The organism is Mycobacterium sp. 1081908.1 (assembly GCF_001673535.1).
GTDB lineage: Bacteria > Actinomycetota > Actinomycetes > Mycobacteriales > Mycobacteriaceae > Mycobacterium.
Map to the genome: position 1 here is coordinate 1 of NZ_LZLY01000077.1, position 48,849 is coordinate 48,849.

Sequence of the window (48,849 nt, forward strand, 5' to 3'; positions counted from 1 at the left end):
GCCAGCGACCCGGCGCGCGACATCCCGGTGCTCGCCGCGCTGGCCCGACGCGGCAAGCTCGACCTCGAAGCGTTGGTCACCAGGCGGATCGGCATCGACGACGTCGAGGCGGCGTTCACCGACATGAGCGCCGGGCGCGGTGCCCGCAGCGTGGTGTGCTTCGCGTAATCCTCAGTCCGACAGCGTGATTGCCTGCTCCGGGCAGTTCTGCTCACCGGCCTTGGCCTGCGCCTCGAGGTCGCCTGAGACCTCCTCGACGAGCACGACGCAGTGGCCCACGTCGTCGGCGTCGAAGACGTCGGGCGCCAAGGTGTAGCAGCGGCCGTGCCCGGTGCAGCGGTCGGCGTCGACCATGACGCGAGTCATGACGCCGGGAACACCAACGGCAGCGACTCCACCGACCGCAGCGCGGCGGTGTAGGTCAGCTGCGTGCCTGGCTTGACCTCGTATTCCGGTATGCGGCGGTGGAATTCGCGCAGTGCCACCCGCAGCTCCATGCGGGCGAGGTGGGATCCCAGGCAGCGGTGCGGGCCGCCGCCGAACGCGCGGTGCCGGTTCGGATTACGGCTGAAGTCCACGACCTCCGGATCGGGAAACTCGGCGGGGTCGGTGTTGGCCGCGCCGAGCAGCGGGCTGATCCGTTCGCCCTTGCTGATGGGGCACCCGCCCACCTCGGTGTCCTGGATGCAGACGCGGGCCACGCCGGGCACGGGGGTCTCCCAGCGCAAGAGTTCCTCGATGGCGCTCGGCAATATGTCGGGCTGCTCGACGAGCTGGCGACGGTGCTCGGGGTGGCGGGCGAGGAACACGAAGAAGCAGTCCAGGGAGTCCGTCACGGTGTCCAGCCCGGCGATCAGGAACAGGATGCAGATGTCGAGCAGCTCCTCGCGCGTCAGCGGTTTGCCTTCCACGTTCGCCGCGATCATGGCGGACAGCACGTCGTCGCGCGGGCTGGCGATGTGGTCGTCGATGGCGCGCTCGAAGTACTCGTAGATCTGTTGTGCGGTAGGGGCACCCGACTCGTGACGGCGGTCGAAGCCCGCGTCGCCCTCCGGCCGGATGATGCCGTCCTTCCACTGAAGGAACTGGTCGAGATCCTCCAGCGGCAGGCCGAGCAGCTGGAGGAAGACGGTGCAGGGCAGGGGAACGGCGAACTCTTCGTGGAAGTCGCATTCGCCCCGCCCGGCGAACCGGTCGATCATCTCGTTGACCAGCTGGCTGACTTGGGGTTCGCGCCGGGCCATCTCCCGCGGGGTGAACAGCGGGTCGAGGATGCGGCGGTACTTCGCGTGATCGGGCGGGTCGATTTGCAGCGGGATCATCGGCCGGACGTTGCCGAGGTCGACGGCGTCCATGTTCGACGAGAACAGCTCGGTGTGTTTGAGGGCCATCTCGATGTCGGCCAGGCGACTGAGAACCCATGCCGAGGGCGACCGGAACACCGGGGTGGTTTCGCGCAACGCCTTGTACATCGGCTGCGGGTCAGCGAGTCCCGCGAACGCCTGATCGACATACCCTTCGGTTTCTGTCATGCGGTCAGCGTGACACCAACATCGCTATTTAGGCAATGATTGAATAAATGCGGCCGTGGCCGAATGCCGCTGGTCAGCAGATTCCGCGGCGAGTACCGTGGACCGTCGCGGACGAGTTGGCCGGGCGGCCGCGGCTCGCATGGCGAGTCGAGGAAAGTCCGGACTTCACAGAGCAGGGTGATTGCTAACGGCAATCCGAGGTGACTCGCGGGAAAGTGCCACAGAAAACAGACCGCCACCCTCGCGGTGGTAAGGGTGAAACGGTGCGGTAAGAGCGCACCAGCATTCCGGGTGACCGGAGTGGCTAGGCAAACCCCACCCGAAGCAAGGCCAAGAAGGCCGCACCCGGTGCGGCCGCGCAGGCGCTCGAGGGTTGCTCGCCCGAGCCTGCGGGTAGGCCGCTCGAGGCACCCGGCAACGGTGTGTCCAGATGGATGGTCGCCGCCCCGCCGCCGTTGCTTATGCCGCGGCGGCGGGGAACAGAATCCGGCTTACAGGCCAACTCGTCCGCCCACCGCGTTGGCGCCTACCGCACCGCCTTGGCGAGTTTGCGCAGCGCGTCGTCGAGCTGCTGGCGGCACCGCTCGGCGAGGTCGGCCTCCTGCTGATACAGCAGCCCGTAGGTGAACGTGTCCTCGCCTGCCGTGTGCGCGGCTTCGGCCTGGTGACCCAGGTGTTCGCGGCTGACGACGCTGTCCTGGTGGTCGCCCAGCAGCGTCTGGATCGCCTTCGCCTGCTCGGACACCTGCGTGGCGCCGGTGGCGGCGGCGGTGTAGCGAAGCCGCTTGGCGCGCTTGCGAATTCGGTGCAGCGCCAGGTCGTGTTCGTGCTCGTCGCCCGATTCCAGCTGGGCGGCGGCCTTCGCCGCCTTGCGGACCTTGCGGTAGGCGGCATCCAACGTCACCGGCTGCGCCGGCTCCTCGCCCGGAACGGCCGCGGGAACTTCGGCCACCCACGCGTCGAGGGCGTCGAGCAACCGGAAATACCGTTGCGAACGCATCGCGATGAGCGACCGCCGCAGGCCGGTCTGGTAGCGGCGACGCGCCCCCTCGACGAGCCGTTCGCGGATGCTTCCCCGCACCAACTCGGGCGGCAGCTTGTCCAAGGCCTGCTGGTAGCGCTCGGCCAGCACCTCGGCGTCGCGGGCCACGCCCAGCACGTTGCCGAGCTCGCGAAGCTCGTCGAGGATCCACGCGTTCTCGGACAAGCCGAACGAGCCCTGGGAGTCGGCCAGCAGGCTGCGGATCTTCCTGATGGTCACCCGCATCTGGTGCACGGCGTCATCGGCGTCGGCGCGCACCGCGCGATCCCACACCAGCAGCTCGCCGACCTGCTCGGCCACCGCCCGGTGCACCGGGTCGGCCGGCCGCGCCGCGTCGTCGGGGCGCGCCGCCGCGCCGAGCACGCGGGCCAGTTTGGAGGCGTGACCGGCCGGCGCGGCGCCGGCGTCCAGCAGCCGGTTGCTCAACCGGCTCAGCAACTCGGTGTCGGCCGCGCCGTTGCCCTCGGCGAGCTCGAGCTCCCACTCGCGCCACTCCTGTTCGGCGGGTTGTCCGTCGGAGTCCCCGGCCGCCCACGCGGTGACGTGGTCGTTGCTGAACTCCGCCAGCGCCGCCCCGTCCGCGCCGTAGAGCACCTGGGTCTCGCGTTGGGTGCTGATGCGCGCGACGGGTGCCAGCGGACGCTCACGGACGATGGCCAGCACCACGTCGCGCAACTCGGCCGGCACGGTGTCTTGGTCCGACGCGTCCAGCGGCGCGCGCACCTCGGTGCGCGCCTCCGGGCCGGACGGCAGCTTGAGGTGCCAGCCCGCGTCGTGACCTCCGGTGCGGCGGCGCAGGGTGATCTTGTTGCGCGCCAGGTCCTGCGTCGGCGTGTCGAAGTACGTCGCGTCCAGCGATTCGACCGGCGACTTGTCGACGTGCGCGACCGCGGCGATGCCTTCGAACGACGGTGACACCGTGGACTCCACCACGTCGAACTTGCGCTCCACCTCCAGATGGCGCGAGGTTTTCGGCGCTTTCACAGGCATTCTCGGCTCCATTGCGGCGGCGGATGAGGCGGCGGGTGGGCAACACATAGGGTGCCACATCGCGGTAAAGCGCTAGGGGTTGAGATGCATCGCCCCGCCGGTCAGCTGGCGAATCGTCTGGATTTCGCTGTCCTGAAACGGCCGCCCGTCGGGTTGCAACAGGTCATGGAACCACACGTCCGGGATCGCAGGGTACGGGTGATCCCACGAGTCCCAGGGAAAGTAGGTCTGGGTCTTGCCCGCGACGAGCCCCCAGTTGATCGCACCGACCTTGTGGCGCTTGGCAATTGGCAGGATGTCCGCGACGGTGCTGCCCAGGGGCCGGGCCAGGTACTCGGTGCACAGAATCGGGCGGTCCTGCGAGGCGAGCTCGTCGATGCGGCTCTCGAAGCCGGCCGGCTCGCCGTAGGAGTGGAACGTGAGGATGTCGGAGTTGTCGAGCTGAATGCCGGCGATCGCGCTGGTGCTGCCGGCGTCCGGCCATTCGCCCTGCCACACGGCGCTCGTCAGGGGTTGGGCGGGATCGACCGAACGGGCCCACGCGAACACCTGCGGAAGCAGGTCGGCGACCAGCTGCTCCTTGTCGGGCCGCTCAACCGTCGCGTAGTGGTGCGACGGATTGTCGGGCTCGTTCCACAGGTCCCAACCCAAAACCCGGTCGTCGTTGCGGAATTGGGTCAGCACGCCCGTCACGTACGCGCGCATGGTGTCGAGGTAGCCGCGGTCCCCGAGGCGTTCGGCGCCCGGGCCCTGCACCCAGCCCGAGTTGTGGACGCCGGGCGTCGGCGCGCGCTGCGGGCCGACCTTCGGGAACGGGTCCCAGCAGGAATCGAACAAGACGAAGAGCGGTTTGATGCCGCGGTCGGCGGCGATGGCGACGAACTGGGCCAGGCGGGCCTGGAACCCGCGCTGATCCTGGGTCCAGAGCTGGTCGTGCAGGAACACCCGCACAGTGTTGAATCCGGCGGAGCGGGCCCAGCCCAGCTCGACGTGGATGCGCAGCGGGTCGAAGGTGTCGGGCTGGAACATCTCCAGCTGGTTGATCGCGTTCGACGTGACGTAGTTGGCGCCGACGAGCCAGCCCTGCGCCCGGTACCAGCGGTCGGCGCGCTCGGGTGACCACCGGCCCGAATCCGGCGGGCCGGGGGGCGGTTGCGCGGCGGCGCGGGGCACTCGCGTCAGGGCGGCGCCGCCCGCCAAAAGCAGCGGCAATGCCAAGACAGTTCGGCGGCGCACGAGGCCACCATGATCGCTGTCGACGATTTCTTCAACCCCGCTCACGAACCCCGATCGCCCACAACAGCAACCCTACCAGCGGTGTCACGCAAGAGGTTTCAGCAATGTCCGGCGTGATCGGGAGCGGCGGTTCAAGCGGGGAAAAGGCCGGTACGCGCGCCTTCCGGCTAAGCGGTGTCTAGAAGCAGTGCTCCTCGGCGGGAAAGGTGCCTTCGGCCACCTCTTGGGCGTATTGCGTTGCGGCCTTTCGCAATTCGGCCCCGATGTCGACGAACCGCTTGACGAAGCGCGCGGGCTTGCCGCCGCTCAGGCCGGCCATGTCCTGCCAAACCAGGACCTGGGCGTCGCAGTTGGGACCGGCCCCGATGCCGATGGTCGGGATGGTGAGCTTGCCGGTGATCTGGGTGGCCAGCTCGGCGGGCACCATCTCCATCACGACGGAGAACGCTCCGGCCTCGGCGACGGCGATCGCGTCGTGCACGGTCTGTTCGGAGGCGTCGCCGCGGCCCTGCACCCTAAAGCCGCCGAGGCTGTTCACGCTTTGTGGCGTGAAGCCGATGTGCGCCATCACGGGGATGCCCGCCGCGGTCAGGCAGGCGATCTGGTCGGCCACCCGCTCGCCGCCCTCGAGCTTGACGGCGTGCGCGCCGCCCTCCTTCATGAAGCGGGTGGCGGAGGCCAGCGCGGCGGCCGGGCCCGCCTCGTAGCTGCCGAACGGCAGGTCGGCGACGACCATCGCGTGCTGGGCGCCGCGCGCCACGCCACGCACCAGCGGGATGAGTTCGTCGATCGAGACCGGCACGGTGGTGTCGTAGCCGTACACGACGTTGGCGGCCGAATCACCGACCAGCAGCACCGGGATGCCGGCGTCGTCGAAGATCCGGGCGGTCGAATAGTCGTAGGCCGTGAGCATCGCCCACTTGTGGCCTTCGGCCTTCATTTTCTGCAGGTGGTGCGTGCGAATCCTGGTCGGCGGCTTGGCGGGCGCGGACGGGTTGGCACCATAAGGGTTCTGCTCAGACATCATTGTCCCTGGTAGTGGTCGGATCGATCCTCGTGGCCATTCAGGTCCCCGGGTTCGCTGACTCCCGCCATTCTGCCATCTCCGGTGCGCGGTTGCACCGCCCGTGTGGTGTGAGACATACCATTCTCCGCATGCAGCGGCTCAGCGGTCTCGACGCCAGTTTCCTGTACCTCGAGACCCCCGCGCAGCCCATGCACGTTTGCTCGATCATCGAGGTCGACACGTCGACGATGCCGGGCGGCTACACCTTCGACCGGCTGCGCGACGCGCTCACGCTGCGCATGAAGGCGATGCCGCAATTCCGCGAAAAGCTCGCCGACAGCGCGCTGAACCTCGATCACCCGGTGTGGGTGGAGGACGAGAACTTCGACGTGGACCGCCACCTGCACCGCATCGGGTTGCCGCCGCCGGGCGGCCGCAGCGAGCTGTCGGAAATCTGCGGGCACATCGCGTCGCTGCAGCTGGACCGGAGCCGGCCGCTGTGGGAGATGTGGGTGATCGAGGGCGTGGCGGGCACCGATTGTCACGGGGATGGTCGGGTCGCGGTGATGACCAAGGTGCACCACTGCGGGGTGGACGGGGTGACCGGCGCCAACCTGATGTCGCAGCTGTGCGCCACCGAGGCCGACGCGCCCGCGCCGGATCCGGTGGACGGCGTCGGCGGCGGCAGCGGGTGGCAGATCGCCGCGGGCGGGCTGGTCCGGTTCGCCAGCCGGCCGCTGCGGCTGGCCAACGTGGTGCCCCAGACCGTGTCCTCGGTGGTCGCGACGGTGCGCAAGGCCGTCGACGGCCAGGCGATGGCGCGTCCGTTCGCCGCGCCGCGGACCGCGTTCAACGCCTCCATCACCGGTCGCCGCAACATCGCCTACGCCCAGCTGGACCTCGAGGACGTCAAGACGGTGAAGAACCATTTCGGCGTCAAGGTCAACGACGTCGTGATGGCCCTGGTGGCCGGGGTGCTGCGCCAGTACCTGGCCGAGCGCGACGCCCTACCGGACTCGTCGCTGGTGGCGTCGGTGCCGGTGTCGGTGCACGGAAAGTCGGATCGCCCGGGCCGCAACCAGGTTTCGGCCATGTTCTCCAGCCTGCACACCGAGATCGCCGATCCGGTCGAGCGGCTGGCGGCCATCGCCGAGGCGAATTCCCTTGCCAAGGAACACAGTTCGGCGATCGGGGCCTCGCTGCTGCAGGACTGGACGCAGTTCGCCGCGCCGGCGGTCTTCGGCATCGCGATGCGGCTGTACGCCCGGACCCGGCTGACCGAGAGCATGCCGGTGCACAACCTGGTGGTGTCCAACGTCCCGGGTCCCCAGGAGCCGCTGTACTTCCTGGGCTGCCAGGTCAAGGCGATGTATCCGCTGGGGCCGATCTTCCACGGGTCGGGGCTCAACATCACCGTGATGTCGCTGAACGGCACGTTGGACGTCGGGCTGATCTCGTGCCCGGAGTTGCTGCCCGATCTGTGGGAGATGGCCGACGACTTCGCGGTGGCGATGGAAGAACTGCTGGCGGCCGCCGGGTAGTTCGCCGCTGGAGGCGCTCATCAGAATCTCAGGTTGGCTCTGGCAGCATATGTGGGCATGGGGTTGTCTCGCCGCGACAAGATCGCGCGCACGCTGCTGATCTGGACGGCGATCGCGGCCGTGGCGATGCTGCTCGCCGGCTGCCTCCGCGTGGTCAACGGGCGCGCCGTCATGGCGGGGCCCAAGCTGGGCCAGGCGATCGAATGGACACCGTGCCGCTCGTCGAACCCCAAGGCCAAGATCCCCAGCGGCGCGATGTGCGGCCGGCTGGCCGTGCCCGTCGACTACAACCACCTCGACGGCGACGTGGCCACGCTGGCGATGGTTCGGTTTCCGGCCACGGGCGACAAGATCGGCTCGCTGGTGATCAACCCCGGCGGCCCCGGCGAGTCCGGCATCGACGCCGCGCTGAGCGTCGTGCAGACCCTGCCCAAGCGCATCCGCGAGCGCTTCGACCTGGTCGGTTTCGACCCCCGCGGCGTGGGGTCGTCGCGGCCGGCCATCTGGTGCAACTCCGACGCCGACAACGACCGGCTGCGCACCGAGCCCAACGTCGACTACAGCCCGGCCGGCGTGGCCCACATGGAGGACGAGACCAAGCAGTTCGTCGGCCGCTGCGTCGACAAGATGGGCAAGGACTTCCTGGCGAACGTCGGGACCGTCAACGTCGCGCGCGACCTGGACGCCATCCGCGCCGCACTCGGCGACGACAAGCTGACCTACCTCGGCTACTCGTACGGCACCCGGATCGGATCCGCCTACGCGGAGGCCTACCCGACGAAGGTGCGCGCGATGATCCTCGACGGCGCCGTCGACCCGAACGCCGACCAGATCGAGGCGGATCTGCGCCAGGCCAAGGGATTCGAGGACGCGTTCAACGACTTCGCCACCGACTGCGCCAAGCAGCCGACCTGCCCGCTGGGCACCGACCCGGCCAAGGCCGTCACCGTGTACCACAGCCTGGTGGACCCGATGGTGGACCCGAACAACACGATGGTCGGCAGGCCGATACCCACCAAGGACCCGCGCGGGTTGAGCTACGCCGACGCCATCGTGGGCACGATCATGGCGCTGTATTCGCCGTCGCTGTGGCACCACCTGAGCGACGGCCTGTCCGAGTTGGTCGACCACCGCGGCGACACCATGCTGGCGCTGGCCGACATGTACATGCGCCGCGACCCGCACGGCCACTACAGCAACGCCACCGACGCCCGGGTGGCGATCAATTGCGTTGACCAGCCGCCGATTACGGACCGCGCCAAGGTGATCGACGAAGACCGCCGGTCCCGCGAGGTCGCCCCGTTCATGAGCTACGGCCAGTTCACCGGGGATGCCCCGCTGGGCACCTGCGCGTTCTGGCCGGTGCCGCCGACGAGCAAGCCGCACGCGATCACGGCGCCCGGCCTGGCCCCGACGGTGGTGGTGTCGACCACGCACGACCCGGCGACTCCCTACAAGGCCGGCGTCGACCTGGCGCAGGAGCTGCGCGGCTCGCTGCTGACCTTCGACGGGACCCAGCACACGGTCGTCTTCCAGGGCGACAGCTGCATCGACGACTACGTGACGGAGTACCTGATCGGCGGCGACACGCCGCCGAGCGGCGCCAAGTGCTAGGGCCGTTGGCTCGCCGAGCGTGCACTGACTGCGGGATTCCGGCTAGATTTTCGCGCTGAATGCACGTTCGAGGACTTTGTCGGAGCCGTCGCGCACACTCCTGCCATGCATGAGCCGTTTATCGGGAGCGAGGCGGTCGCTGCTCGGATTGTGAGCCCGCACGCGCTGCGCAGCCGATTCCGAGCGATCCATCCCGACGTCTACGTCAGCGCCGATACGGAACTCACCGCGGTGTTACGCGCGCGGGCGGCGTGGTTGTGGTCCCGCCGGCGCGGCGTCGTCGCGGGTCGCTCAGCGTCGGCGCTGCACGGCGCCAAATGGATCGATGATCGCGCCCCGGCCGAGTTGCTCTACGCGTATCGCCGTCCGCCCAGCGGAATCCGCACCTGGTCGGATCGCGTCGCCGACGACGAGATACAACTGATCGCCGGGATCCCTGCAACGACACCCGCTCGAACAGCTCTCGACCTCGCCTGCCGTTATCCGATGGACAAGGCGGTCGCCGCCGTCGACGCGCTGGCTCGCGCAACCGGTCTCAAAATGATCGATGTCGAGATGCTCGCCGACCGGTACGGGGGACGTCGAGGCATCAGGGGTGCCCGTCAGGCGCTGGCGCTCGTCGATCCGGGCGCCGAGTCACCCCGGGAGACCTGGCTGAGACTTTTGTTGATCCGCGCGGGCTTCCCGCCGCCGCAAACCCAGATCCCGGTTTACGACGATTACGGCTGTCTGGTCGCGGTCTTCGACATGGGTTGGGAGGACCTCAAATTGGCAGCCGACTACGAAGGCGATCACCATCGCACCGACCGAAGGCAATTCAATCGCGACATTCGACGTGCCGAAGCCGTCGCGGAATTGGGTTGGGTCGACGTACGGATTACGGCAGAGGACACTCCTGCCGGGATCATCGGTCGCATTTCGGCGGCGTGGCGGCGCCCAACGTGCACTCAGCGCGGAATTTCGGCCTGATTTTCGCGCTGAATGCACGTTCGGCGATTAGGCCGCGACGCGCCGAGGCGAGATCAAGCCGTGACCATTCCGCGTTCGGACGGGTATTCGGTGCTGCAAATATTGACAGCCATGTCGCGCCTGAGACCGTTGAGCTCGGCGCTGCTGTCGTTCGGGATTTTGGTTGCGGGACAACAGGTACTGCCGGTGGCCGGCGCGACCCCGGAACCGGGTGCGGGCCAGACCCCGACCCCGGCTCCGCCGGCCGCCGCGGCGCGTCCGCAGGGCTGGGGCAGCTGCAGCCAATTCCTGACCGACACCAGCGACGTCCCCACCGCCCAGTGCACCACCGTGTCGGTCCCCGTCGACTACGCCAATCCGGGCGGCGCGCAGGCCAAGCTGGCGGTGATCCGGGTGCCCGCGACGGGCCGGCGGATGGGATCGCTGTTGGTCAACCCCGGCGGGCCGGGCGCGTCCGCGGTCGACATGGTCGCCGGCATGGCATCGGACCTGGAGAACAGCGACATCACCCGAAACTTCGACCTGGTCGGGTTCGACCCTCGAGGCGTGGGCCACTCGACCCCGCAGCTGCGCTGCCGCAGCGACGCCGACTTCGACGCGTTCCGGCGCGAACCGATGGTCGACTACAGCCCGGGCGGGGTGGCCCACATCGAGCAGCTCAACCAGCACCTGGCCCAGCAATGCGCCAGCCGGATGGGCAACGCGTTCCTGGCCAACGCGGGAACCGCGTCCGTCGCGCACGACATGGACATGGTCCGCCAGGCGCTGGGCGACGACCAGATCAACTACCTCGGCTACAGCTACGGCACCGAGCTGGGCACCGCCTACCTCGAGGGGTTCGGCGACCACGTGCGGGCGATGGTGCTCGACGGCGCCATCGACCCGACGGTGGACCCGGTCACCGAGAACATCAACCAAATGGCCGGATTCCAAACGGCTTTCAACGACTACGCCAAAGACTGCGCCCGCTCGGCCGGCTGCCCGCTGGGTACCGATCCCGCTCAATTCGTCAACCGCTACCACGCCCTGGTCGACCCGCTGGTCGCCAAGCCGGGGCGGACGTCGGACCCGCGCGGGCTGAGCTACGCCGACGCGACCACCGGCACCATCAACGCGCTTTACACCCCGCAGCACTGGAAGTACCTGACCAGTGGCCTGCTCGGGCTGGCGCGCGGCACCGACGCCGGTGACTTGCTGTTGCTGGCCGACGATTACGAGGGCCGGGACAAGAACGGGCACTACAGCAACGACCAGGACGCGTTCAACGCCGTGCGTTGCGTCGACGCGCCGACGCCGACGGATTCGGCGACGTGGGTCGCCGCCGATCAAAAGATGCGCCAGGTCGCCCCGTTCCTGAGCTACGGGCAGTTCACCGGCAACGCCCCGCGCGACCTGTGCGCGCTGTGGCCGGTGCCCGCCACCTCCAGGCCGCACGCCGCGGCGCCCGTCGCGCCGGGCAGGGCCGTCGTCGTCTCCACGACGCACGACCCCGCCACGCCGTACCAGGCCGGTGTGAACCTGGCCCGGCAGCTCGGCGCCCCCTTGATCACCTACGACGGCACCCAGCACACCGCCGTGTTCAACGGCGACCAGTGCGTGGACACCGCGGTGGTGCGCTACTTCGTGGCGGGCGCGCTGCCGCCCGCGTCGCTGCGGTGCCGGTCCTGACCTAAACCGCCGGTTTCCGCTCGGGCGTCCTGCTAGGTTGCATTCACCTGACGGATGGAGGACCGCCGGGCTAGTGACAACCGGGGCTAGCTGGCAGGTGGACCGAAATGTCGTTTGTAATCGCGGCGCCGGAGCTGATGGCCGCGGCCGCATCGGATTTGGCCGGCATCGGGTCGGCGCTGGGCGCGGCCCGCGCGGCGGCGGTCTCGACGACGGGCGTGCTGGCCCCAGCGGAGGACGAGGTGTCGGCGGCCATCGCGGCGCTGTTCTCCGCCCACGGCCGGCAGTTCCAGGGACTCGGTGCGCAGGCGGCGGTGTTTCATGACCAGTTCGTGCAGGCCTTGCGGGCGGCGGCGGGGGGCTATACGGCGGCCGAGGCGGCGAATTCTTCGCCGCTGCAAACCGTCTGGCAAGACGTGCGGGGGGCGATCAACGCGCCCACGCAATTGTTGTTGGGGACCCCGCTGATCGGCAACGGCACCAACGGCGCGCCGGGGACCGGGCAGCCCGGCGGGCCGGGCGGGCTGTTGTGGGGCAACGGCGGCAACGGCGGGTCCGGCCTGCCGGGGCAACCCGGCGGCCGGGGCGGTAACGCCGGGCTGCTCGGCAACGGCGGGGCCGGCGGGGCCGGCGGGCCCGGTGCAACCGGCGGCGTCGGCGGGGCGGGCGGCACCGGCGGCGTCCTGTTCGGCAATGGCGGTGTCGGCGGCACCGGCGGGGCCGGCCTTGCGGGCGGCGGTATCGGTGGAGCCGGCGGGCCCGGCGGGGCGGGCATCGGTCTGCTGAGCATGGGCGGTAACGGCGGCGTGGGCGGGACCGGCGGCACCGGGTTGGCCGGCACCGCCGGCTCTGTCAACGGTGGCACCGGCGGTGCCGGCGGGGTAGGTGGTGCCGGCGGCGCAGGCTCGGGCTTGTTCGGTGAAGGTGGTACCGGCGGCGCCGGCGGCGATGGCGGCCCGGGCGGCAGCACCACCTTCAGCGGCGGTGTCGGCGGCACCGGCGGCGTCGGTGGCAACGGCGGAATCGGCTTGAACGGCGGCCATGGCGGCAATGGCGGTGCCGGCGGCCAAGGCGTCCTCATCACCGCCAGCGGCGCCATCGCCGGCGGTGGTGGCGGCGGCGGCGGCGCCGGAGGCAGCGGCCAATTGGGCGGCTTGTTCATCACCGGCGGAAGCGGCGGCACCGCCGGAGCCGGCGGCCCCGGCGGCGGCGCGGAACTGATCGATCCCAGCCTCAGCCTCGACCTGACCAGCGGCGGCGGCGCGGGAGGCCAAGGGGGCGGCTCGAACTTGCTGATCACCGGCGGTACCGGTGGCGGTGGTGGCGGTGGCGCGGCCGTCAACGTCGGTGCCACCACGATCACCGGCGGTTCCGGCGGCAACGGAGCGGGTCCCGGGGTCTTCGTCCTCAACGGCGGAGGCGGCGGCACCGTCACCGGCACAACGGCCTCATCCGTGGAAGCCGCCGGGGGCGGCGGTGGCGGTGGTGGCATCGGCCTCAGCGGTACCGGCGGCGGTGGTGGCACCGGCGGCGGCGTCGATGGGGGCACCGGCGGCACCGGCGGCGCCGGCGGTACTGGCGGCAGCGGCGGCGCCAACGGCAACAGCGGCACCGGAAGCGGCGGCGGCACCGCTGGAGCCGGCGGCGTAGGCGACGTCCTCAGCGGCGGTGGCGGCGGTGGCGGCGGGGGCAGCGCCGCCGTCATGGGCACCGGCACCGGCACCGCCACCGGCGGCCGCGGTGGCACGGGCCTCTAGCACCCCACATCGGCCGCGGCCGGCCGCCGCAACGGTTCTGAGCGGGAGTCGGTAACACAAAATTAACAGCGGTTGCCTACTGTTCGAGTTATGGATCGACAGAAGGAATTCGTCCTCCGCACCCTGGAGGAACGGGACATCCGCTTCGTTCGGCTGTGGTTCACCGATGTGCTGGGCTACCTCAAGTCCGTCGCCATCGCCCCGGCCGAGCTCGAAGGCGCCTTCGAGGAGGGCATCGGCTTCGATGGGTCCTCGATCGAGGGCTTCGCGCGGGTCTCGGAATCCGACACCGTCGCCAACCCCGACCCGTCGACCTTCCAGGTGCTGCCCTGGGCGACCTCGTCGGGCCACCACCACTCCGCCCGGATGTTCTGCGACATCACCATGCCCGACGGCTCGCCGTCCTGGGCGGACCCGCGGCACGTGCTGCGGCGCCAGCTGCAGAAGGCCAACGACCTCGGTTTTTCCTGCTACGTGCACCCGGAGATCGAATTCTTCCTGTTGAAGCCCGGAGCCGACGACGGGTCGCGCCCCGTCCCCGTCGACAGCGCCGGCTATTTCGACCAGGCGGTCCACGACTCCGCGTCCAACTTCCGCCGGGACGCCATCGAGGCGCTGGAGTTCATGGGCATTTCGGTCGAATTCAGCCATCACGAGGGCGCGCCCGGCCAGCAGGAGATCGACCTGCGCTTCGCCGACGCGCTGTCGATGGCGGACAACGTCATGACGTTCCGCTACGTCATCAAGGAAGTCGCGATCGAAAACGGCGCGCGGGCGTCGTTCATGCCCAAGCCGTTCGCGGAACACCCCGGCTCGGCCATGCACACCCACATGAGCCTGTTCGAGGGCGACGTCAACGCCTTCCACAGCACGGACGACCCGCTGCAGCTGTCGGACGTCGGCAAGTCGTTCATCGCCGGGATCCTCGAGCACGCCTCGGAGATCAGCGCCGTCACCAACCAGTGGGTCAACTCCTACAAGCGGCTGGTGCAGGGCGGCGAGGCGCCCACCAACGCGTCGTGGGGTGCGGCCAACCGGTCGGCCTTGGTGCGGGTGCCCATGTACACCCCGCACAAGACGTCGTCGCGGCGCATCGAGGTGCGCAGCCCCGACTCGGCGTGCAACCCGTACCTGGCGTTCGCCGTCCTGCTGGCCGCCGGATTGCGCGGGGTGGAGAAGGGCTACGTGCTGGGGCCGCAGGCCGAGGACAACGTGTGGGATCTGACGCCCGAGGAACGCCTCACGATGGGATACCGCGAGCTGCCCACCAGTCTCGACGCCGCGCTGCGCGCCATGGAGGCCTCCGAGCTCGTCGCGGAAACCTTGGGGGAGCATGTGTTTGACTTCTTCCTGCGCAACAAGCGCACGGAGTGGGCGAACTACCGCAGCCACGTCACGCCCTACGAGCTGCGCACCTACCTGTCGCTGTAGGCGGGCTGCGCTACCGTCGTGGGCGTGACCAAACCCGCGACCGAGCGCCCCCGGCTGCCCAGCGTGGGCCGGCTCGGGTTGGTCGACCCTCCCGCGGGTGACCGTCTGGGACAGCTGGGTTGGTACGAGCGCGACGACCAGAACTACGTCGACCGACTGTGGGCGTTGTCGCGCGCGCCCGACCCCGACGCCGCGCTGCGGGTGCTGGTTCGGCTGTGGGAGAACCCGGACAGCGATTGGGATGAGCTGAGCGCCGCGCTGCTCACCGAGCGCGGGCTGCGGGGGCGGCTGTTCGGGGTGCTCGGCTCGTCGCTGGCGTTGGGCGATCACCTGGCCGCCAATCCGCAGTCCTGGAAGCTGTTGCGGGGCAAGGCCCACCTGCCCTCCCGCGACGAACTGCTCGCGACGTTCATCGACTGCGTCGACGAGGCGCTGAGCGCCCCGGGCTCGGCGCTGGAGCGCCTGCGCGTCCTGTACCGCGACCAGCTGCTGGTGTTGGCGGCCCTCGACGTGGCCGCCACGGTCGAGGACGAGCCGGTCCTCCCGTTCACCGTGGTGGGCGCCCAGCTGTCGGACCTGGCGGACGCGGCGCTGGCGGCCGCGCTGCGGGTGGCCGAGGTCAGCGTGTGCGGCGACCGGACGCCGCCGCGGCTGGCGGTCATCGCGATGGGCAAATGCGGTGCCCGCGAACTGAACTACGTCAGCGACGTCGACGTCATCTTCGTCGGCGAGCGCGCGGACGCGCTCACCACCCGCGTGGCCGGCGAGATGATGAAGGTGGCCTCCGAGGCCTTCTTCCAGGTCGACGCCGGCCTACGCCCGGAGGGTCGCAGCGGCGAGCTGGTCCGCACCGTCGAATCGCACATCGCCTATTACCAGCGCTGGGCCAAGACGTGGGAGTTCCAGGCGCTGCTGAAAGCCCGGGCGGCCGTCGGCGACGCCGAGCTCGGCGAGCGCTACCTGGCCGCCCTGACGCCCATGGTCTGGGTCGCCTGTGAGCGCGAGGATTTCGTCGTCGAGGTCCAGGCCATGCGCCGCCGGGTCGAGCGGCTGGTGCCCGCCGAGGTCCGCGCGCGCGAGATCAAACTCGGCAGCGGCGGGCTGCGCGACGTGGAGTTCGCGGTGCAGCTGCTGCAGCTGGTGCACGGCCGCAGCGACGACTCGCTGCACGTGGCCTCCACGGTCGACGCGCTGGACGCGCTCGGCCGCGGCGGCTACATCGGGCGCGAGGACGCGGCCAACCTGACCGCCTCCTACGAGTTCCTGCGGTTGCTCGAGCACCGGCTGCAGCTGCAGCGGCTCAAGCGCACGCATCTTCTGCCGGAGGTCGACGACGAGGAGGCGGTGCGCTGGCTGGCGCGCGCCGCGCACATCCGGCCCGACGGCCGCCACGACGCGGCGGGCGTGCTGCGCGAGGAGCTCCGGCACCAGAACGTGCGGGTGTCGGGGCTGCACGCCAAGCTCTTCTATCAGCCGCTGCTGGAGTCGATCGGGCCGGCCGGTCTGGAGATCGCGCACGGCATCACCTCCGAGGGCGCCGAGCGGCAGCTGGCCGCGCTGGGCTACGAGGGCCCGCAGACCGCGTTGAAGCACATGTCCGCGCTGGTCAACCAGAGTGGCCGGCGCGGCCGGGTGCAGTCGGTGCTGCTGCCCCGGTTGCTGAACTGGATGTCCTACGCGCCCGATCCGGACGGCGGGCTGCTGGCCTACCGGCGCCTGTCCGAGGCGCTGGGCGGCGAGAGCTGGTACCTGTCCACGCTGCGCGACAAGCCCGCGGTGGCCAGGCGGCTCATGCACGTGCTGGGGACCTCCGCCTACGTGCCGGACCTGCTGATGCGCGCGCCCCGGGTGATTCAGGACTACGGCGACGGTCCGGGCGGCCCCAAGCTGCTCGAGACCGACCCTGCCACGGTGGCCCGGGCGCTGATCGCCTCGGCGAGCCGCCACCCCGACCCGGTGCGCGCGATCGCCGCGGCCCGCACGCTGCGGCGCCGCGAGCTGGCCCGCATCGGTTCGGCCGACCTGCTCGGTTTCCTCGAGGTCACCGACGTGTGCAAGGCGCTCACCTCGGTGTGGGTGGCCGTGCTGCAGGCCGCCCTGGACGCGATGATCCGGGCCAACCTCCCCGAAAACGGCAGGGCTCCCGCGGCCATCGCCGTCATCGGCATGGGCAGGCTGGGCGGCGCCGAGCTGGGCTACGGGTCCGACGCCGACGTGATGTTCGTCTGCGAGCCGGCCGCCGGCGTCGACGACTCGCAGGCGGTGCGATGGTCGACGACGATCGCCGAGCAGGTGCGGGCGCTGCTGGGCACGCCCAGCGTCGACCCGCCGCTGGAGGTCGACGCGAACCTGCGGCCCGAGGGCCGCAGCGGCCCGCTGGTCCGCACGCTGAGTTCCTACACCGCCTACTACGCCCAGTGGGCGCAGCCGTGGGAGATCCAGGCCCTGCTGCGCGCGCACGCGGTCGCCGGCGACGCCGAGCTGGGCCAGCGGTTTTTGGTGATGGCGGACCAGACGCGCTACCCGCCCGACGGAGTATCGGCCGAGGCGGTGCGCGAAATCCGCCGCATCAAGGCTCGCGTCGAGTCCGAGCGGTTGCCGCGGGGGGCCGACCCCAACACCCACACCAAGCTGGGTCGCGGGGGATTGGCCGACGTCGAGTGGACCGTGCAGCTCATGCAGCTGCGCCACGCCCACCGGGTCCCGGCCCTGCACAACACCTCGACGCTGGAATCCCTGGACGCCATCGCCGCGGCCGACCTGGTGCCCGCCGACGACGTGGACCTGCTGCGGCAGGCCTGGCTGACGGCCACCCGGGCGCGCAACGCGCTGGTGTTGGTCCGCGGCAAGCCCACCGATCAGCTGCCGGGGCCGGGGCGCCAGCTCAAGGCGGTCGCGGTCGCCGCGGGCTGGTCATCCGACGACGGCGGGGAGTTCTTGGACAATTATCTGCGCGTAACGCGCCGGGCAAAAGCCGTGGTGCGCAAGGTGTTTGGAAGTTGAGTCAGGAGGTCGGCGCGTTGGACGCCATATTCGAGGTGCTCAGCGCGGCGGAAGCCCAACGCGTGACCGCCCTGTACGCCCCGCTGGCCGACGCCGTCCGGGAACTCATCGACGCCACGATCCGCACCGACGCCGACGACGACGTCGTCGCCGACGCGCGATCCACGATCGAGGCCGTCACCCGGTCGCTGCGGCAAAAGACCCGGCCGCTGGGGGTGACCTACCGCGTCGACGGCGGCCGCCCGCTGACGCTGGGCAACGCCGCGATCGGCCTGGGCAATCCGATCGCCCCGCCCGTGATCGTCCACCACGACGGCGGCGGCCGGTGCTGGAGCGAGTTCGTCCTCGGGACCGCCTACGAGGGGCCGCCCAAGCTGGTGCACGGCGGGGTCAGCGCCCTGGTGCTCGACCACATGCTGGGCGAGGCGGCCAGCGAGGGGCTGTCCAAGCCGCGGTTCACCGGGACCATCACCGTGAAGTACCTGCGCGGCACCCCGCTGGGACCGCTGCGTTCCGAGGCGTGGATCGACCGCAAGGAGGGCGTCAAAGTCTTTGCGCGCGGGACTATTTCGGACGCGCACGGCGTGACCGTCGAGGCGGAAGGCGTCTTCATCGAGCCGTCGTGGGCCAGGGACGCCGAATGAAGTTCTACGTCAGCAGCGCGTTTTTGAACACCCGCGAGATCGTCGAGATCGCCAAGGCCGCCGACGAACTCGGCTACGACGGGATCGGGATCCCCGACCACGTCGTCAACCTGGAGACCCTGGACACCCCGTACCCGTACACCAGGGACGGCCAGCGGCGCTGGCAGCCGTTCACCGACTGGCCCGACCCCTGGGTCCTCGTCGGCGCGCTGGCCCAGGTCACCACCAGGCTGCGGTTCGTCACCACCGTCTACATTCCCGCCATGCGCAACCCCTACTCGGCGGCGAAAGCCATTGGCACGGCGGCGGTTTTGGCGTCCGGCCGGGTCGAACTCGGCATCGGTGTCGGCTGGTGCCGCGAGGAATTCGCGTTGATGGGCGAGCAGTTCGAGGCCCGCGGCAAGCGCACCGACGAGATCATCGACCTGATGCGGGCGCTGTGGCAACCGGGCTGGACCGACTTCGAGGGCGCGTTCTACCGGACACCGCGGCTGGAGATGGAGCCGACGCCGCCACCGATACCCGTGTACGTCGGCGGGCTCAGCGATGTCGCGCTGCGCCGCGCCGCCCGCAACGACGGCTGGATCGGCGACCTGATCAAGACCGACCGGGCACTCGAGGCGGTGGGCCGGCTGCGGGAACTGCGGGCCGAACTCGGCTTGTCCATGGACGATTTCACCATCCTGACGCCGCTGACCGACTCCTTCACCACCGCCGACTACCAGCGCGCCGCGGACGCCGGCATCACCGGAATCATTACCATGCCGTGGATGTTCTATGCCGGCCCGGACGCCACGCTGGCCGACAAGATCGACGGCATGCAGCGCTTCCGCAAGGACCTGTCGCTCGACGGCTAGAATTTACCGGTGGCTTTCACGGTCGTTTTCAGCAACGGTGAACCGCGGGATTACGGGGCATTCGACAGCTACGAGGTCACCGACGCGGGGGTGTTGATCATCTCGATGCACCGCGAAGATGTCGAGCGGCATTACGTCGCGCCGGGGGGCTGGCTGGAGGTCGTCGAGATGGCCGAGGGGCAGCCGGTCCGGATGACCCGCGGGATCTTGGGCCGCCGCCCCGGTTGACCGGCGCGACACTGAACCGGTTGCGAAGACACGCCGACGCGGCTCGCAGTGGCTTGAGTTTCGACGCATGAGAAGCGGCTTCGGTGCTAACGTGCGCTCATGGATCCGGCTGACTTTGGGCCGCTGTGGGCACTTTTCATCGGTACGCTCATTTTCGCGTGGGCCGTTGCCTCGATCACCGTGCTCGTGGTGCGGAAGCGACGGGGTACGGCCGCGCCGATGATCGGGGCGCCATGGGGTTCGCCACCGGCGTTGCCGCCCGCCGGCTGGTATCCCGACCCGTCCGGTGGTCAGGCCCAGCGTTATTGGGATGGGCACCAGTGGGGCGCCGCGAGCCCGCCACCTTGGCGTGAAATTTAGCGTGCACCAATGGGTCTGGCGCATCAGGCAAGCGCGTCCGTAAGGTTCCCCGCGTACGGGGAATTCCTGGGCCTGCATCTCCCGGCCTGGGGACTGTTGGTGCTATCGCTCGTTTCGATGGGTGCGTTTTTGCTCCTGTTCTACTACGTGCCCGGTCGCCTCATGGGCAGGCGGAAACGAGGCCCCGAGTTCGCGGGCCCGGCGCTGACCGGCACCGCGCGCGTTCAACAGATGGCTCCTGGCGTGGGTTCGTGGTCGATTCCGCCGGTGTACTGGATAGGTTTGCGGGTCGAGGTTCCCGGCCGGGAACCGTACGACGCGAGCGCCAAGCAGCAGGTGCCCAAGGAGGCGTATCGCGCCCTGCGGCGCGCCGGCGGCACGGTCGCGGTGCAGGTTGATTCCACCAACCCGCACTATGTTTGGATCGATTTCACCCAGCCCGTGCTGCCGGCCCATGCGGATTGGCCGCCACCCGGGCAGGCGTCCGGTCCGTACGCGGGCCTATCGCCCGGCGTCAGAACATACGTAACCGTCTTGTGGTGGCTGGTCGGCATCGGCAGCGTCAGCGCGCTGGCGATCTTGGTAATCCTGATCGTGGTTCTCAGGCACGGTTAGGACGCGAAACCGCCCGCGCGGTAAGCGAACCCGCGCGGGCGGCATCGTCTAACGACTCGACGGCTTAAACGTCGAAGTACAGCGAGAACTCGTAGGGGTGCGGCCGAATCTGGACCGGCAGGATCTCGTACTCGCGCTTGAAGCTGATCCACGTCTCGATCAGGTCCGGCGTGAAAACGCCGCCCTCGGTGAGGTATTCGTGGTCGGCCTCCAGCCGGTCGATCACCGCGGACAGCTGGGTGGGCGCCTGCGGGATGTTCGCGGCCTCCTCGGGCGGCAGCTCGTAGAGGTCCTTGTCGACCGGCGCCTGCGGCTCGATCTTGTTCTTGATGCCGTCCAGCCCGGCCATCAGCATGGCCGAAAACGCCAGGTAGGGGTTGCCCGACGAGTCGGGGCAACGGAACTCCAGCCGCTTGGCCTTCGGGTTGCTGCCGGTGATCGGGATCCGCACGCACGCCGAGCGGTTGCGCTGGCTGTACACCAGGTTGATCGGCGCCTCGAAACCGGGAACCAGCCGCTTATAGGAGTTCACCGTCGGGTTGGTGAACGCCAGCAGCGACGGCGCGTGGTGCAACAGGCCGCCGATGTAGTGGCGCGCGGTGTCCGACAGACCGGCGTAGCCCGTCTCGTCGTACATCAGCGGGCTGCCGTCCTTCCACAGCGACTGGTGGGTGTGCATCCCGGACCCGTTGTCGCCGAACAGCGGCTTGGGCATGAACGTCACGGTCTTGCCCGCCTGCCACGCGGTGTTCTTGACGATGTACTTGTACAGCTGCATGTCGTCGGCCGCGTGCAGCAGCGTGTTGAACTTGTAGTTGATCTCGGCCTGGCCGCCGCTGCCCACCTCGTGGTGGCCCTTCTCCAGGGAAAAGCCCGACTGGATCAGGTTGTGCAGCATCCTGCTACGCAGGTCGACGTAGTGGTCGACGGGCGCGACGGGGAAATAGCCGCCCTTGGGGCGGACCTTGTAACCGCGGTTTGGGCTGCCGTCGCTCTCGTTCGGCTCGCCGGTGTTCCACCAGCCGGAGATCGCGTCCACCTCGTAGAACGAGCCGTTGGTGCGCGAGTCGAAGCTGACCGAGTCGAAGATGTAGAACTCGGCCTCGGCGCCGAAGTACGCGGTGTCGGCGACGCCGGTGCTCTTCAGGTAGTTCTCGGCCTTGCGCGCGATGTTGCGCGGGTCGCGCGAGTAGGGCTCCAGGGTGAACGGGTCGTGCACGAAGAAGTTGAGGTTCAGCGTCTTGGCTTCGGTGAACAGGTCGATCCGAGCGGTCGCCGGGTCCGGGAGCAGCAGCATGTCGGATTCGTGGATCGACTGGAAACCGCGAATCGACGAGCCGTCGAAGGCCAGGCCGTCGTCGAACACGCTCTGGTCGAAAAACGAGATCGGAATCGTGAAGTGCTGCATGATGCCTGGCAAGTCACAGAACCGGACGTCGACAAATTCGACGTTCTCGTCCTTGGCGAGTTTGAAGACGTCGTCGGGCGTCATTTCCGTCACAGAATTGCTCCTTTACTTGGTGATCCGCGGCCTGACGCTATGGAGCTGATGTTGCCCGTCAGTCAACCCGATGTTGCGCAGAGGTTACGTGACCATGCTTCCCCGCACCAGAATCCGGGTCGCCGGCGGGTCCTATTGTGGGGCCATGGACGGCAGCATCGTATCTGGTCCGCAACACGGGCGCACCGGCGCATCCCGGCTGGGTTTCGGGCTCGCGGGGGCGTCCCGCACGGCCGCCGGAAGCCGCCCGTGACCGACGGTTTGCCGGAATCGCGATCCGCCTATCCCGGCGAGAGCCTCGGCCTGCCGCAGGGCGGGCCCGGGTCGCTGGCGCCGATGGGCCGACGGCTGGTCGCGCTGATGATCGACTGGCTGATCTCCTACGGGCTGGGCGCGCTGGCCATGGCGTTCGGCCTCTTCTCCCAGCGGACGCTGGCCACCGCGGTGCTGGTGATCTGGTGGGTGCTCGGTGTGGTGGCGGTGCGGCTGTTCAGCTTCACGCCCGGGCAGTTGGCCCTGGGCCTGCAGGTGGCGTCGGTGGACGGGCGGGTGCCCGTCGGGCTGGGCCGTTTGGTGGCGCGCGGGCTGCTCATCGCGACGGTCATCCCGGCGTTGTTCACCGACTCCGACGGCCGTGGCCTGCACGATCGGCTGACGGGAACGGCCGTGCTGCGGCGCTGAATTTGCTGGCGGGCGGGGCCGTTACCTGCGGCGCACGGTGCGCTGCACACCGCGCATCTTGCCGGCGTTCGGCAGCGGCCCCTTCGGCATCACGCCGGCGCCGGCGCGGGAGCCCAGCGCCGCCAGGCGCGACTCGAGCGAGTCGATCTGCTTGGCGGTGATGTTGTTCGGCAGCCGGGTGAGGTGGCGCTCGAGCTTGCCCAGCGGGACCTCGCCCTCGCCGTTGCCCACCACGATGTCGTAGATCGGCGCCTCGCCGACCAGCCTGGCGGTGCGCTTCTTCTCCTGGGCCAGCAGCGGTTTGACCCGGACGGCCGACCCCTCGCCGACCAGGATCACGCCGGGCCGCCCGAGCACCCGGTGCACGGCGTCGAAGTGGCCGGTCGCGGCGACCCCGGGGGTCACCCGCCACTTGCCGCGCAGGTTGTCCAGCACCCACGCGGCCGCGCCGGTCTGACCTTCGGCTTTGCTGTAGACCGCGCGCTGGGCGCGGCGGCTGAAGATGATGAAAGCCACCAGGGCGCCCAGCAGCACGCCGAACAGGATCATCGTGATCATGGTCAGCCCGCCGGCCCAGATGCCGACGGCCACCGCGGCGCCGACGATCAGCACAAACGCGCCGATCATGTACGGCAGCAGGCGCTTATCCTCCTTGCGCTGCATGTTGAACGCCTGCCACAGCTGGCCGCGGCGCTCCTTCGCGGCGGCCTTGCGGGCGGCGGCTGCCTGGGCCCGGGCGGCCTTGTTCTCGGCGGCGGTGCGGGGTTTAGCCATAATGGGTAAGGATATCTATTGTGCCGAGGCCCGGCCGCGGACGGCTTGGTCGTAGAGCCGCCCGGCCCGGTAGGACGATCGGACCAGCGGCCCGGACAACACCCCCGAGAAGCCGAGGCCCTCGGCGTGCCGGCCGAACTCGGCGAACTCCTCGGGCGTGACCCAACGCTCGACGGGATGGTGGCGCGACGTCGGGCGCAGGTATTGGGTGATGGTGACGATGTCGCAGCCGGCGTCGCGCAGGTCCGCCAGCGCGGCGCGCACCTCGTCGGCGGTTTCGCCCAGCCCCAGGATGAGGTTGCTCTTGGTGATCAGGCCGAAGTCGCGGGCCGCGGTCAGCACGCCCAGGCTGCGCGGGTAGGTGAAGGCGGGCCGGATCCGCTTGAAGATCCGCGGCACGGTTTCGACGTTGTGCGCCAACACTTCCGGGCGCGACTCGAAGACCTCCGCGAGCCGCGCGGGCTCGCCGTTGAAGTCGGGGATCAGCAGCTCGACGCCGGTCGACGGGTTGAGCTCCTTGATGGCCCGGACGGTGGTGGCGTAGAGCCAGGCGCCGCCGTCGGGCAGGTCATCGCGCGCGACGCCGGTGATGGTCGCGTAGCGCAACCCCATTGTCTGGACGCTCTCGGCGACCCGGCGGGGCTCGTCGCGGTCCAGCGCGGCGGGCTTTCCGGTGTCGATCTGGCAGAAGTCGCAGCGACGGGTGCACTGGTCGCCGCCGATCAGGAAGGTGGCTTCCCGGTCCTCCCAGCATTCGAAGATGTTGGGGCAGCCGGCCTCTTCGCACACCGTGTGCAGACCCTCCCGGCGGACCAGGCCCTTCAACTGGGTGTACTCCGGGCCCATCCGGGCCCTGACCTTGATCCACGGCGGCTTGCGCTCGATGGGGGTCTGCGCGTTGCGCACCTCCAGGCGCAGTAGCTTGCGGCCTTCGGGAGCGACAGTCACGTCGTTGATGCTACGCGGGCGACGGGGTGGTCACGCACCGGAAGCGCGCCGTCCAGGGCGTCGCAGACGGCGACGGCGACCGCCGCCCGGACCTCGTCGACGGTGACCGTGCGCCGCAGTTCGGCGGACAGCGACGTCACCCCGGCGTCGCTGATGCCGCACGGGACGATCGAGTTGTAGGCACCCAGGTCGCAGTCGCAGTTCAGCGCGAACCCGTGCAGCGTGGTGGCACGCGACACCCGCACGCCGATGGCGGCGACCTTGCGGTCGGGCCGGCCGGCGCCGGCGGGCACCCAGACGCCGGACCGGCCGTCGACCCGGGCGGTGTCCAGACCCAGGTCACCGCACACCTTGATGAGCGATTCCTCAAGGCGTCGAACGTATTTGACGACGTCGAGCGGCTCGGCTAGCCCGATGATGGGGTAGCCGACCAGTTGTCCGGGACCGTGCCAGGTGATCTTGCCGCCGCGGTCGGTGTCGACCACCGGCGTGCCGTCGAGAGGCCGTTCGTGTGCCTCGGTCCGTCGTCCCGCGGTGTAGACCGCCGGGTGCTCAAGCAGCAGCAGGGTGTCGGGGCCGCCGGCGACCCGGGCGTCGACCAGGTCGCGCTGCAGCTGCCAGGCGGTGCGGTATTCGACCGTCCCCAGCCGGCGGACGTCGATTGGCGCCGAACTCGACCGGATGGAATCGCTCACCCCGCCGACGGTACTCGGCCCGCCCCCGACCTGCGACGCGACGCCACGCCGCCCGAGGCTAATCGCGGTCGCGGCGGGCGGTGGCGTAGGCGAGCGCCTCGCCAATGGTGTTGTGGTGGAACTCGAAACCCGCGCGTTCCAGCGCGGACGGGATGGCGCGCTGGCCGGTGAGCAGGCCCTCGTCGGCGAACTCGCCGAGCGCGGCCCGCACCGCGAAACCGGGCACCATCAACGGGGTCGGGCGGTTGAGCGCGCGCCCGAACGCGGTGGTGAACTCGGCGTTGGTCACCGGCGCCGGCCCGGTCAGGTTCACCGGCCCCGACAGCGAGGGGTGTGAGATGGCGAACAGCAGCGCCCGCACCTCGTCTTCCAGGGTGATCCACGACATGTACTGCCGGCCGCTGCCCAGCCGGGCGCCGACGCCCGTCGAGAACAGCGGCCGCAACCGGCGCAGCACGCCGCCCGACCGGGACAGCACCAGGCCGGTGCGGGCCAGCACCACCCGGGTGCCGGCGTATTGGGCGGGCAGGGTGGCGGCTTCCCAGTCCTCGCACAGCTGCGCGAGGAAACCGCTTCCCGCCCGGGCGTTTTCGTCGACCACCCGGTCCCGGGTGTTGCCGTAGTAGCCGACCGCGCTGGCGTTGATCAGCGTTTCCACGCCGGCGTCGGCGACGGCGTTCGCCAGCACCTCGGTGGGGGCGATGCGGCTGTCGCGCAGGCTCTGCTTGAAGGCGCCCGACCAACGACGCTGCCCGATGTTGACGCCGCACAGGTTGACGACGGCATCGACGTCGACCAGCGCGTCGGCGTCGAACTCGCCGCTCTCCGGATTCCAGTGCAGCTCTTCGGAATTCGCCGGCGTCCGGCGCACGATGCGCAGCACCGGGTGGTCGGCGGCGCGCAGGGCCGCCGCCAGGGCCGAGCCGATCAGGCCGGAGGAGCCCGCTATTGCGATGACCGGCTTGGGCACGTCGTCACAGCCCCAGGTCAGCCTCGAAGGCTCCCTCTTCGAGTCGGTTCTTGATCGTGGTGAGGAAACGTCCGGCGTCGGCCCCGTCGATCAGGCGGTGGTCGTAGGTCAGCGGCAGGTAGCAGATCGAGCGGACGCCGATCGACTCGTTGCCGAACTCGTCCACGATCACCCGCGGCCGCTTGACGATCGCCCCGGTGCCCAGCATGGCCGCCTGCGGCGGAACCAGGATCGGGGTGTCGAACAGGGCGCCCTGGCTGCCGATGTTGGTGATGGTGAACGTCCCGCCGGACAACTCGTCGGGCTTCAGGTTGCCCGACCGGGCGCGCTCGGCGATGTCGGCGATGGCCCTGGCCAGCCCGGCCAGCGACAGGTCACCGGCGTTGTGGACGACGGGGGAGAGCAGGCCCTGCTCGGTGTCGACGGCGAAGCCCAGGTGCTCGGCGTCGTAGTAGGTGATCTCCTTGGTTTCCTCGTTGTAGCTGGCGTTGATGTTGGGGTGGATCTTGAGGGCGTCGATCACGGCGCGGGCGATGAACGGCAGGTAGGTCAGGTTGACCCCCTCGCGCTCGGCGAACGCGGACTTGGCCCGGGCCCGCAGCCCCACGATCTTGGTCATGTCGACCTCGTGGGTCTGGGTGAGCTGGGCCGTGGCCTGCAGCGATTCGCGCGTCTTGGCCGCGGTGATCTGACGGATCCGGCTGGCCTTCTGGGTGGTGCCGCGCAGGTGGGCCAGGGCGGCCGCCGGGCTGGGCGCGGCCGCGGGAGCCGCCTTGCCGTCCGCGGCCGGGGCGGCGGCGGGCGCCGCGGCGGCTGCGGGCGCGGGCGCCTTCTTCGCTTCCTCCCTCTTCTGTGCGGCCGCGAGCACGTCCTGCTTGCGGATGCGACCGCCGACGCCGGTGCCGGCGACCTGGGCGAGGTCGATGTTGTTCTCGCTGGCCAGCTTTCGCACCAGCGGTGTCACATAGGGCGAGCCGTCCGGACTCGCGCCGCCGGTCGGCGCCGCGGCGGGCGGGGCCTGTGCCGGCTCGGGTTGCGGCGCCGGTGCGGGCGCCGGTTTCGCCGCCGCGGGCTCCGGCTTGGGTTCGGGTTTTGGCTCCGGCTTGGGTTCGGGCTTGGGTGCGGGCGGCGCCGGGGGAGCGGAGGGAGCCGGCGGTCCGGCGTCGGTTCCCGCACCGATCCGCGCCAGCTCGCCGCCGACCGGGACCGTCGCGTCCTCCTCGGCGGTGATGCTGACCAGGACACCGGCCACCGGCGACGGAATCTCGGTGTCCACCTTGTCGGTGGACACCTCCACCAGCGGCTCGTCGACCTGAACCGAGTCGCCGACCTTCTTCAGCCAGCGGGTCACGGTGCCTTCGGCCACCGACTCGCCGAGTTCGGGCATCAGCACCGGCTTGGAGTCGCCGGAACCGCCCGACGGGGCCGGCTGCGACGGCGCCGCCGGCTGGGCGGGCTGGGGCTCGGCCTGGGCCTGCGGCTCCGGTTCCGGTTCCGGCTCCGGCTCCGGCTGGGGCTCCGGCTGGCTGGGCGCCTGGGGCTGGGCCTGGGGTTGCTCGCCCGCGTCGCCGATGACGGCCAACTCGCCGCCGACCTCGACCGTGTCGTCCTCCTGCGCGACGATCTTGGTCAGCACGCCCGCGGCCGGCGACGGTATTTCGGTGTCCACCTTGTCGGTCGACACCTCGACGAGCGGTTCGTCGAGTTCGACCGTGTCGCCTTCCTGCTTTAGCCAGCGGGTGACCGTCCCCTCGGTGACGCTCTCACCGAGTGCCGGCATCTGGACGGAGAAGGCCATCTTTTCTGACTCCTCGATCGTAGGTCGGGGCGCGTCGAACATCTCAAAACTATCCTGTCACCGCGCATTCGTCGGCACACATCCAGGGCGGACAGCGCTCGGGTGCCCGGTCGGCGCGGGCCCGCTTGCTACGGTGTGGCCACTGGCGCAGCGGCCAGTGAGAGCGGGGAGGTTCGATGCCGGCGCTACGACAGGTACCCCAGCGGTTCGTCGACAGCACCGACGGCGTGCGCGTCGCGGTATACGAGGAGGGCAACCGCGAGGGCCCGACGGTGGTGCTGGTGCACGGCTTCCCCGACTCGCACGTGCTGTGGGATGGCGTCGTCCCACAGCTGGCCGAGCGGTTCCGCGTCATCCGCTACGACAACCGTGGCGTCGGCATGACGTCGGCGCCCAAGGCGGTCTCGGCCTACACCATGGCCCGGTTCGCCGACGACTTCGCCGCCGTGATCGGCGAGCTGAGCCCCGGCCAGCCGGTGCACGTGCTGGCCCACGACTGGGGTTCGGTGGGCATCTGGGAGTACCTCAAACGGCCCGGCGCGGGCGACCGGGTCGCCTCGTTCACGTCGGTGTCCGGCCCGAGCCACGAGCAGCTGGTCGACTACATGTTCAGCGGGCTGCGCCGGCCCTGGCGCCCGCGGAGGTTCCTGCGCTCCATCACCCAGGCGCTGCGGCTGACCTACATGGTGTTCTTCTCGATCCCGGTGCTGGCGCCCCTGTGCCTGCGGCTCGCGCTGTCGGTCCCGGCGCTGCGGCGCAACGCCGTCGACAACATCCCCGCCGAAAAGATCCACCACTCGGACAAGCTGGCCTCCGACGCCGCCCGTTCGGTGAAGACCTACCCCGCCAACTACTTTCGCTCGTTCTCCATGCGTGGCCGGCCGCAGACCATCGACGTGCCCGTGCAGCTCATCGTCAACACCCGCGACAAGTACGTGCGGCCCTACTCGTTCGACGAAACCGCGCGCTGGGTGCCGCGGTTGTGGCGCCGCGACATCAGGGCCGGCCACTTCTCGCCGATGTCGCACCCGCAGGTGATGGCGGCCGCGGTGCACGACTTCGCCGACCTGGCCGCGGGCAAGTCCCCCAGCCGGGCGATGCTGCGCGCGCAGGTCGGGCGTCCCCGCGAGTACTTCGGCGACACCCTGGTCTCGGTCACCGGCGCGGGCAGCGGCATCGGGCGGGAGACCGCGTTCGCCTTCGCCCGCGAGGGCGCCGAGCTGGTCGTCAGCGATATCGACGAGGCGACCGTCAAGGAGACCGCCGCCGAGATCACCGCGCGCGGCGGCGTCGCGCACGCGTACGTGCTCGACGTGTCCGACGCCGACGCGGTCGAGGCCTTCGCCGAGCGCGTCAGCGCCGAACACGGCGTGCCCGACATCGTGGTCAACAACGCCGGCATCGGCGCCGCCGGCGGATTCCTGGACACCCCCGCCGAGCAGTTCGACCGGGTGCTCGACATCAACCTGGGCGGCGTCGTCAACGGCTGCCGGTCCTTCGGCCGCCGCCTGGTCGAGCGCGGCACCGGCGGCTACATCGTCAACGTGGCGTCCATGGCCGCCTTTTCGCCGCTGGGGTCCCTGAGCGCCTACTGCACGTCCAAGGCCGCCACCTATATGTTCTCGGACTGCCTGCGGGCCGAACTCGACGCGGCCGGGGTCGGGCTGACCACTATCTGCCCCGGCGTCATCAACACCAACATCATCAGCACCACCCGCTTCGCCGCCCCGGTGGGCAAGGACGAGCAGGTCGACGACCGGCGCGGCCAGATCGGCCGGATGTTCGCGCTACGCCACTACGGGCCGGACAAGGTCGCCAAGGCGATCCTGTCGTCGGTCAAGAAGAAGAAGCCGATTCGGCCCGTCGCGCCGGAAGCCTACGCGGTCTACGGCCTGTCCCGCGTGGCGCCGCAGGCGTTGCGCAACGCCGCGCGCGTGCGGGTCATCTAGACGGCCCTCGACCCCGCCTGCCGTCGCACCAGCAGCGCACCGCCGATCCCGACGACCCCGATGACGGCCAACGGGATGGCCCAGCTGCGCCGGCTGTTTACCGACGACTGGCATTGCGCCACATAGTCGGTGTGTGGGAGGACCTGGTTGAGGATCGGGATGTTGGCGCCGTTCTTGTCGTTGGCGCTCCTGGCGCTGGACAGGTCCATGGCGATTCCGTTCCCGCATGAGACGGAATTGCCGTTGCTGTCCGATACCGACACCGGAACCAGTAGCCCGATGACGCCGGCCAGCAGGAGCACGGCGCCCACTGCGATGATCATCCGTCGCACAGTCACTGTTGGCCTCCCGTCGTACGCGAGTGTGGTTACGGCGTAATAGCCGCTGGCCGCGGCCGCTAAACCGGCGCCGCGCATGGTTCCCGCCGACCGGGGTATCCGTAGGCATCACGGCGGTGCGAAAGGATTTTCAATGACGGCGACCCGACAGATGGCGACCACCCGCGAGGTGGATGCCTCGCGCCAGCAGGTCTGGGATGCGATGAGCGACGGATGGACGTATGCGCAGTGGGTGGTGGGCAACAGCCGGACCCGGGCGGTCGACCCGCACTGGCCGGAGCCCGGCTCCGCCATCAAGCACTCGGTCGGGGTGTGGCCGCTGGTAATCAGCGACGAGACGGTGGTCGAAAGCTGCACTCCCGGTGAGGAACTCGTGCTCCGGGCCGGGCTCAGCGCACTCGGCTCGGCGCGAATAACGTTGCGGCTGAAGGATATCCCGGACGGATGCCGCATCGAAATGATCGAGACGCCGGCCTCCGGGCCGCTGCGGCTCGTCCCCGACCGGCTGGCCCTGGCCGCCGTCTATCCGCGCAACCGGGAATGCCTGTGGCGGTTGGCCGCGCTTGCCAAACGCCTCGAGCCCAGCCAGGTCAAATAGGCAGTGGCCGACGAGACGGCCGACGCCGTCGTCATCGGGGCGGGGCATCACGGGTTGGTGGCCGCGTCGATGCTGGCCGACGCGGGGTGGGACGTGCTCGTGCTCGAGGCCCAGCCGGAACCGGGCGGCGCGGTGCGCAGCGCCGAGCTGACCCCGGGATACATCACCGATCTGTTCAGCTCGTTCTACCCGATGACGGTGGCGTCGCCCGCGATGGCGGCGCTGCACCTGGAAGACCACGGGCTGCGGTGGTCACACGCGCCGGCGGTGGTGGGCCATCCGCGCAGCGCGGCCGACGACGACCCGCCGATCATCTACCGCGACCCGGCCCGCACCGCAAGCGAATTGGCGCGCCGCGAGCCCGCCGACGGCGACAATTGGTGGCGCGCGGTGGAATTGTGGCGCAAGATCTCATCGCCGCTGCTGGACGCGATGCTGGCGCCGTTCCCGCCGGTGCGCCCGATGCTGCGGCTGCTGCGGAAGCTCGGGACCGCCGACGCGGTCCGGCTCGCCCGCCTGTTGATCCAGCCGGCCAACACCATGGTGGACGAGCTGTTCGACGGCGAGGCGCCGCGAATCCTGTTGCTGGGCAACGCGATGCACGCCGACGCGCCCCCGGACGCACCCATCAGCGGCGCCATGGGGTTTCTGATGACGATGCTCGCCCAGGACGTCGGCTGGCCCGTGCCCGTCGGCGGATCGGGTCAGCTGACGGCGGCGCTGGTGAACCGCGCCCGTTCGGCCGGCGCGCGAATCGAGTGCGGCGAGAACGTATCCGGCATCCGGGTGCGCGGTGGGCGGGCGGTCGCGGTGACCACCGCCGGTGGCCGGACGGTCCGCGCGCGCCGGGCGATCGTGGCCGACGTGACGGCGCCGCGGCTGTTTTGCGACATGCTGCCCGCCGATGCGGTCCCGGCCGGGTTGCGCCGCGAGCTCGAGCACTACGTCTGGGATCCGCCGGTGGTGAAGGTCAACTATGCGCTGGACGGTCCCATCCCGTGGCGATCGGAAAGCCTGCGGGGCGTGGGCACCGTGCACCTGGGGGCCGACGCCGACGGGCTGGTGCGCTGGATGGCCGACCTGAACACCCGGGTGGTGCCCGAGCGCCCGTTCATGCTGTTGGGCCAGACCACCGCCGCCGACCCGAGCCGGTCGCCGACCGGAACCGAAAGCGTTTGGGCCTACACGCATTTGCCGCGCAACGTGGCCGACGACGCGGCGGCAGAGCGGCTGGCCAAGTCGGTGGACCGCGTCATCGAAGAGCACGCTCCCGGTTTCGGCGCGGCGGTGATCGACCGGTTCGTGCAGCGCCCGTCGGACCTGGAGGCCAGCGACGCCAACCTGCATCTGGGCGCCCTCAACGGCGGAACCGCGCAGCTGCAGCAGATGCTGATCTTTCGCCCGGCGCCCGGGCTGGGCCGCGCCGAAACCCCGGTCGAGGGGCTGTATCTGGGCAGCGCTTCGGCGACGCCGGGCGGCTCGGTGCACGGCGCGTGCGGGCGCAACGCGGCCAACGCGGCGCTGGCCGCCGCCGGCGTCACGGGCTGGCCGCGCCGCAAGCTGGGCCGGGCGGTCCTCAAGCGGCTGACGAACTAGGCAGCCCCGAGCGTCACGCTGGCGCGGCGTTCGGCGCCCAGCGCCGCGCCAGCGCGGCGCTCGGCGGGCGCTGAGGGCTCAGCCGTTCTCGGCGATGTCCTCTAGCACCGCGTACATGGTGCGGGTCGGCACGCCGGTGGCGCCCTTGGGCGTGTACCCCCACGGGCTGCCGGTGTTGTAGGCCGGCCCGGCGACGTCGAGGTGCGCCCACTGCACGCCGTCGGCGACGAATTCGCGCAGGAAAACCCCGGCGACCAGCATGCCGGCGAAGCGCTGGCCGCTGATGTTGGACAGGTCGGCCACGGTGGACTTCAGGTCGTCCTTGAGCTCGTCGGGCAGCGGCATCGGCCAGCCGTTCTCGCCCACTCGCTGCGAGATCGCGGCGACCCGGTCGCGGAACTCGTCGCTGCCCATCACCCCGGGAATCCGTGCGCCCAGCGCCACCGTCTGCGCGCCGGTCAGCGTGGACGTCTCGATCAGGTAGTCGGGGCTGTCCTCACACGCCCGCACGATCGCGTCGGCCAGGATGAGCCGGCCCTCGGCGTCGGTGTTCTGCACCTCGACAGTGATCCCGCCATACTGCGTCAGCACGTCGCCGGGGCGCTGCGCCGTGGCCGACGGCATGTTCTCGGCCATCGGCACGGTCGCGATCACGTCGATGGGCAGCTGCTGCTGCGCGGCCAGCGCGACTGTCGCGATGACGGCGGCCGCGCCACCCATGTCCGAGGTCATGTAGTGCATCGACGCCGCCGGCTTGATCGAGATGCCGCCGGTGTCGAACGTGACGCCCTTGCCGACCAGCGCCACCTTCTTGGCCTGTTTCGATTTCTTGGCCAGCTTCGAGCCGCGATGGATCAGCCGCACCAGCCGCGGCGGGCGCGACGAGCCCTGCCCGACGCCGATCACCCCGCCGTAGCCGGCCTTCTGCAGCGCCTTGTCGTCGAGCACCTCCACCTCGAGGCCGACCGATTCGCCCAAAGCCTTTGCGCGCTTAGCGAATTCGGCCGGAAACAGGTGACTCGGCGGAGTGTTGACCAGATCCCGGGCGGTGGCGACCGCGGCCGCGACGGCGGCGCCGTGTGCGCTTTCCTTCTTGGCGTCCTTGGCGGTGGCCAGGACCGTGAGCTTGCGCAGCCCCTTGTCCTTCGGCGCGGTCTTCTCGCTGCGGAACTCGGTGAACCGGTAGCTGCCCAGCACCAGCCCCTCCACGGCGGCCGAGCAGACGCCGTCGCCCGGCAGCTCGCCCAGCGTGGTGATCACCGCCTCGGCGGTTCCCAGCGACCGGGCCGCCGCGCCGGCGGCGCGGCGGATGGTGTCGGCCGGCCACTCGGTGCGCGGCTTTCCCAGGCCGATCGTCAGCACGCTGGACACCGGCAGCGACGGCACCACCAACCGGTGTACCTGCTCACTGCCGCCGGTGGCCTCCAGCGCCTTCAGGCCGTCCTGGATCTCGGCGACCGCCTCATCGGACAGGAACGCCTCGGCGGCGGTGACGACCGCGCCCGGCTTGTCCTCGTCGCCGGTCGAGACGACCGGCACCAGCAATACCGTCGAACCCGCACTGCGTTTCGGCAGCGAAGTGGCGACGTTGACGGTGGGGGCGTGGTAGCCAGGTTCGGTGGTGGTCACGGCATGTCACCTTAGTCAACCGCTGGTGGGCGCAGATCGAAGGCGGTCACCGGCTCCTCGAAACCCTTGAGCGTCAAGGGCCCGTGTGCGACCGCGGACCAGTCCGGCAACTTCTCGTGCAACTCGGCAGCGGCCAAGATCTGCCCCGGCGACGCGGCCGCCACCAGCCGGGCGGCCAGGTTCACCGGGATGCCGAAGTAGTCGCCGTTGATGGCCAGCACCGCGCCGTACGCCAGGCCCGCGCGCACCTGCAGGCCCTCCTCCCGCGCCCGCGGATGGTCGACCAGATCGAGCGCCGCCTTCGCGAGCCCCTCCGGCGACGAGCACACCCACATCACGGCGTCGCCGATGAACTTCACCACCCGCCCGCCGTCGGCGTGCACCACGTCCGCGACGGTGGCGCCGAACTCGGTGAGCAAATCCGACAATTCCGCGGGCGTTAGCGCCTGCGTCAGCGCGGTGAAGCTGGACAGGTCCGCAAAACCGATGCCGCACACCACGCTGGCCGTCGTGTCCTGGAGGACGCCCTCGAAATAGGTTCGGGCGCTGGTCAGGTGATGGCGGTGCACCACGTCGATCAGGGCGCCGATGCGAGGCACGAACTCGGCGACCGAGCGGTACGCCTGCGCCGTGGCGAGCTCGTCGTGGGTGTAGTTCATCTGGATGTCCGGCGTCCCGGCGCGGATCATCGTCCCCTCGGCCTCCGCCAGGCGGGCCATGGCGGCGCCCAGCACCCGCAGCAGGCCGAACGCGCCGTCCTCGCCGACGACCGCCTTGAGCGCAAGCCAGGTCGACAGGGCGTCGACGTCGGACTGGCTCAGCACGGGAATGTCGGGGCCGGCGACGGTCAGGCCGAGCAACGCCCAGGCGTGCGCCACGTCGTCGGCCGATATGCCAAGTTGCTCGCCCGCCGCCTGCAGCGTGTAGATCGGGCGTCCCGACCACGCCAGGACGTCGCCGGCGAGCCCGAACAGGCGGCCGCGGCGCTCGGCTTCGACCATTTCGTCGGCGGTGAAGCCCAGATCATCCAGGTATTTGATCAGGTCGGCCCGCTCGCGGGGGCTCGCGATACCCGCGGCCTCTAGCTCGTCGAAGTCCAGCGGATCGGACACCTGCCCAAGTGTGCCAGCAGTGCAGCCGATTAGGGTAAGGCGTCGTGACGGAGCTGCAGCACGGACCGCTGGACGACCGCCATCGCGACCTGGGCGCAAACTTCGCGGAGTTCGGCGGCTGGCTGATGCCGGTGTCCTACGCCGGCACCGTCAGCGAACACAACGCCACCCGCAACGCGGTCGGCCTGTTCGACGTCAGCCACCTGGGCAAGGCGTCGGTCCGCGGGCCCGGCGCCGCCGCGTTCGTCAACTCCGCGCTCACCAACGACCTGAGCCGCATCGGGCCGGGCAAGGCGCAATACACCCTGTGCTGCACCGAATCCGGCGGCGTCGTCGACGACCTGATCGCCTACTACGTCGACGACGACGAAATCTTCCTGGTGCCCAACGCCGCGAACACCGCCGCGGTGGTCGACGCGCTGCGGGCGGCGGCCCCGCCCGCGCTGACCATCACCAACGAGCATCGCTCGTATGCGGTGCTGGCCGTGCAGGGCCCGCGATCGGCGGACGTCCTCGGCGAGCTGGGCCTGCCGACCGATATGGATTACATGGGCTACGCCGACGCCTCGTACTCGGGGATGCCGGTGCGCGTCTGCCGCACCGGATACACCGGGGAGCACGGCTACGAGCTGCTGCCGCCGTGGGACTCCGCGGGGGTGGTGTTCGACGGGCTGGTCGGGGCGGTGCGCGCTGCCGGGGGAGAGCCCGCCGGGCTGGGCGCCCGCGACACGCTGCGCACCGAGATGGGCTATCCGCTGCACGGGCACGAACTTTCGCTCGACATCTCGCCGCTGCAGGCCCGCTGCGGCTGGGCGATCGGTTGGAAGAAGGATGCGTTCTTCGGCCGCGAGGCGCTGCTGGCCGAGAAAGCCGCGGGCCCGCGGCGACTGCTGCGCGGGCTGCGGATGGTCGGCCGCGGCGTGCTGCGCCCCGGGCTGACGGTCCTGGCGGGGGAGCGGCCGGTCGGGGTCACCACGTCCGGGACGTTCTCTCCGACACTGCAAATCGGCATCGCGCTGGCGTTGATCGACAGCGACGCGGGAATCGACGACGGCCAGCGCGTTACGGTCGACGTCCGCGGCCGGGCCGCCGAATGCGAGGTCGTGCGCCCGCCGTTCGTCGCGGTGAAAACGCGTTAGCGCCCGTTCGATGGCAAAAACCCGGTGGCGCGCGGATATAGAATCGGCCCCATGACCAGCGACTCGCCCGAGTTCACGGTTCTACGCGCCTCCGACCCGGCGACCGACGCCGAACGCGAATCAATCCTGGCCGACCCGGGTTTCGGCAAGTACTTCACCGACCACATGGTGTCGATCGACTACGCCGAGGGCCGGGGCTGGCACAACCCGCGCGTAATCCCGTACGGCCCGATCGAACTGGACCCGTCGGCGATCGTGCTGCACTACGCCCAGGAAGTGTTCGAGGGCCTCAAGGCCTACCGCTGGGCCGACGGCTCCGTGGTGTCGTTTCGCGCCGAGGCGAACGCGGCCCGGATGCGCTCGTCGGCGCGGCGGCTGGCGATTCCCGAGCTGCCCGAAGACCTGTTCGTCGAATCGCTGTGCCAGCTGGTCGCCGTGGACAAGGCCTGGGTGCCGCCGGCCGGCGGCGAGGAGGCGCTGTATCTGCGGCCGTTCATCTTCGCGACCGAGCCCGGGCTGGGCGTGCGGCCGGCCAAGCAGTATCGCTACCTGCTGATCGCGTCGCCGGCCGGCGCCTACTTCAAGGGCGGGATCAGCCCCGTCACCGTGTGGGTGTCGACGGAGTACGTGCGGGCCAGCCCGGGCGGCACCGGCGCGGCCAAGTTCGGCGGGAACTACGCCGCGTCGCTGCTGGCTCAGGCCGAGGCCGCCGAGCACGATTGCGACCAGGTGGTGTGGCTGGACGCCGTCGAGCGCCGCTTCATCGAGGAGATGGGCGGGATGAACCTGTTCTTCGTGCTCGGCAGCGGCGGATCGGCGCGGCTGGTCACCCCGGAGCTGTCCGGCTCGCTGCTGCCCGGCATCACACGGGATTCGTTGCTGCAGTTGGCCATTGACGCCGGGTTTGCCGTCGAGGAACGCAGGATCGACATCGACGAGTGGCAGAAGAAGGCCGCCGCCGGCGAGATCACCGAGGTGTTCGCGTGCGGCACCGCCGCCGTCATCACCCCGGTGTCGCGGGTCAAGTACGGGGACGCCGAGTTCACGATCGCCGACGGGCAACCCGGTGAGGTGACGATGGCGCTGCGCGACACGCTGACCGGGATCCAGCGGGGCACCTTCGCCGACACCCACGGCTGGATGGCCCGGCTCGGCTAGGGGCCTAGGCGGCGAACGTGCGGCTGGCCGCACGTTGGGACGCGAGTGTGCGGCTGGCCGCACGTTCGCGCGCGGGGGTCGGCTAGAAGCGCACCAAACCCGCCAAAACCAGGGCGCTGACCGTGGTGGTGAGTTCGATCGCGGCGCCCAGCACGTCGCCGGTGATGCCGCCGAACCGGCGCACGCAGTGCGCCACCAGCGCCGCGCCGCAGCCCACCGCAACCAGCACCGCCACCGGTCCCTGCCACGGCCGCGAACCCGCCAGCACCGAGACCGCCAGCAGCGCCGCGACCCAGGCCGCCGCCACCGGCCCGGGCTGACTCCCGGCCACCCGCGCGCCCAGCGCGCTGCCCTCGGCCGCCGGCACCGACCGGCGGCAAGCCAGCACGGCCGCCACCCGGCCGGAAAACACCGCCAGCACAATGCCCGACGGCTTCAGCGCCGCGAAGGCCAACCCCTGCAACACGATCACCAGCACGACGGCTGCCACCCCGAACGGCCCCGTCGACCCGTCGCGCATCACCGCCAGCGCGCGCTGCGGTGAGCCGTAACAGCCCAGCCCGTCGGCGGTGTCGGCGACGCCGTCGATGTGCAGCCCCCGGGTCGCCAGCAGCAGCGCCGCCACGGCGAGCAGGCCGGCCAGCGGGCTGGACGGGCCGAAAACTGCTGCGCCGCACCAGGTTACGCCCGCGGCCAACGCCCCCAGCGCGGCGCCGACCACGGGCAGCGCGGTCATGGCGCCGCGGCCCATCGGCGCGTTGGTCCCACCTGGTACGGGCAGCACCGTGCCGAAAGCGAAAGCCGTTGCCAGGGAACGCATCACTGAGCCGGCGGGTCGGACGGACCGGCCACCCCGGCCTGCGCGAACGTCGCCATCGACGACAGCGCGGCCACCGCCGCGCGTAGCACCGGCAGGGCCACGGCGGCGCCGGTTCCCTCGCCCAGCCGCATGCGCAGGTCCAGGATGGGGTCCAATTCCAGGGCGGTCAGCGCCAGCTGGTGGCCCGGCTCGGTCGACCGATGACCGGCCTGCCACCAGCGCCGGGCGCCGGGCGCCAGGCGCTCGGAGACCAGCGCGGCAGCGGTCACGGCCATGCCGTCGAGCAGCAGCGGGGTGCGCCGCACCGCGGCCTGCGCGCAGAAGCCGGCCATCGCGGCCAAATCCGCGCCGCCGCAACAGCGCAGCAGCCCGACCGGGTCGGGCAGCACGCGGTTCGCCCGGAACAGGGCGTCGCGTACCGCGGCGGTCTTGCGCGCCCAGCCCGCGTCGTCGATCCCGGTCCCGAAGCCGACCGCGGCGACCGGCTCGGCGTTGGTCAGCGCCGCCACCAAAACCGCCGACGCGGTGGTGTTTCCGATCCCCATGTCGCCCGCGATCAGCAGGTCGGCGCCGGCGTCGACCTCCTCGTCGGCGATGGCCCGGCCCGCGGCGATCGCGGCGATCGTCTCGGCGTCGGACAGCGCGTCGTGCGTGGTGATGTCGCCGCTGCCGCGCCGCACCTTGTGGGCGCCGATCCGGTCCGAGGCCGCCTCGGCGTCGACCGCCAGGTCCGCCAGCCGCACCGTCGCGCCGGCGATGCCGGCCAGCGCGTTGATCGCCGCGCCGCCGGCCTCGATGTTGTCGACCATCTGGGCGGTCACCTGAGACGGGTACGCCGACACCCCCGAGCGTGCGACGCCGTGATCACCCGCGAAGACCACCACCCGGGCGCGCTCGAATTGCCTTGGCGGACACTGCCCCTGGCAGGAGGCCACCCAGACCGACAGGTCCTCGAGGCGGCCCAGGGCGCCGCGCGGCTTGGTCAGCGTGTCCTGTCGGGCGCGGGCTGCTGCGGCGGCGTCCGCGTCGGGCGGCGATACCGGGGCGAATTCCATCAGGTTCCCGACGGCTTGATCTGCACCGCCTGCCCGGCCACCACCAGCACCACCCGATCGCACAGCTCGGCGATGCGCTGGTTCAGGCTGCCCAGTTCGTCGGCGAAGCGTCGCCCGGACGCGGTGGCCGGGACCACGGTCAACCCGACCTCCGGGCTGACCAGCACCAGCGTGGAACCGAATTCGGTTACCGCGGCCAGCATTTCGTCCACGGGGCCCGCCACCGACCCGTCGTCCCACGCGTTGTTGCGGTCCAGCGTGCCGGTGAGCCAGCCGCCGAGGTCGTCGACGAGCGTCGGGCTACCGGGCGACTGGCGCAATTGGCCCGTCACGTCGTCGGTTTCGACCGTCGACCAATGCGCTGGGCGGCGGTCGCGGTGTCGCGCGACGCGGTCCGCCCAGTCCGCGTCGGCCTCGCCGGTCACGCGGGGGGCCAGGTAGCGCACCGGCTCGCCCGGTGGCAGCGACGTGGCGATCGCCTCCTCGGCCCAGCGGGACTTGCCCGATCTGATGCCGCCGAGCACCAGGGTGCGCACCGGGATCAGGCGGCTTTCGGGCGCCGGTCAGCCGACACTGCCGCCGCGCTCGACCTGGGGCCGGGGCGTCCGCATGCGGCGCAGCTGAGAAGCCCGGCCCGCGGCGTAAATGCCCAGCCTCCAACGGCTTTCGGTGTTGTCGGGGAACTTCGCGTCGACCAGCCTGCTGACCTTGCGGCCCAGCAGGACGCCGTCGACGCCCATCACGACCATCAGCACCAGCATCGCCGGCGAGGCGTACAGCTGCACCTGCGGCACACCGAACGAGGCGAACAGCAAAAGCAGCGTCGCCGGCATGAACAGGCCGAGGACGTTGCGCCGGGAGTCCACCACGTCGCGCACATAGCGCTTGATGGGTCCCTGATCGCGCGGCAACAGGTAGGCCTCTTCGCCGGCCATCATGCGCTCGCGGCGATCCGTCATCCGCGCGCGGCTGGCGGTTCGCTCGGCCCGGCGCTCCTCGCGGCTGAGTTTGGGGCCGGCCAGCGTCTTGCGCCGGGCCCGCGCCTCGGACGCGGTCATCGGTGCCGGTGCGATCGGGCCCTTCCTCGCGTTGCGCCGCGCCTCGCTGCGCTTGGGCGTGGGGCGGCCCTTGGGCCCGGTCCGGCGCGCGCCGGCGTCGGCGGGAGCGACGGCCTCGACCGCCGCAACGTCGAAGTCGTCGTTCTCGCCCTTCTTGCGGCCCATTAGCTTCACAATGGCCAGGTTACTTCGCGGGGAGACCGGCCGGTAACGGACCTGGAATGCGTTGTTATTGGTCATGCGCCAGCGCGACGCAAACCCCCTACGCTTGACTGTGATGAATGGCTACCTGTGATGGACGACGGCACGATGGCCTCGGATGACGCGGCCGCTGGCCTCGCCCCGGGCCGTCTGCGCCTGCCCGCCATGCAGGTCTTGGTCGCCCCGGATTGCTACGGGGACAGCCTGTCCGCCGTGGAGGCCGCCGCCGCCATCGCGACCGGCTGGACGCGGTCACGTCCCGGCGATCGGTTCACCGTCGCGCCCATGTCCGACGGCGGCCCGGGTTTCGTCGAGGTGCTGGGCCGGCGGCTGGGGCAGACGCGGCGGTTGCAGGTGTGCGGGCCGCTGGACAGCACGGTGGAGGCCGCGTGGGTGTTCGACCGCATCTCGCGGACCGCGTACCTGGAGTGCGCGCAGGCCTGCGGGCTGAACCTGCTCGGCGGGCCGCCCACCCCGGAAACCGCGGTGGCCGCCGACAGCAGCGGCGTCGGGCAGCTCATCGACGAGGCGCTGCGGACCGGGGCGACGCGGATCGTGGTCGGACTGGGCGGCAGCGCGTGCACCGACGGCGGGAAGGGGATGATCACCCAGCTCGGCGGCCTGGCCGAGGCTCGCCAGCGGATGACCAACGTGGACCTGATCGCCGCCTCGGACACCGAATACCCGCTGGTGGGCCCGTGGGGGGCGGCCAGGGTGTTCGGGCCGCAGAAGGGCGCGGACACGGCCGCCGTCGCCGCCCTCGAAGTCCGCCTGGAGGCGTGGGCGCTGGAACTGGAGGCGGCCGCCGGGCGCGACGTCAGCTCGGAGCCGGGCGCCGGGGCCGCCGGCGGCATCGGGGCCGGCCTGATGGCCCTCGGCGGCCGTTGTGAGCTGGGCGCGGCGATCATCGCCGAGCACACCGGCCTGGCCGAGGAACTCGACGCCGCCGACATGATCGTCACCGGTGAGGGCCGGTTCGACGAGCAGTCCCTGTTCGGGAAGGTGGTCGGCTACCTCGCCGAGTCGGCCCGCCCGATCGGCATCCCGGTGATCGTGCTGGCCGGCCAGGTCGACCTGGAGAATTCCGCGGTGCGCTCGTCGGGCATCATGTCCGCGCTGTCAATCGCCGATTACGCCGGTTCGGTGCGGTTGGCGCAGGCCGACGCGGCCAATCAGCTGATGGGTTTGGCCTCGGAGGTCGCGGCGCGACTCGGGAATAGCGGTCCCGCAAGGTACCGTTGATGCAGTGGGCTTTTTCCCGAGCGGATCGCCCGGACGCCGAGCCACCAGGACCATCTAGAAAAAGTGCCAACTAGGAGAAGCAATGACGGTGCAAAACGAGTCAACCGCCAAGACCCACGGCGTGATCCTGACCGAAGCCGCCGCTGCCAAGGCGAAGTCCCTGCTGGACCAGGAGGGCCGTGACGACCTGGCGCTGCGCATCGCGGTCCAGCCGGGCGGCTGCGCCGGGCTGCGCTACAACCTGTTCTTCGACGACCGGTCGCTGGACGGCGACCTGACCGCGGAGTTCGGCGGCGTGACCCTGACGGTCGACCGGATGAGCGCGCCCTACGTCGAAGGCGCGTCCATCGACTTCGTCGACACCATCGAGAAGCAGGGCTTCACCATCGACAACCCCAACGCCACCGGTTCGTGCGCCTGCGGGGACTCCTTCAACTGACCCGTGATCGGCGGCTCAGTACGAGCCGCCGGTGCGCAGCACATACGAGCAGACCTCGATCTGCCCCCGCTGAAACAGCAGCTGGGCGACCCCTTGCACGTCGCCGCGGGTCGGGCCGCCGGCAGCCGGCGTGACCCGCATGGTGAACAGCGCCTGGGCCTGATACTGGGACAGGTACACGATCTTGTCGACCGAGGTCAGTTCCACCTCGGAGAATTGCTTGCGGAAGGCGTCGCTGCTCATCTTGGCCAGGGCCTGGTCGGACCGTTTGTCGCGCACGCCGTCGTACATGCCGCACAGCGCGTTGCGCACGATGACGTCGATGTCGCGATGCTCGAGCGCGTCCAGGTACTCCTGGATCGCCGCCTTGGCCGCGCCCTCGGACAGCGAGGTGCCGGTGTTGGCCCCGTTGGTGCGGACCCCATAGGTGATCGCCAGCGTCAGCGCGGCCGCCAGCGCGAAGGCCAGCAGCGCGCCGATCACGAAGCGGCGCTTGGATCGTCGCTGCGGATAGGGCACCGGTTGCCCGGCATAGTTCGCCGGCGGGGCCCCCGCGTCGGCGGTGGGCTGATCGGGGAAGTCAAGCGGCTGGGACTGGGGCGTTGGTCCGTCGGTGCCGACACTCTGGTCCGGCCAGTGCGGACCTGCCATGTGGTTCTCCTACGCTGGTGGGCGGGACCGTGAGCGGGCCGCGGCCAAGGCGGGGTCCCGGCGGCTGAGTGACTTGCTTGAGTCGTTTCTAGGCAGGCTAGCGCACGACTTTGCGCGGACCGTTACGCGACGACGCTCGATACGCCTGAGTAAGCTAGATAACCTTACTAACGAAGGAGATTTCGTGACGATCGCGGTAACGGGTTCGATTGCGACCGACCACTTGATGCGGTTTCCCAGCCGATTTTCCGAGCAGCTGCTGCCCGAGCACCTGCAGAAGGTGTCGCTCAGCTTCCTGGTCGACGACCTGGTCATTCATCGCGGCGGGGTGGCGGGCAACATCGCCTTCGCCATCGGCGTGCTGGGTGGCGACGTCGCGCTGGTGGGCGCGGCCGGCGACGACTTCGCCGACTACCGCGACTGGCTGGTGTCGCACAACGTCAACTGCGACAACGTGCTGATCTCCGAGACCGCGCACACCGCGCGCTTCACCTGCACCACCGACGTCGACATGGCCCAGATCGCGTCGTTCTACCCGGGCGCCATGTCGGAGGCCCGCAACATCAAGCTCGCCGACGTGGTGTCGTCCATCGGCACGCCGGAGCTGGTCATCATCGGGGCCAACGACCCGGAGGCCATGCAGGTGCACACCGAGGAGTGCCGCAAGCTCGGGCTGGCCTTCGCCGCCGACCCGTCCCAGCAGCTGGCCCGGCTGTCCGGTGAGGAGATCCGCACGCTCACCGACGGCGCCAAGTACCTGTTCACCAACGACTACGAGTGGGACCTGATGCTGTCCAAGACCGGCTGGACGGAGGCCGACGTGATGGCGCAGGTCGAGCTGCGGGTGACCACGCTGGGCCCCAAGGGCGTGGACCTGGTCGAGCCCGACGGCACCACCACCCACGTCGACGTGGTGCCCGAGACCAGCCAGGTCGACCCCACCGGCGTCGGCGACGCATTCCGGGCCGGCTTCCTCACCGGGCGCAGCGCGGGCCTCAGCCTGGAGCGCTCGGCGCAGCTGGGCTCGCTGGTGGCGGTGCTGGTGCTGGAATCCACCGGAACGCAGGAGTGGGCCTGGGATCACGAGGTCGCCAAGAGCAGGCTGGCCGGCGCGTACGGCGCGGAAGCGGCCGCCGAGATCGCCGCGGTGCTCGCCTAATCAGGACTCTGCTCGCGCTAGTTGCTAGAGCTGGACGGGGTAGACCGGCTCGCTGATCTGCGGCACCACGCTGCGCTCGACGAAGATCGCGTGCCACAGCATGAAGATCAGCACCGTCCACAGCCGGCGGCTGTGATCGCTTGCGCCGCTTCGGTGTTCGTCGAGCATCCGGCGCACCGCGGCCAGGTCGACCAGCTGATCGGCCTGCGACGCGTCCACCGACGCGTAGGCCCACTCCAGCAGTTCGCCGGCGCGCAGCCAGTGCCGGATCGGCACCGGGAAGCCGAGCTTGGGCCGGTTCAGCACGTGCGCGGGAACGATCGGCTCCAGCGCGCGCCGCAGCGCGTACTTGGTGGTCGTTCGGGTGATCTTGGCCTCGACGGGCAGCCGCGAGGCGACGGCGAACACCTCGGGGTCCAGGAACGGCACCCGCAGCTCCAGCGAGTTTGCCATCGTCATCTTGTCGGCCTTGACCAGGATGTCGCCGCGCAACCAGGTGAACAGGTCGACGTGCTGCATGCGGGCCACCGGGTCCCAGCCTTCGGATTCGGCGTAGACCGAGGCGGTCACGTCGGTGTGGGTCCACTCGTCGCGGAACCCCGGCAGCACGTCGCGCAGCTGCGCGTCGGAGAAACTGCGGGCGTTGCCGTAGTAGCGCTCCTCGAGCGTCAGCGAGCCGCGGTGCAGCAGGCTCTTGCCGCGCATGCCCTCCGGCAGCGGCTTGGACACCTTGCCCATCGACCGGCGCAGCGGCCGCGGCAGATAGTCAAAAGGCTTCAGCGACAACGGCTCCCGGTAGATGGTGTAGCCGCCGAACAGCTCGTCGGCGCCCTCGCCGGACAGCACCACCTTGACGTGCTTGCGGGCCTCGCGGGCGACGAAGAACAGCGGGACCAGCGCCGGGTCGGCGACGGGTTCGTCGAGGTACCAGACGATCTCGGGCAGGGCGGCGACGAACTCCTCGGGGCTGACCACCTTGGCGATGTGGCGCGCCCCGATGGCCTCGGCCGAGGCCACCGCGACGTCGATCTCGGAGAACCCCTCGCGCTCGAAGCCGGTGGTGAACGTGATCAGCCGGGGGTTGTGCCGGATGGCCAGCGCCGCGATGGCGGTGGAGTCGATGCCCCCGGACAGGAACGACCCGACGGTGACGTCGGCGCGCATGTGCTTGGCCACCGAGTCCTCCAGCACCGCGGTGATCTCGTCGTAGCGGGCCTGTTCGGTGTCGGCGGCCATCGGCGTGGCGGCAAATCGCGGCGCGAAGTAGCGGGTGGTCTCGGGCGGCTGCCCCGCCCGGATGCGCGCGTAGCAGCCCGATTCCAGCCGGCGCACCCCGCGGTGCAGCGTCTCGGGCTCCGGCACGTACTGCAGGACGGTGTAGTGCTGCACCGCGCGCTCGTCGATGGCGGTGTCGAACCCGATCAGCTCGGCCAGGTCCATCAGGCATTTCTTCTCGCTGGCCAGCGCGGTGCCGCCGGTGCCGGTGGCCATGAACAGCGGCTTGATGCCGAACGGGTCTCGGGCGCAGAACAATTCGCGGGTCACGGTGTCCCACAGGGCGAACGCGAACATGCCGCGCAGCCTGCGCAGCACGTCGGTGCCCCAGTGGTGGTAGCCCGCGACGATCGACTCGCCGTCCCCGTCGGTGGCGAACGCGGCGCCGTGCCGGGCGGCCAGCTCGTCGCGCAGCTCGAGGTAGTTGTAGATCTCGCCGTTGAACACCAGCACGTAGCGGTCGGGCGCCTCGGGCGGCCCCCAGCGCAGCGGCTGGTGCGAATGGGCGATGTCGATGAAGGACAGCCGGTTGAAGCCGAACACCACCGAGCCGTCGGCGTCGGGGTCGAACAACCCGCCCGGCTCGTCCGGCCCGCGGTGGCGCATCAGGCGCAGCGCGGCCGAAATGGCGCGGTCGGCCGCGGCGCCCGAATCCGCGGCCCGGGGCCCGTCGGCACCGGCCGGGGCCGCCACGAACGCCAACAGACCACACACGGCGCCCCAGTATGCCCCACTTGGGCCGCGCTCGCGGCGCCGCACGCCCGGGACCGGCCGGGGTTTGCGCGACGGCGTAAGCGGCGTGGTCTACGCTGCGTAGTATTCGAATCCGAGCAGGAGGCGCCAACGTGACACCTCGCGAGCAGGTCCGTTCGCAACGTCTGTCGCAGCGCGGGTTCCAGCGTCGTCTCCGGCCGCTGGCGCTGGCCGCGACGCTGGGCGTGCTGGCGGTAACCCTGAGCGGATGCAGCTGGTCGCAGGTGCTCGGCATGGGCTGGCCGGAGGGCATCACGCCGGAGGCCCACCTCAACCGGGAGCTGTGGGTCGGGGCGGTGATCGCGTCCCTGGTCGTCGGGGTCATCGTGTGGGGCCTGATCTTCTGGGCGTCGGCGTTTCACCGCAAGAAGGCGACCGACACCGAGTTGCCCCGCCAGTTCGGCTACAACATGCCGTTGGAGCTGGTGCTCACGGTGACGCCGTTCCTCATCATCTCGGTGCTGTTCTACTTCACCGTGGTGGTGCAGGAAAAGATGCTGCACATCGCGAAGGACCCCGAGGTCGTCATCGACGTCACCTCCTTCCAGTGGAACTGGAAGTTCGGTTATCAGCGCGTCAACTTCAAGGACGGCACACTGACCTACGACGGCGCCGACCCGGCACGCAAGAACGCGATGGTCTCCAAGCCCGAGGGCAAGGACGAGCACGGGGAGGAGCGCGTCGGCGCCGTGCGCGGGCTCAACCCGCAGGACCGGACGTACCTGAATTTCGACAAGGTCGAGATCCTCGGAACCGCCACGGAAATCCCGGTGCTGGTGCTGCCCGCCGGCAAGCAGATCGAATTCCGGTTGGCCTCCGCGGACGTGGTGCACACGTTCTGGGTGCCGGAATTCCTGTTCAAGCGCGACGTGATGCCCAACCCCGAGGCGAACAACTCGGTCAACGTGTTCCAGGTCGACGAGATCCAGAAGACCGGCGCGTTCGTCGGCCACTGCGCCGAGTTCTGCGGCACCTATCACTCGATGATGAACTTCGAGGTGCGGGTGGTGCCGCCCAACGACTTCAAGGCCTACTTGCAGCAACGGATCGCCGGCAAGACCAACGCCGAGGCGCTGCAGGCCATCGCCCAGGCGCCGCTGGCGGTGACCACCCACCCGTTCGACACCCGTCGCGGTGAAGCGGCCCAAGGCTCACCAGTAGGTTAGGACGCTCAATGAAGATCGAGACCAGGCTGTTCGAATTCATCGCCGCTTTCTTCGTCTTGTCGGCGGTGCTCTACGGGATCCTGACCGCGCTGTTCGCGACGGGCGGTGTGGAGTGGGCGGGGACCACCGCGCTCGCGCTGACCGGTGGCCTGGCGGTCATCACGGGCAGCTTCTTCTGGTTCATCTCGCGTCGGCTGGACACCCGGCCCGAGGACTACGAGGGCGCCGAGATCAGCGACGGTGCAGGGGAATTGGGCTTCTTTGCGCCGCACAGCTGGTGGCCCATTCTGGTGGCGCTGGCCGGCTCGGTCGCGGCGATCGGCATCGCGCTGTGGCTGCCGTGGTTGATCGTCGCGGGGGTGGTGTTCATCCTCGCGACGGCGGCCGGACTGGTCTTCGAGTACTACATGGGCCCCGAGAAGCACTGATTTGCGACTCAAAGGTCACAATCAGGGCGTCAGTTGATCCGGGCCCGTTTTCCGAGACTTCTTTGCTCTATCCCGTTCGGTAGGGTTTGCCCAGGCACCATGAGAAACTCCCAAGCGCGCGCGCACCGATGCAGCCGCGGGGCCTCGCGCGCTGGTGATGCACTTGGACAGGGCAGGCAACTATGAGCGGGCCGAATCCTCCGGGATGGGAACCTGACGAACCCGATCCCGGCAGCGACCTCAGCCACCAACCGGACTCCGGCCTCGACGCGGGACAAGACGCGGTCGAGTCCCACGACGAGCTGGAGCCCGTCGACGACGGCGCCGAAATCGCGGCGGCCGATCAGACCGGCCAGACGGACGCCTATTCGCGGGCCTATTCGGCTCCCGAGTCCGAGCACTTCGTCACCGGCCCGTACCTGCCGGCCGATATGCGGCTCTACGACTACGACAGCTACGACGAGCCCGTCGACGCCGACGACGAACACCGCGCCCCGCGCTGGCCGTGGGTGGTCGGCATCGCCGCGATCGTGGCCGCGATCGCGCTCGTGGTCTCGGTGTCGCTGCTCGTCACGCGCACCGACACCAACAAGCTGGCCAACCCCGCCACCACCACAGCCCCGTCGACCCCCCCGATGCAGGACGAGATAACCACCACCAAACCGCCGCCGTCTTGTGATAGCCGCGGCCCAGGTCCACCAGGGCGACGGTCGCGGCGCCGCTCACGCCCAGCAACACCAGCCAGACGGCGGCGCACGCGCCCACCAGGATGCGATCGATGACGTCCGGCGGGATGGTGTCCGAACCCCGCCGATAGGCGGAATACCTGCTGACCATCAGCAGCTCGTCTGCGGTGAGTCGTTGTTGTTCGACGACAGCACCGTTCCGTCGCTGGTGGTGATCGAGCAATTGAGCCGGCTGACCCGGAAGAGGCTGGACGCCTGGACAGATCCGACGTCGGACGTCGAGATCGGGGTCACGGTCATCGACCACGGGATGTACACGTTGTGCTGCGTGCGCGACCGGCCCGACGCGTCGACGTAGGTCACCGAGATGATGTCGCCGGGGGCCTTGGTCCCGGTCACCGAGTAGGTCACCTGCCGCGGTCCGGCCGGGGTCGTGGGCGGCGGCGGGGCAGGGGCCGACGTCGTGGTCGCCGGCGGGGGCGCGGGCGCGCTCGTCGCCGGCGGCGGCGGCGGGGGCGGCGGGGGAGGGGGCGTACC

At 70.2% G+C, this 48,849-nt stretch carries 44 protein-coding genes, 1 other RNA gene and 1 pseudogene; 24 read left to right on the forward strand and 22 right to left on the reverse strand.

Annotation, left to right across the window (positions count from 1 at the left end):
* Positions 1–171: 171 nt before the first annotated feature.
* Positions 172–366 carry a ferredoxin gene (locus A5655_RS10765; RefSeq protein WP_067009445.1) on the reverse strand — a complete coding sequence of 65 codons (195 nt, stop codon included), beginning with the start codon at positions 364–366 and terminating at the stop codon, positions 172–174.
* Positions 363–1,532: a cytochrome P450 gene (locus tag A5655_RS10770; protein WP_067009448.1), complete on the reverse strand. Its 1,170-nt coding sequence runs from the start codon at positions 1,530–1,532 to the stop codon at positions 363–365. The genes A5655_RS10765 and A5655_RS10770 overlap by 4 nt, the downstream gene beginning before the upstream one ends.
* A 112-nt stretch (positions 1,533–1,644) precedes the next feature.
* Here A5655_RS10770 and rnpB point away from each other — a divergent pair.
* An RNA gene (gene rnpB, locus A5655_RS10775) (RNase P RNA component class A) lies at positions 1,645–2,042 on the forward strand.
* Positions 2,043–2,058: 16 nt separating this feature from the next.
* On the opposite strand, the gene A5655_RS10780 is transcribed toward rnpB, so the two are convergent.
* The 3 genes from A5655_RS10780 to panB form a co-directional block, all read right to left on the reverse strand.
* Positions 2,059–3,564 carry a CYTH and CHAD domain-containing protein gene (locus tag A5655_RS10780; RefSeq protein ID WP_067009451.1) on the reverse strand — a complete coding sequence of 502 codons (1,506 nt, stop codon included), beginning with the start codon at positions 3,562–3,564 and terminating at the stop codon, positions 2,059–2,061.
* A 72-nt stretch (positions 3,565–3,636) separates the two neighbouring features.
* Positions 3,637–4,800 carry a cellulase family glycosylhydrolase gene (locus A5655_RS10785; RefSeq protein WP_067009546.1) on the reverse strand — a complete coding sequence of 388 codons (1,164 nt, stop codon included), beginning with the start codon at positions 4,798–4,800 and terminating at the stop codon, positions 3,637–3,639.
* A 178-nt stretch (positions 4,801–4,978) separates the two neighbouring features.
* Complete coding sequence (gene panB / locus A5655_RS10790; protein ID WP_067009549.1) at positions 4,979–5,824, reverse strand: 3-methyl-2-oxobutanoate hydroxymethyltransferase; 846 nt, start codon at positions 5,822–5,824, stop codon at positions 4,979–4,981.
* Between the two features lie 131 nt (positions 5,825–5,955).
* On the opposite strand from panB, the gene A5655_RS10795 reads away from it, so the two are divergent.
* The 12 genes from A5655_RS10795 to A5655_RS10845 all read left to right on the forward strand — a co-directional run bounded on the left by A5655_RS10795 (position 5,956) and on the right by A5655_RS10845 (position 20,493).
* Positions 5,956–7,347, forward strand: coding sequence for a wax ester/triacylglycerol synthase family O-acyltransferase (locus A5655_RS10795; protein ID WP_067009454.1), 1,392 nt, complete (start codon positions 5,956–5,958; stop codon positions 7,345–7,347).
* A 51-nt stretch (positions 7,348–7,398) separates the two neighbouring features.
* Positions 7,399–8,961 (forward strand): alpha/beta hydrolase, encoded by a 1,563-nt coding sequence (locus tag A5655_RS10800; RefSeq protein ID WP_156764814.1) that lies wholly within the window; start codon positions 7,399–7,401, stop codon positions 8,959–8,961.
* Positions 8,962–9,066: 105 nt separating this feature from the next.
* Positions 9,067–9,930, forward strand: a complete 864-nt coding sequence (locus A5655_RS10805; protein ID WP_067009460.1) for a hypothetical protein — start codon at positions 9,067–9,069, stop codon at positions 9,928–9,930.
* Positions 9,931–10,032: 102 nt separating this feature from the next.
* Positions 10,033–11,598, forward strand: coding sequence for an alpha/beta hydrolase (locus tag A5655_RS10810; protein WP_156764815.1), 1,566 nt, complete (start codon positions 10,033–10,035; stop codon positions 11,596–11,598).
* Positions 11,599–11,705: 107 nt separating this feature from the next.
* On the forward strand, positions 11,706–13,355 hold the full coding sequence (locus A5655_RS10815) for a PE family protein (RefSeq protein WP_067009466.1): 1,650 nt from the start codon (positions 11,706–11,708) through the stop codon (positions 13,353–13,355).
* Between the two features lie 90 nt (positions 13,356–13,445).
* The gene (gene glnA, locus A5655_RS10820; RefSeq protein ID WP_067009469.1) at positions 13,446–14,786 is read left to right on the forward strand and encodes a type I glutamate--ammonia ligase; all 1,341 of its coding nucleotides are present in this window, start codon (positions 13,446–13,448) and stop codon (positions 14,784–14,786) included.
* Between the two features lie 18 nt (positions 14,787–14,804).
* On the forward strand, positions 14,805–17,789 hold the full coding sequence (locus tag A5655_RS10825) for a bifunctional [glutamine synthetase] adenylyltransferase/[glutamine synthetase]-adenylyl-L-tyrosine phosphorylase (RefSeq protein WP_067009472.1): 2,985 nt from the start codon (positions 14,805–14,807) through the stop codon (positions 17,787–17,789).
* Positions 17,786–18,433: a PaaI family thioesterase gene (locus A5655_RS10830; RefSeq protein ID WP_082978594.1), complete on the forward strand. Its 648-nt coding sequence runs from the start codon at positions 17,786–17,788 to the stop codon at positions 18,431–18,433. Before A5655_RS10825 ends, A5655_RS10830 begins: the two co-directional genes overlap by 4 nt.
* Positions 18,430–19,290: a TIGR03619 family F420-dependent LLM class oxidoreductase gene (locus A5655_RS10835; protein WP_067009475.1), complete on the forward strand. Its 861-nt coding sequence runs from the start codon at positions 18,430–18,432 to the stop codon at positions 19,288–19,290. Before A5655_RS10830 ends, A5655_RS10835 begins: the two co-directional genes overlap by 4 nt.
* 9 nt (positions 19,291–19,299) lie before the next feature.
* Positions 19,300–19,518, forward strand: coding sequence for a hypothetical protein (locus A5655_RS10840; RefSeq protein ID WP_066937719.1), 219 nt, complete (start codon positions 19,300–19,302; stop codon positions 19,516–19,518).
* A gap of 99 nt (positions 19,519–19,617) precedes the next feature.
* On the forward strand, positions 19,618–19,878 hold the full coding sequence (locus tag A5655_RS27085; RefSeq protein ID WP_082978595.1) for a DUF2510 domain-containing protein: 261 nt from the start codon (positions 19,618–19,620) through the stop codon (positions 19,876–19,878).
* 9 nt (positions 19,879–19,887) lie between these two features.
* Positions 19,888–20,493: a hypothetical protein gene (locus A5655_RS10845; RefSeq protein ID WP_156764813.1), complete on the forward strand. Its 606-nt coding sequence runs from the start codon at positions 19,888–19,890 to the stop codon at positions 20,491–20,493.
* Between the two features lie 64 nt (positions 20,494–20,557).
* On the opposite strand, the gene glnA (A5655_RS10850) is transcribed toward A5655_RS10845, so the two are convergent.
* Complete coding sequence (gene glnA / locus A5655_RS10850; protein WP_067009481.1) at positions 20,558–21,994, reverse strand: type I glutamate--ammonia ligase; 1,437 nt, start codon at positions 21,992–21,994, stop codon at positions 20,558–20,560.
* A 261-nt stretch (positions 21,995–22,255) separates the two neighbouring features.
* On the opposite strand from glnA (A5655_RS10850), the gene A5655_RS28265 reads away from it, so the two are divergent.
* Positions 22,256–22,675 carry an RDD family protein gene (locus A5655_RS28265; protein WP_231999127.1) on the forward strand — a complete coding sequence of 140 codons (420 nt, stop codon included), beginning with the start codon at positions 22,256–22,258 and terminating at the stop codon, positions 22,673–22,675.
* 21 nt (positions 22,676–22,696) lie between these two features.
* Here A5655_RS28265 and A5655_RS10860 read toward each other — a convergent pair whose 3' ends face one another.
* From A5655_RS10860 to sucB, 5 genes are read right to left on the reverse strand one after another with little or no spacing between them, the layout of a single operon-like run.
* Positions 22,697–23,449 carry a DUF4191 domain-containing protein gene (locus A5655_RS10860; RefSeq protein WP_067009485.1) on the reverse strand — a complete coding sequence of 251 codons (753 nt, stop codon included), beginning with the start codon at positions 23,447–23,449 and terminating at the stop codon, positions 22,697–22,699.
* A gap of 15 nt (positions 23,450–23,464) precedes the next feature.
* Positions 23,465–24,397 carry a lipoyl synthase gene (gene lipA, locus A5655_RS10865; protein ID WP_067009487.1) on the reverse strand — a complete coding sequence of 311 codons (933 nt, stop codon included), beginning with the start codon at positions 24,395–24,397 and terminating at the stop codon, positions 23,465–23,467.
* Complete coding sequence (gene lipB / locus A5655_RS10870; protein ID WP_067009489.1) at positions 24,394–25,092, reverse strand: lipoyl(octanoyl) transferase LipB; 699 nt, start codon at positions 25,090–25,092, stop codon at positions 24,394–24,396. Before lipB ends, lipA begins: the two co-directional genes overlap by 4 nt.
* Before the next feature lie 58 nt (positions 25,093–25,150).
* Positions 25,151–26,062, reverse strand: a complete 912-nt coding sequence (locus A5655_RS10875; RefSeq protein ID WP_067009491.1) for a TIGR01777 family oxidoreductase — start codon at positions 26,060–26,062, stop codon at positions 25,151–25,153.
* A 4-nt stretch (positions 26,063–26,066) separates the two neighbouring features.
* Entirely contained in the window at positions 26,067–27,860 is a 1,794-nt protein-coding gene (gene sucB / locus A5655_RS10880) for a 2-oxoglutarate dehydrogenase, E2 component, dihydrolipoamide succinyltransferase (RefSeq protein WP_067009493.1), read from the reverse strand.
* Between the two features lie 176 nt (positions 27,861–28,036).
* On the opposite strand from sucB, the gene A5655_RS10885 reads away from it, so the two are divergent.
* On the forward strand, positions 28,037–29,809 hold the full coding sequence (locus A5655_RS10885) for an SDR family oxidoreductase (RefSeq protein ID WP_067009496.1): 1,773 nt from the start codon (positions 28,037–28,039) through the stop codon (positions 29,807–29,809).
* Here A5655_RS10885 and A5655_RS10890 read toward each other — a convergent pair.
* On the reverse strand, positions 29,806–30,147 hold the full coding sequence (locus A5655_RS10890) for an aminopeptidase (RefSeq protein WP_067009499.1): 342 nt from the start codon (positions 30,145–30,147) through the stop codon (positions 29,806–29,808). The genes A5655_RS10885 and A5655_RS10890 overlap by 4 nt on opposite strands.
* A gap of 133 nt (positions 30,148–30,280) precedes the next feature.
* On the opposite strand from A5655_RS10890, the gene A5655_RS10895 reads away from it, so the two are divergent.
* Together A5655_RS10895 and A5655_RS10900 are read left to right on the forward strand one after the other, a co-directional pair.
* Positions 30,281–30,745, forward strand: a complete 465-nt coding sequence (locus A5655_RS10895) for an SRPBCC family protein (RefSeq protein WP_231999125.1) — start codon at positions 30,281–30,283, stop codon at positions 30,743–30,745.
* A gap of 3 nt (positions 30,746–30,748) precedes the next feature.
* A complete protein-coding gene (locus A5655_RS10900) occupies positions 30,749–32,341 on the forward strand; it encodes an NAD(P)/FAD-dependent oxidoreductase (RefSeq protein ID WP_067009507.1) in 1,593 nt (530 codons plus the stop codon).
* A 78-nt stretch (positions 32,342–32,419) separates the two neighbouring features.
* On the opposite strand, the gene A5655_RS10905 is transcribed toward A5655_RS10900, so the two are convergent.
* Both A5655_RS10905 and A5655_RS10910 read right to left on the reverse strand, forming a co-directional pair.
* Entirely contained in the window at positions 32,420–33,970 is a 1,551-nt protein-coding gene (locus A5655_RS10905) for a leucyl aminopeptidase (RefSeq protein ID WP_067009510.1), read from the reverse strand.
* Between the two features lie 11 nt (positions 33,971–33,981).
* Positions 33,982–35,082 (reverse strand): adenylate/guanylate cyclase domain-containing protein, encoded by a 1,101-nt coding sequence (locus tag A5655_RS10910; protein WP_067009513.1) that lies wholly within the window; start codon positions 35,080–35,082, stop codon positions 33,982–33,984.
* Positions 35,083–35,126: 44 nt separating this feature from the next.
* On the opposite strand from A5655_RS10910, the gene gcvT reads away from it, so the two are divergent.
* Positions 35,127–36,221 carry a glycine cleavage system aminomethyltransferase GcvT gene (gcvT, locus tag A5655_RS10915; protein ID WP_067009516.1) on the forward strand — a complete coding sequence of 365 codons (1,095 nt, stop codon included), beginning with the start codon at positions 35,127–35,129 and terminating at the stop codon, positions 36,219–36,221.
* A gap of 51 nt (positions 36,222–36,272) precedes the next feature.
* A complete protein-coding gene (locus tag A5655_RS10920) occupies positions 36,273–37,379 on the forward strand; it encodes a branched-chain amino acid aminotransferase (RefSeq protein ID WP_067009519.1) in 1,107 nt (368 codons plus the stop codon).
* Positions 37,380–37,461: 82 nt separating this feature from the next.
* Here the strand turns inward: A5655_RS10920 and A5655_RS10925 are convergent, their stop codons facing one another.
* The 4 genes from A5655_RS10925 to A5655_RS10940 are packed head-to-tail and all read right to left on the reverse strand — an operon-like array spanning position 37,462 to position 40,486.
* Positions 37,462–38,202 carry an adenosylcobinamide-GDP ribazoletransferase gene (locus A5655_RS10925; protein WP_067009522.1) on the reverse strand — a complete coding sequence of 247 codons (741 nt, stop codon included), beginning with the start codon at positions 38,200–38,202 and terminating at the stop codon, positions 37,462–37,464.
* On the reverse strand, positions 38,199–39,257 hold the full coding sequence (gene cobT / locus A5655_RS10930; protein ID WP_197508663.1) for a nicotinate-nucleotide--dimethylbenzimidazole phosphoribosyltransferase: 1,059 nt from the start codon (positions 39,255–39,257) through the stop codon (positions 38,199–38,201). The genes A5655_RS10925 and cobT overlap by 4 nt, the downstream gene beginning before the upstream one ends.
* Complete coding sequence (locus tag A5655_RS10935) at positions 39,254–39,790, reverse strand: bifunctional adenosylcobinamide kinase/adenosylcobinamide-phosphate guanylyltransferase (protein ID WP_067009528.1); 537 nt, start codon at positions 39,788–39,790, stop codon at positions 39,254–39,256. The genes cobT and A5655_RS10935 overlap by 4 nt, the downstream gene beginning before the upstream one ends.
* A gap of 27 nt (positions 39,791–39,817) precedes the next feature.
* Positions 39,818–40,486: a DUF3043 domain-containing protein gene (locus A5655_RS10940; protein ID WP_067009555.1), complete on the reverse strand. Its 669-nt coding sequence runs from the start codon at positions 40,484–40,486 to the stop codon at positions 39,818–39,820.
* Positions 40,487–40,678: 192 nt separating this feature from the next.
* Between A5655_RS10940 and A5655_RS10945 the strand changes: the two genes are divergently transcribed.
* Together A5655_RS10945 and A5655_RS10950 are read left to right on the forward strand one after the other, a co-directional pair.
* Positions 40,679–41,755: a glycerate kinase gene (locus A5655_RS10945; RefSeq protein ID WP_067009558.1), complete on the forward strand. Its 1,077-nt coding sequence runs from the start codon at positions 40,679–40,681 to the stop codon at positions 41,753–41,755.
* An 82-nt stretch (positions 41,756–41,837) separates the two neighbouring features.
* A complete protein-coding gene (locus tag A5655_RS10950; RefSeq protein WP_066937786.1) occupies positions 41,838–42,194 on the forward strand; it encodes an iron-sulfur cluster assembly accessory protein in 357 nt (118 codons plus the stop codon).
* 15 nt (positions 42,195–42,209) lie between these two features.
* On the opposite strand, the gene A5655_RS10955 is transcribed toward A5655_RS10950, so the two are convergent.
* Positions 42,210–42,845 carry a hypothetical protein gene (locus A5655_RS10955; RefSeq protein ID WP_067009531.1) on the reverse strand — a complete coding sequence of 212 codons (636 nt, stop codon included), beginning with the start codon at positions 42,843–42,845 and terminating at the stop codon, positions 42,210–42,212.
* 184 nt (positions 42,846–43,029) lie between these two features.
* On the opposite strand from A5655_RS10955, the gene A5655_RS10960 reads away from it, so the two are divergent.
* Positions 43,030–44,004, forward strand: coding sequence for a carbohydrate kinase family protein (locus A5655_RS10960; protein ID WP_067009534.1), 975 nt, complete (start codon positions 43,030–43,032; stop codon positions 44,002–44,004).
* 24 nt (positions 44,005–44,028) lie between these two features.
* Here the strand turns inward: A5655_RS10960 and asnB are convergent, their stop codons facing one another.
* Positions 44,029–45,993, reverse strand: a complete 1,965-nt coding sequence (gene asnB, locus A5655_RS10965) for an asparagine synthase (glutamine-hydrolyzing) (RefSeq protein ID WP_067009537.1) — start codon at positions 45,991–45,993, stop codon at positions 44,029–44,031.
* Between the two features lie 131 nt (positions 45,994–46,124).
* Between asnB and A5655_RS10970 the strand changes: the two genes are divergently transcribed.
* Both A5655_RS10970 and A5655_RS10975 read left to right on the forward strand, forming a co-directional pair.
* The gene (locus tag A5655_RS10970; protein ID WP_067009540.1) at positions 46,125–47,198 is read left to right on the forward strand and encodes a cytochrome c oxidase subunit II; all 1,074 of its coding nucleotides are present in this window, start codon (positions 46,125–46,127) and stop codon (positions 47,196–47,198) included.
* An 8-nt stretch (positions 47,199–47,206) separates the two neighbouring features.
* On the forward strand, positions 47,207–47,626 hold the full coding sequence (locus tag A5655_RS10975) for a cytochrome c oxidase subunit 4 (protein ID WP_067009543.1): 420 nt from the start codon (positions 47,207–47,209) through the stop codon (positions 47,624–47,626).
* Between the two features lie 666 nt (positions 47,627–48,292).
* Here A5655_RS10975 and A5655_RS27840 read toward each other — a convergent pair.
* Together A5655_RS27840 and A5655_RS10985 are read right to left on the reverse strand one after the other, a co-directional pair.
* A pseudogene (locus A5655_RS27840) lies at positions 48,293–48,463 on the reverse strand (DUF2561 family protein); the annotation flags it as partial.
* Positions 48,463–48,849 (reverse strand): MmpS family transport accessory protein (locus tag A5655_RS10985; RefSeq protein WP_231999126.1); only part of this gene is annotated, 387 nt, incomplete at its 5' end. The gene A5655_RS10985 and the pseudogene A5655_RS27840, both read right to left, overlap by 1 nt.

Coding starts and splice junctions, on each gene's coding strand:
- A5655_RS10765 (WP_067009445.1), bottom strand. CDS start 366: ATGACTCGCGTCATGGTCGACGCCGACCGCTGCACCGGGCACGGCCGC.
- A5655_RS10770 (WP_067009448.1), bottom strand. CDS start 1,532: ATGACAGAAACCGAAGGGTATGTCGATCAGGCGTTCGCGGGACTCGCT.
- A5655_RS10780 (WP_067009451.1), bottom strand. CDS start 3,564: ATGCCTGTGAAAGCGCCGAAAACCTCGCGCCATCTGGAGGTGGAGCGC.
- panB (WP_067009549.1), bottom strand. CDS start 5,824: ATGTCTGAGCAGAACCCTTATGGTGCCAACCCGTCCGCGCCCGCCAAG.
- A5655_RS10795 (WP_067009454.1), top strand. CDS start 5,956: ATGCAGCGGCTCAGCGGTCTCGACGCCAGTTTCCTGTACCTCGAGACC.
- A5655_RS10805 (WP_067009460.1), top strand. CDS start 9,067: ATGCATGAGCCGTTTATCGGGAGCGAGGCGGTCGCTGCTCGGATTGTG.
- A5655_RS10815 (WP_067009466.1), top strand. CDS start 11,706: ATGTCGTTTGTAATCGCGGCGCCGGAGCTGATGGCCGCGGCCGCATCG.
- glnA (WP_067009469.1), top strand. CDS start 13,446: ATGGATCGACAGAAGGAATTCGTCCTCCGCACCCTGGAGGAACGGGAC.
- A5655_RS10835 (WP_067009475.1), top strand. CDS start 18,430: ATGAAGTTCTACGTCAGCAGCGCGTTTTTGAACACCCGCGAGATCGTC.
- A5655_RS27085 (WP_082978595.1), top strand. CDS start 19,618: ATGGATCCGGCTGACTTTGGGCCGCTGTGGGCACTTTTCATCGGTACG.
- A5655_RS10845 (WP_156764813.1), top strand. CDS start 19,888: ATGGGTCTGGCGCATCAGGCAAGCGCGTCCGTAAGGTTCCCCGCGTAC.
- A5655_RS10860 (WP_067009485.1), bottom strand. CDS start 23,449: ATGGCTAAACCCCGCACCGCCGCCGAGAACAAGGCCGCCCGGGCCCAG.
- sucB (WP_067009493.1), bottom strand. CDS start 27,860: ATGGCCTTCTCCGTCCAGATGCCGGCACTCGGTGAGAGCGTCACCGAG.
- A5655_RS10885 (WP_067009496.1), top strand. CDS start 28,037: ATGCCGGCGCTACGACAGGTACCCCAGCGGTTCGTCGACAGCACCGAC.
- A5655_RS10895 (WP_231999125.1), top strand. CDS start 30,281: ATGACGGCGACCCGACAGATGGCGACCACCCGCGAGGTGGATGCCTCG.
- A5655_RS10920 (WP_067009519.1), top strand. CDS start 36,273: ATGACCAGCGACTCGCCCGAGTTCACGGTTCTACGCGCCTCCGACCCG.
- A5655_RS10945 (WP_067009558.1), top strand. CDS start 40,679: ATGCAGGTCTTGGTCGCCCCGGATTGCTACGGGGACAGCCTGTCCGCC.
- A5655_RS10950 (WP_066937786.1), top strand. CDS start 41,838: ATGACGGTGCAAAACGAGTCAACCGCCAAGACCCACGGCGTGATCCTG.
- A5655_RS10955 (WP_067009531.1), bottom strand. CDS start 42,845: ATGGCAGGTCCGCACTGGCCGGACCAGAGTGTCGGCACCGACGGACCA.
- A5655_RS10975 (WP_067009543.1), top strand. CDS start 47,207: ATGAAGATCGAGACCAGGCTGTTCGAATTCATCGCCGCTTTCTTCGTC.